This window comes from Bifidobacterium callimiconis, from assembly GCF_003952005.1.
Taxonomy (GTDB): Bacteria; Actinomycetota; Actinomycetes; order Actinomycetales; family Bifidobacteriaceae; genus Galliscardovia; species Galliscardovia callimiconis.
Genome location: NZ_QXGJ01000003.1, coordinates 172,699 through 230,369, shown reverse-complemented (window position 1 = coordinate 230,369; position 57,671 = coordinate 172,699). Strand labels below are relative to the sequence as shown.

At 61.2% G+C, this 57,671-nt stretch carries 34 protein-coding genes, 1 tRNA gene, 2 pseudogenes and 1 CRISPR repeat array (1 of these 38 running past the window's edge); of the genes and pseudogenes, 32 read left to right on the top strand and 5 right to left on the bottom strand.

Annotation, left to right across the window (positions count from 1 at the left end; genetic code table 11):
* A protein-coding gene (xseA, locus tag D2E23_RS04365; protein ID WP_126029764.1) for an exodeoxyribonuclease VII large subunit crosses the window boundary here: on the bottom strand, positions 1–124 show its 5' portion. The gene continues 1,142 nt to the left of window position 1, outside the view; only the first 124 of its 1,266 coding nucleotides appear in the window; its start codon is at positions 122–124; the stop codon falls past the left edge of the window.
* 332 nt (positions 125–456) lie between these two features.
* On the opposite strand from xseA, the gene nrdD reads away from it, so the two are divergent.
* The 26 genes and pseudogenes from nrdD (at position 457) to D2E23_RS04240 (ending at position 47,613) form a co-directional block, all read left to right on the top strand.
* Positions 457–2,856 carry an anaerobic ribonucleoside-triphosphate reductase gene (gene nrdD, locus D2E23_RS04360; protein WP_093960038.1) on the top strand — a complete coding sequence of 800 codons (2,400 nt, stop codon included), beginning with the start codon at positions 457–459 and terminating at the stop codon, positions 2,854–2,856.
* 239 nt (positions 2,857–3,095) lie between these two features.
* Positions 3,096–3,809, top strand: a complete 714-nt coding sequence (gene nrdG / locus D2E23_RS04355) for an anaerobic ribonucleoside-triphosphate reductase activating protein (RefSeq protein ID WP_126029763.1) — start codon at positions 3,096–3,098, stop codon at positions 3,807–3,809.
* Positions 3,810–4,216: 407 nt separating this feature from the next.
* Positions 4,217–7,421 (top strand): annotated as a pseudogene (locus D2E23_RS12020) (acyl-CoA dehydratase activase-related protein); the annotation flags it as partial.
* Positions 7,422–7,660: 239 nt separating this feature from the next.
* Positions 7,661–9,271: pseudogene (locus D2E23_RS12015) on the top strand (hypothetical protein); the annotation flags it as partial.
* A 512-nt stretch (positions 9,272–9,783) separates the two neighbouring features.
* A complete protein-coding gene (locus tag D2E23_RS04345; RefSeq protein WP_164520666.1) occupies positions 9,784–10,314 on the top strand; it encodes a MarR family winged helix-turn-helix transcriptional regulator in 531 nt (176 codons plus the stop codon).
* On the top strand, positions 10,311–12,266 hold the full coding sequence (locus D2E23_RS04340) for an ABC transporter ATP-binding protein (RefSeq protein ID WP_126029762.1): 1,956 nt from the start codon (positions 10,311–10,313) through the stop codon (positions 12,264–12,266). Before D2E23_RS04345 ends, D2E23_RS04340 begins: the two co-directional genes overlap by 4 nt.
* Complete coding sequence (locus D2E23_RS04335) at positions 12,266–14,299, top strand: ABC transporter ATP-binding protein (RefSeq protein ID WP_126029761.1); 2,034 nt, start codon at positions 12,266–12,268, stop codon at positions 14,297–14,299. The genes D2E23_RS04340 and D2E23_RS04335 overlap by 1 nt, the downstream gene beginning before the upstream one ends.
* Positions 14,300–14,898: 599 nt before the next feature.
* On the top strand, positions 14,899–16,104 hold the full coding sequence (gene cas7g, locus D2E23_RS04330; RefSeq protein ID WP_126029760.1) for a type I-G CRISPR-associated RAMP protein Csb1/Cas7g: 1,206 nt from the start codon (positions 14,899–14,901) through the stop codon (positions 16,102–16,104).
* Positions 16,105–16,120: 16 nt separating this feature from the next.
* The gene (gene csb2, locus D2E23_RS04325) at positions 16,121–17,830 is read left to right on the top strand and encodes a type I-G CRISPR-associated protein Csb2 (RefSeq protein WP_126029759.1); all 1,710 of its coding nucleotides are present in this window, start codon (positions 16,121–16,123) and stop codon (positions 17,828–17,830) included.
* A complete protein-coding gene (gene cas3g, locus D2E23_RS04320; protein WP_241227215.1) occupies positions 17,827–20,922 on the top strand; it encodes a type I-G CRISPR-associated helicase/endonuclease Cas3g in 3,096 nt (1,031 codons plus the stop codon). The genes csb2 and cas3g overlap by 4 nt, the downstream gene beginning before the upstream one ends.
* Positions 20,923–20,925: 3 nt before the next feature.
* A complete protein-coding gene (locus tag D2E23_RS04315; protein ID WP_126029757.1) occupies positions 20,926–22,044 on the top strand; it encodes a hypothetical protein in 1,119 nt (372 codons plus the stop codon).
* Entirely contained in the window at positions 22,034–23,632 is a 1,599-nt protein-coding gene (gene cas1, locus D2E23_RS04310; protein WP_126029756.1) for a CRISPR-associated endonuclease Cas1, read from the top strand. Before D2E23_RS04315 ends, cas1 begins: the two co-directional genes overlap by 11 nt.
* Positions 23,633–23,635: 3 nt before the next feature.
* Positions 23,636–23,932 (top strand): CRISPR-associated endonuclease Cas2, encoded by a 297-nt coding sequence (gene cas2 / locus D2E23_RS04305; RefSeq protein ID WP_126029755.1) that lies wholly within the window; start codon positions 23,636–23,638, stop codon positions 23,930–23,932.
* A 244-nt stretch (positions 23,933–24,176) separates the two neighbouring features.
* Positions 24,177–28,261: a CRISPR direct-repeat array (repeat unit 36 nt; unit sequence ATCTCTAGAGCCTCAGCTCTAGAGCTTCATTGAGGG).
* A gap of 324 nt (positions 28,262–28,585) precedes the next feature.
* Positions 28,586–30,310 carry a type I-E CRISPR-associated protein Cse1/CasA gene (gene casA / locus D2E23_RS04300; RefSeq protein ID WP_241227208.1) on the top strand — a complete coding sequence of 575 codons (1,725 nt, stop codon included), beginning with the start codon at positions 28,586–28,588 and terminating at the stop codon, positions 30,308–30,310.
* 27 nt (positions 30,311–30,337) lie between these two features.
* The gene (casB, locus tag D2E23_RS04295; protein ID WP_126029754.1) at positions 30,338–31,036 is read left to right on the top strand and encodes a type I-E CRISPR-associated protein Cse2/CasB; all 699 of its coding nucleotides are present in this window, start codon (positions 30,338–30,340) and stop codon (positions 31,034–31,036) included.
* A 102-nt stretch (positions 31,037–31,138) separates the two neighbouring features.
* Positions 31,139–32,314 (top strand): type I-E CRISPR-associated protein Cas7/Cse4/CasC, encoded by a 1,176-nt coding sequence (gene cas7e / locus D2E23_RS04290; RefSeq protein WP_126029753.1) that lies wholly within the window; start codon positions 31,139–31,141, stop codon positions 32,312–32,314.
* A gap of 3 nt (positions 32,315–32,317) precedes the next feature.
* Positions 32,318–33,127: a type I-E CRISPR-associated protein Cas5/CasD gene (gene cas5e, locus D2E23_RS04285; RefSeq protein WP_126029752.1), complete on the top strand. Its 810-nt coding sequence runs from the start codon at positions 32,318–32,320 to the stop codon at positions 33,125–33,127.
* Positions 33,124–33,792, top strand: coding sequence for a type I-E CRISPR-associated protein Cas6/Cse3/CasE (gene cas6e, locus D2E23_RS04280; RefSeq protein WP_126029751.1), 669 nt, complete (start codon positions 33,124–33,126; stop codon positions 33,790–33,792). The genes cas5e and cas6e overlap by 4 nt, the downstream gene beginning before the upstream one ends.
* Positions 33,793–33,856: 64 nt before the next feature.
* Positions 33,857–34,984 carry a type I-E CRISPR-associated endonuclease Cas1e gene (cas1e, locus tag D2E23_RS04275; protein ID WP_126029750.1) on the top strand — a complete coding sequence of 376 codons (1,128 nt, stop codon included), beginning with the start codon at positions 33,857–33,859 and terminating at the stop codon, positions 34,982–34,984.
* Positions 34,981–35,340, top strand: a complete 360-nt coding sequence (cas2e, locus tag D2E23_RS04270) for a type I-E CRISPR-associated endoribonuclease Cas2e (RefSeq protein WP_126029749.1) — start codon at positions 34,981–34,983, stop codon at positions 35,338–35,340. The genes cas1e and cas2e overlap by 4 nt, the downstream gene beginning before the upstream one ends.
* 473 nt (positions 35,341–35,813) lie before the next feature.
* Complete coding sequence (locus tag D2E23_RS04265) at positions 35,814–36,278, top strand: hypothetical protein (RefSeq protein WP_126029748.1); 465 nt, start codon at positions 35,814–35,816, stop codon at positions 36,276–36,278.
* Between the two features lie 414 nt (positions 36,279–36,692).
* On the top strand, positions 36,693–39,710 hold the full coding sequence (locus D2E23_RS04260; protein ID WP_126029747.1) for an InlB B-repeat-containing protein: 3,018 nt from the start codon (positions 36,693–36,695) through the stop codon (positions 39,708–39,710).
* Between the two features lie 463 nt (positions 39,711–40,173).
* Positions 40,174–43,488 carry a mupirocin-resistant isoleucine--tRNA ligase gene (gene ileS, locus D2E23_RS04255; protein WP_420897290.1) on the top strand — a complete coding sequence of 1,105 codons (3,315 nt, stop codon included), beginning with the start codon at positions 40,174–40,176 and terminating at the stop codon, positions 43,486–43,488.
* Between the two features lie 548 nt (positions 43,489–44,036).
* Complete coding sequence (locus D2E23_RS04250; protein WP_164520665.1) at positions 44,037–44,897, top strand: amidohydrolase family protein; 861 nt, start codon at positions 44,037–44,039, stop codon at positions 44,895–44,897.
* Between the two features lie 157 nt (positions 44,898–45,054).
* Positions 45,055–47,127: a GTP-binding protein gene (locus D2E23_RS04245; protein WP_126029744.1), complete on the top strand. Its 2,073-nt coding sequence runs from the start codon at positions 45,055–45,057 to the stop codon at positions 47,125–47,127.
* 413 nt (positions 47,128–47,540) lie between these two features.
* Positions 47,541–47,613 (top strand) — tRNA-Ala (locus D2E23_RS04240).
* A 288-nt stretch (positions 47,614–47,901) separates the two neighbouring features.
* On the opposite strand, the gene D2E23_RS04235 is transcribed toward D2E23_RS04240, so the two are convergent.
* The 3 genes from D2E23_RS04235 to D2E23_RS04225 all read right to left on the bottom strand — a co-directional run bounded on the left by D2E23_RS04235 (position 47,902) and on the right by D2E23_RS04225 (position 50,675).
* Positions 47,902–49,161: a sensor histidine kinase gene (locus tag D2E23_RS04235; RefSeq protein ID WP_126029743.1), complete on the bottom strand. Its 1,260-nt coding sequence runs from the start codon at positions 49,159–49,161 to the stop codon at positions 47,902–47,904.
* A 40-nt stretch (positions 49,162–49,201) separates the two neighbouring features.
* Positions 49,202–49,915 (bottom strand): response regulator transcription factor, encoded by a 714-nt coding sequence (locus tag D2E23_RS04230; protein ID WP_126029742.1) that lies wholly within the window; start codon positions 49,913–49,915, stop codon positions 49,202–49,204.
* A gap of 112 nt (positions 49,916–50,027) precedes the next feature.
* On the bottom strand, positions 50,028–50,675 hold the full coding sequence (locus D2E23_RS04225; RefSeq protein ID WP_126029741.1) for a DedA family protein: 648 nt from the start codon (positions 50,673–50,675) through the stop codon (positions 50,028–50,030).
* A 230-nt stretch (positions 50,676–50,905) separates the two neighbouring features.
* Between D2E23_RS04225 and D2E23_RS04220 the strand changes: the two genes are divergently transcribed.
* The 4 genes from D2E23_RS04220 (at position 50,906) to proC (ending at position 54,076) form a co-directional block, all read left to right on the top strand.
* On the top strand, positions 50,906–51,631 hold the full coding sequence (locus D2E23_RS04220) for an ABC transporter ATP-binding protein (RefSeq protein WP_241227207.1): 726 nt from the start codon (positions 50,906–50,908) through the stop codon (positions 51,629–51,631).
* Positions 51,628–52,449 (top strand): ABC transporter permease, encoded by an 822-nt coding sequence (locus D2E23_RS04215; protein WP_126029739.1) that lies wholly within the window; start codon positions 51,628–51,630, stop codon positions 52,447–52,449. The genes D2E23_RS04220 and D2E23_RS04215 overlap by 4 nt, the downstream gene beginning before the upstream one ends.
* 92 nt (positions 52,450–52,541) lie before the next feature.
* Positions 52,542–53,141, top strand: a complete 600-nt coding sequence (locus tag D2E23_RS04210; protein WP_126029738.1) for a TetR/AcrR family transcriptional regulator — start codon at positions 52,542–52,544, stop codon at positions 53,139–53,141.
* A gap of 125 nt (positions 53,142–53,266) precedes the next feature.
* Positions 53,267–54,076, top strand: a complete 810-nt coding sequence (gene proC, locus D2E23_RS04205) for a pyrroline-5-carboxylate reductase (protein ID WP_126029737.1) — start codon at positions 53,267–53,269, stop codon at positions 54,074–54,076.
* Between the two features lie 53 nt (positions 54,077–54,129).
* Here proC and D2E23_RS04200 read toward each other — a convergent pair whose 3' ends face one another.
* Positions 54,130–54,774, bottom strand: a complete 645-nt coding sequence (locus D2E23_RS04200; protein ID WP_126029736.1) for an alpha/beta hydrolase — start codon at positions 54,772–54,774, stop codon at positions 54,130–54,132.
* Between the two features lie 310 nt (positions 54,775–55,084).
* On the opposite strand from D2E23_RS04200, the gene D2E23_RS04195 reads away from it, so the two are divergent.
* Together D2E23_RS04195 and D2E23_RS04190 are read left to right on the top strand one after the other, a co-directional pair.
* The gene (locus tag D2E23_RS04195) at positions 55,085–56,281 is read left to right on the top strand and encodes an amidohydrolase (RefSeq protein WP_126029735.1); all 1,197 of its coding nucleotides are present in this window, start codon (positions 55,085–55,087) and stop codon (positions 56,279–56,281) included.
* 23 nt (positions 56,282–56,304) lie between these two features.
* Complete coding sequence (locus D2E23_RS04190) at positions 56,305–57,606, top strand: O-acetylhomoserine aminocarboxypropyltransferase/cysteine synthase family protein (RefSeq protein WP_126029734.1); 1,302 nt, start codon at positions 56,305–56,307, stop codon at positions 57,604–57,606.
* The last annotated feature ends 65 nt before the right edge of the window (positions 57,607–57,671 follow it).

The following is a 57,671-nucleotide window of genomic DNA, read 5'->3' as shown; positions in this document are numbered from 1 at the left end:
ACTTGCGGCTGAGCAGACTGATCGGCCATGGATTGTCCGGAGTGGTGTCCCTCGCCAGACGTGCAAGCGGCTGCGGCTGCACGTTCTGGGCACCGGGGGAGTCCGGGAAAAGCGTATTGGTCATGACCACACTTTCCGCCGCGTGCGGGACATGTGACGATGGTCACACGCCCGGTGTGAGGTTGCTCACCGTATGGCGTGGCGGGTCGTGCGCTGTCCGGTGATACAGGCACAATCGATGGTCGGCCATGACACGCCGACGGTGATTTTCATCGTCGTTATTTTTCCGCGGCATGATGCCGAAAACACTAGATATGCGCTTGGCATGATAGATCCCAACTAGATATTGGGGTGGAAGTGCTGTAATGTGCAATAGGCCGGTTGGCGTGGTCCCGGCGATAACGACCACGGAATACGTTGCCCGACACACTAAAGAACCATGGCGGAAGGAGACTGATGAGCGCACAGGTGCTGGAACAGGAGACGACCGAGGTGATTCGTCCGCAGAAGGAGACCGTGCTCGTCGAAAAGCGTGACGGCAGGGTCGTCGACTTCGATCCGATCAACATCATCAATGCCGTGGCCGCCGCATTCGGCGACCTCGACAAGAAGGTGGGTCCCGAAGAGGAGCGCATCATCCGCGACATCGCGGATCGCGTCGAAGCTGAGGTGAAGACCCGCTACACCGGTCCCGCCAAGATCGAGGACATCCAGAACCTGGTCGAGCACGCCCTCATCGGCGAGCACCTGTACGAGGTGGCCCGCACCTACACCAACTACCGTCTGAACAAGGACATCGAGCGCGCCAAGGCCACCGACATCAACGAGGCCGTGAGCCGCCTGGTCAACAAGGACGAGGCCCTGGTGCGCGAGAACGCGAACAAGGACTCCAACGTCTACGCCACCCAGCGCGATCTGCTCGCCGGCGCCGTGAGCAAGGCCTCCGCCTTTTCCATGCTGCCGGAGCAGGTCTCCAACGCCCACATGAAGGGCGACATCCACTTCCACGACGCCGACTACTCGCCGTTCACCGCCATGAGCAACTGCTCCCTGCCGGACTTCGGCGACATGCTCGAGCACGGCTTCGCCCTGGGCAACGCCATGATGGACTCCCCGAAGTCCATCGGCACCGCCGCCACCCAGATCACCCAGATCATCAAGGACATCGCCGGCTGTCAGTACGGCGGCCAGACCGTCAACCGTTGCGACGAGATGCTCGAGCGCTACGCCAAGCGCGACTACGAGAAGAACCTCAAGATGGCCGAGGCCATCCTGCCCGACGAAATGCCGCTGAACGTGGCCGAGGACGTCGTCAAGGGCCTCAAGGCCCAGGAGCCCAAGTGGCTGCACTTCGAAAACCGCGAGCCGCTGGGCGAGGACACCCCGTTCGACGAGAACCTCTCCGAGATTGAGCAGCTGCGCGAGATCTACGCCAAGATCATGACCCGCAAGGCCATCTACGACGCCATGCAGACCATGGAATACCAGATCAACTCCAACCGCGTGTCCAACGGCCAGACCCCGTTCGTCACCGTCGGCTTCGGTCTGGGCACCTCCTGGTTCGCCCGTGAGATCCAGCGCGCCATCCTGCTCAACCGCATCCGCGGCCTCGGCAAGGACCGTCACACCGCCATCTTCCCCAAGCTCGTGTTCACCATCAAGCACGGCGTGAACGCCGACCCGGGCGACCCGAACTACGACCTCAAGCAGCTCGCGCTCGAATCCGCCACCAAGCGCATGTACCCGGACGTGGTGTTCTACGAGAACATCGTCAAGATCACCGGCTCCTTCAAGGCCCCGATGGGCTGCCGCTCCTTCCTGCAGGGCTGGAAGGACCCGAAGACCGGCAAGGACGTGACCGACGGCCGCATGAACCTCGGCGTGGTGTCCGTGAACGTGCCGCGCATCGCCCTCGAATCGCACGGCGACGTGGACCGCTTCTGGAAGCTGTTCAACCAGCGCATGGAGATCGCCCACGAGGCCCTGCAGTTCCGCATCATGCGCTGCAAGCAGGCCACCCCGGTCAACGCCCCCACCCTCTACCGCTACGGCGCCTTCGGTCGCCTGAACGCCAACGACAAGGTGGACCAGCTGTTCAAGGACGGCCGCGCCACCGTGTCCCTCGGCTACATCGGCCTGTACGAGACCACCGCCGTGTTCTTCGGCAAGGACTGGATGACCGACCACCACTGGGACGAGGACGGCAAGGAGTTCGCCCTGTCGATCGTGCGCCGCATGAACGAGCTGTGCAAGCAGTGGAGCGCCGCCGAGGGCTACCACTACTCCGTGTACTCCACCCCGGCCGAAAGCCTCACCGACCGCTTCAACCGCATGGACCGTGAGAAGTTCGGCGAAGTCGAGGGCGTGACCGACCACGACTTCTACACCAACAGCTTCCACTACCCCGTGTGGCTGCAGCCCACCCCGATGGAGAAGCTCGCCTACGAGAAGGACTTCCCGTACCTCGCCTCCGGCGGCTTCATCAACTACTGCGAGTTCCCCTGCCTGCAGCCGAACCCCAAGGCCCTCGAAGCCGTGTGGGACTACGCCTACAACATCGGCATCGGCTACCTCGGCACCAACACGCCCATCGACCACTGCTTCGTGTGCGGCTTCGAAGGCGACTTCGAGCCCACCGACGAAGGCTTCAAGTGCCCCGAGTGCGGCAACTCCGACCCCGACAAGTGCAACGTGACCAAGCGCACCTGCGGCTACCTGGGCAACCCCGTCCAGCGCCCCATGGTGCACGGCCGCCACGAGGAGATCGCCCACCGTGTCAAGCACATGGCCGGCGAAACCGGACACGTGACGCTCAAGGACGGCACCGAGCGCGAATGGTTCGAAGACACCAAGTGATCGCAGCCGTGCATGATCTCCCGCGCTGAACGGGAATCACGCACACCCCATCACTTTCGGCTCCCCTCGCCGAGGGAAGCCGTCGGCAACGTCGACCGAGGGGAGCCCACCGCACACATGACTTGTGCAATGGGCTCCCCTCAGTCATGCGCAGGCACGGCGGCTCCCCAGGCGCCAGGGGAGCCTTTGCCGTCATCGCGGCCGTCGACACGGCCCATTCGCAACCAAGGAGGAAACGCATGCCCGATACATGGAAACAGGTCAAGCATCATGACTTCGCCGCCGGCGAAACCGATCGCGGTCCCGGCGTCCCCAGCGAACTCACCAACAACCCCCGCGCCGGCCAATGGGACGGTCGCCGCATGGGACAGGGCATGGTCGCCGACTACAAGCGCTTCCTCATGACCGACGGTGAAGGCATCCGCTGCTCCATCTACGTCAGCGGCTGCCCCTTCCGCTGCGACGGCTGCTACAACTCCTCCATCTGGGACTTCCAGGCCGGCTACGAATACAACCAGAAGCTCGAGGACATGATCATGGACGACCTCTCCCAGTCGTTCGTCCAAGGCCTCACCCTCCTCGGCGGCGAGCCCCTCCTCAACACCACCATCCTCACCCCGCTGTGCCGCAAGATCCGAGAACGCTTCGGCCACACCAAGGACATCTGGTGCTGGACCGGCTACACCTGGGAAGAACTCATGCGCCCCGGCGAAACCCCCGACAAGCGCGAACTCCTCGAGCTCATCGACATCCTCGTCGACGGCCGCTACCTCAAGGACCAGCACGACTCTCTCCTCCAGTTCCGCGGCTCCAAAAACCAACGCATCCTTGACGTCCCCAAATCCCTCGAGGCCGGCAAGCCCGTCATCTGGGCCAAACTGCACGACCAGGAGCGGTTCATACCCGAGATTTACGGCAAAGACCGCGCCGCCGGCGAGGGCGACGCGTCATGACGGAGCGTCGCCGGCGTTGCTCCTCGGTCGACGTACCTTCGTACGCCTTCCCTCGGTGCGCCTTGGCGCCGCACGCGTCATGACGCGTCGCCGGTGGCGACATTGTCAGGTCAATGGCATTGGCGCTGGTTGGTGGGTCTTTGCGAATTTCGATGGAGACGGGTATCCGTTGCCAACGGGGACGTTGCGTGAGCGGACAACTTTGTGAGGTATGTCGAGAATCATTCGCTGTTGGCTCAAAATGCGGGCGTGTAGGGGTTTGACGATCGTCGGCGTTCCGTACTGGCGACTACGATACTGCAAGGAAATGTGCGAACGCATATGAGGGTTGCGGCAGAAGTATAGAGAAAGCGTGCGCGGCCAGTAGGCGTGGAAGGGCACACGGACGGATTGAAGGAATAAACAGTATGCCGGAGTTGAAGACGAACGACTGCATCAGGATCGGCCTGGATATCGGGTCGACGACGGTGAAGGCGGTGGTCCTGGATAGGGACGGCGTCAAGACGGAGAACAACGGGGGAGATGAGTCGCCGCTGGCCGCTCCGGGCCAGCATATCCTCTACGCCGACTATCGGCGTCATCACGCCAACGTGCGCGCCACGGTGGCCGAACTGCTCACCGACATCCACCATCATCTCGAGGACTTGCACCGCGGCGACGAGCCCGTGCGCCTGTCCATCACCGGTTCCGGCGGCCTCGGCCTCGCCGACAATCTGCACGTGCCGTTCGCCCAGGAGGTCATCGCCGAAACCGTGGCGATCGACGCCAAGTATCCGCAGGCCGACGTGATCATCGAACTCGGCGGTGAGGACGCCAAGGTCACCTACCTCAAGCCCACGCCCGAACAGCGCATGAACGGTTCGTGTGCCGGCGGCACCGGCGCGTTCATCGACCAGATGGCCACCCTGCTCGACACCGACGCCACCGGCCTCAACGAAATGGCCAAGAACTATCAGACGCTGTATCCGATCGCATCGCGTTGCGGCGTGTTCGCCAAGACCGATCTGCAGCCGCTGATCAACGACGGCGCAGCCAAACCCGACCTCGCCGCATCCATCTTCACCGCCGTGGCTACGCAGACCATCGCTGGCCTGTCGTCCGGACGCCCGATCCGCGGCACCGTGATCTTCCTCGGCGGCCCGCTGTTCTTCCTGTCCGAACTGCGCGAAGCATTCCGCCGCGCGCTCAAGGACCGCGTCAAGGAATTCATCACCCCCGAAGACGCGCACCTGTACGTCGCATACGGCGCCGCGCTGCTCGCCGGCCAGGAGGACTCCGAACAGACCGAGGACGGCACCGTCCACTACGAGGCACGCACGCTCGACGACATCCTCACCGCGCTCGAGAACCTGAAGAACCTGCCGAGCAACACGCCCACCATGCCGCCGCTGTTCGACACCGAAGAGGACCGCGAGCGTTTCAACGAGCGCCACCATCGCGAGCACATCCACATCGGCACGCTCGAAGGCGCGCACGGACCGCACTTCCTCGGCATCGACGCAGGATCCACCACCATCAAGGCCACGCTCGTCAACGACGATCGTGAGATCGTCTGGTCCAGCTACGCGAACAACGAAGGCAGCCCGCTGACCGCGGCAGTCAACATCGTCAAGAAAATCCAGAACGAACTGCCCGACGGCGCCTACATCGCCCGCAGCTGCGCCACCGGCTACGGCGAAGGACTCATCACCACCGGTCTGCACCTCGACGAAGGCGTGGTGGAGACCATGGCCCACTATCGCGGCGCGGAAATGGTCAGCCCCGGCGTCACTGCCGTCATCGACATCGGCGGCCAGGATATGAAGTATCTGGCCATCAACGACGGCGTGATCGACTCGATCGCCGTCAACGAGGCCTGCTCGTCCGGCTGCGGATCGTTCCTGCAGACGTTCGCCCAGTCCATGGGCCTGACCATCCAGGAATTCACGCAGAAGGCGCTGGCCTCCGACCATCCGGTCGACCTCGGCTCACGCTGCACCGTATTCATGAACTCATCCGTCAAGCAGGCGCAGAAGGAAGGCGCGTCGATCGAAAACATCGCCGCCGGCCTGTGCTACTCCGTCGTGCGTAACGCCCTGTACAAGGTGATCAAGCTGCGCGACGCCGGCGACCTCGGCGACACCGTGGTCGTGCAGGGCGGCACGTTCCTCAACGACGCCGTGCTGCGCGCCTTCGAACTGCTCACCGAACGCGAAGTCACCCGACCCAACATCGCCGGCCTCATGGGCGCGTTCGGCGCCGCCCTCACCGCGCGCATGCACTACAACGACGACGATGACCCGAACAAGCGCTCGTCGATCCTGTCCGGCAGCGAACTCGACAACCTGTCGATGACCTCCGAACGCGACGTATGCAAGCTGTGCCAGAACCACTGCAAGCTCACCATCACCACGTTCGCCGACGGCTCGCGCTACGTGACCGGCAACCGCTGCGAACGCGGCGGCGACAGTAAGCGCAAGCGCAGCGACCGGCCCAACCTGTACGAATACAAGTACAAGCGCTGCTTCGCCTACCGCAGGCTCACCGACAAGAAGGCCACCCGCGGCGAGATCGGCATCCCGCGCGTGCTCAACATGTACGAGAACTACCCGTTCTGGTTCACGCTGCTCACCAGCCTCGGCTTCAAGGTGATGATCTCCGGCCGGTCCAACCACGAACTGTTCGAGACCGGCATCGACTCCATCGCCTCCGAGAACATCTGCTACCCGGCCAAGCTCGTGCACGGCCACATCAAGTGGCTGCTGCACAAGGGCATCAAGACCATCTTCTACCCGTGCGTCAGCTACGAGGAGAACCTGGTCGAGAACACCGACAACCACTACAACTGCCCGGTCGTGGCCAACTACCCGGTCGTGATCGGCGCCAACATGCCCGAACTGCGCGACCCGTCCATTCGCTACATGCGCCCGTACTTCAACCTCGCCGACCATGACCTCATGGTCGACCGCATCGTCGAGGAATTCGCCTGGGCGAACGTGACGCGCGAAGAGGCCGAAGCCGCCGTCAAGGCCGCGTACGCCGAGGACAAGCTCTTCAAGCACGACGTGCAGCAGGAGGGCCTGCGCGCACTCGCCTACATGAAGGAACACAACTGCCGCGGCATCGTGCTCGCCGGCCGCCCCTACCATATCGACCCGGAGATCAACCACGGCATCCCCGAAACGATCTGCGCGCTCGGCATGGTCGTGCTCTCCGAGGACTCCATCTGCGAACTGCAGCCCGGCGAGGACCTCCACCTGAGCGACTACCTCGCCGAAGGGGAGAAGGACCCGCGCAAGAAGGACTCCGCAGGCTTCCGCCACGTGGGCGACCGCAAGGTCACCCGCATGCCGCTGCGCGTGACCAACCAGTGGGCCTACCACTCCCGCCTGTACGCGGCCGCCCACTTCGTCGCATCCTATCCGGGACTCGAACTCGTGCAGCTCAACTCCTTCGGCTGCGGCCTCGACGCCATCACCACCGACCAGGTCTCCGAGATCCTCGCCGACAAGGCCGACGTGTACACGCTGCTCAAGATCGACGAGGTGTCCAACCTGGGCGCCGCCAAGATCCGACTGCGCTCGCTCAAGGCCGCCGTCGAGGAACGCGAGGCCAACAAGAAGCGCGAGGAGCACGCCCTGCAGACCACCGCCGAACAGGTGCGCCGCGAAACCGAATCCGAGAACCGTCTCGCCGAGGCGCAGGCCAGGTTCGAGGAGGCCAAGAAGCAGCTCGAAGCCGCACAGGCCGAGGTGGAGGCCACCATGCCCGCCGCCAATCTGGACGCCGGATTCGTCAAGAAGCCGTATGCGATCACGCTGGACGGTGCCGGTGCCGCCGGAGCTGGCGCGGGCGCTTCCACCAAGCCGCAGCCGAAGCAGGGCGAATTCCGCCGCACCGGATCCAAGGCACCCACGCCCGGACGTCAGATCCTGCTCGACGCGGTCATGGACGGCAACCCCAAGGCCAGCGCGCAAACCAAGAAGAACGCGCACAACACCGCCACCATGTCGAAGTACGCCAACCGCATCCCCTTCGGCAAGTCCATGAAGAAGGACTACACCATCGTGGCGCCGCAGATGAGCCCCATGCACATGTCGCTCATCGAATCCGTGATCCGCTCCGGCGGCTACAAGTTCGACATCCTCGAACACGCCAGTCGTGACGACGTGGAACTCGGCCTCAAATACGTGAACAACGACGCCTGCTACCCGGCCATCATGGTCATCGGACAGCTCGTCAACGCCATCGTCGAAGGCAAGTACGATCCCGACAAGGTGGCGCTCGCTATCACGCAGACCGGCGGTATGTGCCGTGCGACCAACTACTTCGGCCTGATCCGCAAGGCGCTCGTCGACGCCGGCTACCCGCAGGTGCCGGTGATCGCGCTGAGCACGCAGGGACTGGAATCCAACCCCGGATTCACTCCCACGCCGGCGCTGCTGCACCGTGCGATCAAGGCGCTGATCGTGGGCGACCTGTTCCTCAAGTGCCTCTACCGCGTACGCCCGTACGAGCAGGTCAAGGGCAGTGCCGACGAACTGTACCGCATGTGGGACACGATCACCCGCGAGGCGATCGAGCACCATGGCTTCTCCAAGACCGCCAAGGCGAAGATCGGCAAGGGCTACCTGCCGTACCCGGTGCTGCTCAAGGAGATCGTCAAGTCGTTTGACGCGCTGCCGCTGCGCGACATCCCGCGCAAGCCGCGCGTGGGCGTGGTGGGCGAGATCCTCGTCAAGTACCATCCCGACGCGAACAACCATGTGGTCGACGTGATCGAATCCCAGGGCTGCGAGGCCGTGGTGCCCGGCATCATGGAGTTCATGACCACGCGTCCATACATCACCGACTGGAACGAGCACAACCTCGGCACGGGCGGCAACAAGAAGCTGTACGCCGTGATGCGCTGGGGTTTGGACCGCTATCTCAACCCGGTGCGTCGGGCGATCGATCTGGCCCACGGCAAGTTCCAGCAGGATCTGCCGATGAGCGAGCTGGTCAAGAAGGCCGGCGAGGTCACGTCGGTGGGCGTGCAGGCCGGCGAGGGCTGGCTGCTGACCGCCGAGATCCTCGAGCTCATCGAATCGGGCGCGCCGAACGTGGTGTGCGCGCAGCCGTTCGCCTGCCTGCCGAACCACGTGACCGGTCGCGGCATGTTCGGCGAGATTCGCCGCCAGCATCCCGAGGCGAACATCGTGTCGATCGACTACGATCCGGGCGCTTCGCAGGCGAACCAGCTCAACCGCATCAAGCTCATGATCTCCGCCGCCAAGCAGGCCGAGGAGCGTCGCCGGGCTCAGGCCGCCGGTGCCGCCAAAGCCACAGGGGAGCCGGGCGCGGATGGCGTAGGCGCCGGCGATGCCGCTGCCGGTGACGCGGACTCCGCCGACGCCGGCGCGTCGAATGACGAACAGCATCGCGCGCACGGCCAGGACGGCGGCGACGCCCAGGCCAAGCCGCATCTCTCCGAAGCGGCGTGATACGCGGCTTGCGATCCATCGGTCGTAAGCATTAAGCCCGTGGACATCGGTACCTCCGATCATGTTCACGGGCCCATTTGTCTCAAGGTGGCGATGGCAGGCGCGAACGCACTCGCCCCGATGCCTGCCGCCCGGTTCTGTCGGACGCTCTTCGACCTAACTCTGAGTTCTGTGCGGATTTCAGGGGAGCGCAGACACCAATCCTCGAGTTCTGTGCGTGAGATTCGGCATATGGGAAGTATGACCCTTGATATTTCAGGCCTCATACTTCGGATTTTGCTCTAATGGCGCACAGAACTCGAGGATTGATGTCCGCGGACCGAGAAAATCCGCACAGAACTCGGAGATTGCCCGTCTGCATGATGCCAGGAGCCGATATCGTTCCCGTTTTTCAGGGCTGCAACCCCGCCGACACGCCGAATTGTTGCATCTGCAACTGTTGTATATGATAACTTTCTGTCATAAAGGTTGCATATGCAACAGTTGCATGTGATGCAGATTTGAGGAGGACGATGGACAAGCGCATTCTCAGCTTGGAGATGCGTGCGCTCTGCAAGTCCGTCGACCGCTATCTCGGCGAAACCATGCCCGAGTCCGCGGCCAGCGCCACTGGAGGCAACGCGCACATCATCCTGTTCCTGGTGCGCAATCGGGACAGGGAGATCTACCAGCACACCATCGAGCAGCACTTCGGCGTCACCCGATCCACGGTGTCGCGCGTGCTCGCGCTCATGGAAAAGAAGGGGCTGATCACCCGCGAGCCGGTCGCACACGACGCCCGGCTGAAGAAGATCGTGCCCACGGCCAAGGCCGACGCCATCGTCGCCGACCTCAAGGCCAACGGCGAACGAACCGAACGACTGCTGCTCGGCGGCTTCTCCACGGAGGAGGAGGCCGCGCTCCGCGAGTACGTGCAGCGCATGCGCGACAACATCGCACGGGCGCAGCAGGAGTTCGAAAACAGTGACGTCACCGCGGAAACCGCCGCGAAGACCGACACAACAAGGAACGATACGACAATGGAGAAGGAGGAAGGCAAGTGACCGACACCACCGCCACCGAAGCGGCCATCGAAAAGTCACGCAAGGCCGTCGAACCGGATCGGCCCAAGCATGTGATCCGCACGCTCGGCAAGTCCCTACGCGAATACCGAAAGCACAGCCTGCTGGCACCGGCGTTCGTGATCATCGAAAGCGTGCTGGAAATCGTGATCCCCACGGTCATGGCATTGCTGATCGATCAGGGCATCACCGGCGGCAGCATGCCCGCCATCATCAAATTCGGCCTGATCCTGCTGGGATGCTCGCTGGTGTCGCTCGCCTGCGGCTTCCTCGCCGGAAAGTTCGCCGCCATCGCGGCCGCCGGCTTCGCGAAGAACCTGCGCCACGACCAGTTCGAGAAAGTACAGGGCTTCAGCTTCACCAACATCGACCGGTTCTCCACCGGCTCGATCATCACCCGACTGACCACCGACGTGACCAACCTGCAGAACGCGTACGCCATGATGATCCGCATGGGCGTGCGCGCGCCGATCATGGTCGTCGTCGCATGGATCTTCTCGTTCCGCATCAGCCCGAGCATCTCCATGGTGTTCCTCGCCTGCATCCCGATCCTCGGCCTTGGCCTGTGCGGTCTGGCCGTGCTCGTGCACCCCGTGTTCGAGCGCGTGTTCCACACGTACGACGCGCTGAACAACGTGGTCGATGAGAACCTGCAGGGCATTCGCGTGGTCAAGTCGTACAACCGCGAATCCTACGAGATCAACAAGTTCGACCGCATCTCCGAGCGCATCTTCAAGGACTTCATCAAGGCCGAACGCATCATGAGCTTCAACATGCCGCTCATGATGTTCTGCATCTACGGATCCATGATCCTCATCTCGTGGATGGGTGCCAACCAGATCGTCGCATCCGGCAACAACGCTGCGCTGGGCCTGACCACCGGCGACCTGACCGCGCTCGTCACCTACGCCATGCAGATCCTCATGGCCATGATGATGCTGTCCATGATCTTCGTCATGTTCATCATCTCCCAGGCATCCGCCGAACGCATCTGCCAGGTGCTGCAGGAGCAGAGCACTGTGACCGACCCCGACCAGCCCGTCATGGAAGTCGCCGACGGCTCCATCGACTTCGATCATGTGACCTTCCGCTACTCCGACAGCTCCGAAAAGCCCGTGCTCGACGACATCGACCTGAACATCCCGTCCGGTTCGACCATCGGTATCGTCGGTGGCACCGGCTCCGCCAAGTCGTCGCTCGTCCAGCTGATCCCGCGCCTGTACGACGTGTCATCCGGCTCGCTTCGGGTCGGCGGGCGTGACGTACGCAGCTACGATCTCGAAGTACTGCGCGACCAGGTCGCCATGGTGCTGCAGAAGAACGTGCTGTTCAGCGGCACCATCGCCGAAAACCTGCGCTGGGGCAACCCGAACGCCACCGACGAGGAACTGCGCCACGCCTGCCAGCTCGCCCAGGCCGACGGATTCATCCAGGAATTCCCCGACAAGTACGACACGTACATCGAACAGGGCGGCACCAACGTGTCCGGCGGCCAGCGCCAGCGCCTGTGCATCGCACGCGCACTTCTGAAGAAACCGAAGATCCTCATCCTCGACGACTCCACCAGCGCCGTCGACACCAAGACCGACAAGCTGATCCGCGAAGCATTCCACAACGAGATCCCCGACACCACCAAGATCATCATCGCCCAGCGCGTCTCCTCCGTGCAGGAATCCGACATGATCCTCGTCATGGACAGCGGCCGTATCATGGCCCGCGGCACGCACGACGAACTGCTCCTCACCTGCGAGGAATACCGGTCCATCTACGAATCACAGACCAAGAACCAGGCCAACCCGAGCGAAATCGCGGACACGGACGCCACGACAGTGAGCACGACGCCCGCCGAACTGCCCGAGGACGAGCTGACCCTGGCCCACGAGGTCCAGAACGCCCCCACCGCCGATCACACCGCCGAAGGAGGTGCCCGATAATGGCCGAACAAACCAAACAGAACAACACGAACACCATCACCAACCGCAGGCCGGGCATGGCCAAACCCGCACCCGGCACCACCAAGCGCATCTTCGGCTACATCATGCAGTACAAAGTACGCGTGGTGGCCATCGTCGCCTGCATCCTCGTCGGCGCCGCCGCACAGGCCGGATCCGCACTCTTCCTGCAGACCCTGATCGACAAGTACATCCTGCCGATGGTGGGGGAGACCAACCCCGACTGGGGACCGCTCCTGCGCGCCATCACCCTCATCGGCTGCCTGTACCTCGCCGGCATTCTCACCGGATGGCTCTGGCAGTGGCTCATCGTCACCGTCGAACAAGGCGTGCTCAAGAAGATCCGCGACGACATGTTCGCCCACCAGCAGCGACTGCCCATCCGCTACTTCGACACCAACGAGCACGGCGACATCATGAGCCGCTACACGAACGACACCGACACCCTACGCCAGGCCATCAGCCAGTCGTTCCCGCAGATGTTCTCCGCGATCATTTCCGCGCTCGCCGCCATCATCTCCATGCTCTGGCTGAGCGTGCCGATCACCGTGTTCGTGCTGCTGTTCACCGTGCTGCTGTTCGTCATCGTCCGCAAGATCGTCGGACGCGCGGGACGCTACTTCGTCAAGCAGCAGCAGTGGCTCGGCGACGTCAACGCCTTCGTCGAGGAATCCGTCAACGGCCAGAAGGTCATCAAGGTCTTCAACCACGAAGACACCACCCAGAAGACCTTCGACGAAAAGAACCAGGAACTCTTCGAAGCCTCCGCCGAAGCCAACACCTGGGGCAACGTCACCATGCCGGTCGTGGGCAACATGGGCTACATGCTCTACATCCTGCTCGCCATCGTCGGCGGCGCCATGGCGCTCTCCGGCGTCGGCAACTTCGGACTGGCCGGAGCCGGCACCCTCACCCTCGGCACACTCATCTCACTGCTCACCCTCTCCCGATCGTTCATCAACCCGCTCGGACAGGTCTCCATGCAGCTCAACATGGTGATGATGGCGCTCGCCGGCGCATCGCGCATCTTCCAGCTGATGGACGAGCCGGTGGAGGCCGACGGCGGCACCGTCACCCTGGTGAACGTGGAGCTCGGCGAGGATGGTCGCACCATGACCGAGGTGGACCACGAGACCGGCCACTGGGCATGGAAGCGCGAGGAGGGCGACGACGGCACGCGATCCATGGCCGCCGCCCACGCGCTGAGCCCCCGCGCCGCGGAAGTGGCGACCAAGGCCCGCGAGTCGGCCATCACCTCGCCCGACGGGCGACTCACGCTGCTGCGTGGCGACGTGCGTTTCACCGACGTGACGTTCGGCTACAACCCCGACAAGCCCGTGCTGCACGACATCACCTGGTTCGCCAAGCCCGGCCAGAAGATCGCGCTCGTCGGCGCCACCGGTGCCGGCAAGACCACCGTGACCAACCTGATCAACCGGTTCTACGACATCCAGGAAGGCCAGATCCTCTACGACGGCATCTCCATCAAGGGCATCTGCAAGCCGGACCTGCGCCGCTCGCTCGGCGTGGTGCTGCAGGACGTGAACCTGTTCACCGGCACCGTGATGGACAACATCCGCTACGGACGCCTGAACGCCACCGACGAGGAGTGCATCGAGGCGGCACGGCTCGTGAACGCGGACAGCTTCATCCGCATGCTGCCGCAGGGCTACCAGACGGTGCTCGAGGGCGACGGCTCCGGCCTGTCGCAGGGCCAGCGCCAGCTGATCTCCATTGCGCGCGCCGCGGTGGCCGATCCGCCCGCGCTGATCCTCGACGAGGCCACGTCATCGATCGACACGCGTACCGAGGAAGTGGTGCAGGCCGGCATGGACAACCTGATGAAGGGCCGTACCGTGTTCGTGATCGCGCATCGCCTGTCCACCGTGCGCAACTCCGACGTGATCATGGTGCTCGATCATGGTAACATCATCGAACGCGGTTCGCATGACGAGCTCATCGCCCAGAAGGGCGAGTACTACCAGCTGTACACGGGCGCTGTAGAGCTGGAGTAGCGGTTCGGATTGGGCTGGTTAGCATGGTATGGCTCCCCTCGTTGAGGGGAGCTGTCGGCACCGCCGACTGAGGGGAGCCATGCGCTCCTATGACTAGATAAGGCTCGCATTCCCCTGGTTGGAGGGGAATGCGAGCCCCTTGTTGCTCGGCGTCATTGCTATCTCCAAGTTCTGACGTGGTTGAGGAGTCTCGCAGACATCAATCTCCAAGTTCTGAAGTTTCCGTTCCTGAAATCCGGAGTATGAGCGTTGCAATTGCAACGCTCATACTGCTGATTCGCGTTCCACGTACTTCAGAACTTGGAGATTGGTGTCTGCAAAGGACGTAAATCACTTCAGAACTCGAAGATTGCTGACTCGCTGTAGAATAAAAGCGTCTGCAATGGCGGACGTGTTCCGGTTGAAAGGGTTGCCTGACCTTTTCCTCTTGAAAATTCCCTGCAAAGAGCGGGGTTTCTTCTCTTTGATTGTGTTAGAATCATTTTAAGTAAGGTTGAAAGGGTACATTAATGAGGTCGGATTCATTGTCACTAATGTGCTTCTGACTCTACTTGGAAACTACGGAGTTTCCTTACCCCCTAACCGGAAAGGGACAAATAATGATACGTAAGTTGACTTTTGAGGATCTGAATGAGGCCTCTCGTCTTGGTGGGTCGAGCACGTTGTCTGAGAAGACGGTTCTTGAACCGGCCGCTGGTCAGGAAGGGATCATTGCTCCGGCCAAATATACGGCAGGAAGTGCTCCGACCTATATTTTCGAGGACCGTTTCATCAACGGCGAGGTAGTTCGCACGGTTTTGGTGGATTCCCGTACGTCCCAGAGCAACCGACTCGAGGCGTATATCACGCAAGCCATTAAGGACGGGCATCCGGTTTTCTCCCGGATGCCGCGTATCAAGGTGACGTATCGTTTTGTTGATGAGGCCGGGGACGAGGTCGAGAAATCCTACCTTGAGGTTCAGCTTCCTCATCGGGCGTTTGATGCGCATATCCGAGTCGGAGACGTGGATGGCAAGCCGGCGTCTGAGTTCCCGGAGTACGTCCGGGCGCGTAATTCGACGGCTGATGACATGATGCCGCTGTTCGAGCTTTCCCCAATTACCGTGGCGTTCGGCGCGTGGGATTCCACTCGTAACAAGAATCAGTTGCGTATCGCTTCGCCGTTCAACGGGGAGATCATCGGCGTGCTTGCCAATCAGAATGAGGACCGGCCCGTGTTCCGTGCCGGCGCGCGTGTAGACCCCGTTGCCGCGAGTATCAGTTTTAACTCGTCCGACGCCAAGACGATCGCCAAGATCATCGAGCCGGAGGTCAGCGGTAAGCTGAAGACAAAGTTCGAAAAGGAAAAGAAGGGCTCCGCGATCGGGCTTGGTGCCATTCCCCCGTCCAGCGACAAGACCAATTTCGACGGCATCGCCGTCAGCAGCATCATCCGCACGCATGTGTTGAGCTTCTCTACGTTGCGTGCATTGCGGTTCGGCAAAGGTAAGGAAGGCGATGAGGCCGTTCGCGCTCTGATCGCCGCGATGATCATCGATGCCATGGCCGGTAGCAATACCGAGCTCAATCTTCGCGCGAACTGCTTCCTACGCGAGTCCGGCGAACCGACGACCATCCTCGACAAGCGGTTCGGTGACCAAGAGGAGCTGGCGATGATCGGGCTTGAAGATGCCGATGCTCTTCTTGAACAGGCTTATGAGCAGGCTCGCGTTAAGGCAGGAATCGACTGGCATGGTCAGGTTCTGGAGGTCACCGGCAATCCGTTGGTGGTGAAGTCCGGCAGCGATGACGAGTCCGACGAGTAGGAAAGGCTGATAGCCCATGCCTTTCGTTATTTCCGCGGAATTCCTGATGCATACCTATCAGGGGGCGGGTGATACCGGCAATCCCGAATGCTATCCGTCGCCAGAACGTCTGTATAGGTCGCTGGTTTCCGTGGCCTATGGGGCGTTTGGTTTTCATTCCGACTATGTGCAGCAGGAGAGTCGTGTACCGGATTCTCAATTGGAGGCGGTTTTTCAGTGGCTGGAGGCCAATCCTCCAGACTGGATTCGTCTGCCGCTGCATATGCGGGACAACCGGCGGCAGTCGATGATCGTCTACCGTAACAGAGGTTCCTATGACAGGAAGAAGACCAAAAGCGTGAGCGCCATGTCTTCGGTCGCATATGGGGACACCCAGGACGATCTGTTGATCTGGCAATGGAAACGGGAGCCGGTTCCCGAGATCGCCGATCTGATCTCCCGTCTGTGCTGGGAGATCCCGTATCTGGGCGAGGCCTGTACCCCGGTCAGGATCACGGCGACGGTGGTCAACGAGGATGCGTTTCCGATTGACCCGAAGCACTCGCTAGGGATCGGGGATGAGGATCTGTCGGCCGGCATGATGTCCTCCACGTTGGAGTTTTCCATGCCGTGGGAGGGGCATCTCCGTGAGCTGCAGAAGGGCTATGCCTCGGTGTATCCGAAGAAGCCGTCTGCGATACGAGGAGATGGCGGCGAGGAGGAGAAGAAGGTACTGCCTAATACGCTGATCTCCTGTGTACGCCAAATCGGATACATACGGCCCGGAATGAGTCCGGAACAGGAAGCGCTGCATCCGTGGACGCTGGGGTTGTTCATCCCGGCACGGGTCATCGTCCCTCAGAAGAATTCTGACGCTCCTCGCCAATATGAGGAATGGAAACCGGATGAATCCACATTGGTCGCATGGTCCGTCGCGATGCACCGAATGCTGATCCGTCAGTGGGGGTATGGAGCGTCTCCCATGCTCACCGGCAAATATCAGAACATCGACGAATCGGAACGGCCAGCGAACAATGTGGCCATACAGGTGCTGGCCGCCGATATGCCGGTCAATCCGGATCTGAATCTCGAGCTTCCGGGATTCCTGCTGATGCTGCCTCAGGATATGCCGGCAGAGGATGTTGGGATGTTGTCGGATGTGTGCGAACGGCTGCGGGGAAAGAGACTGTTTTATTCCAGACGATCCCAGACGTTGGAATTAGGGGTTGCGGACACGACGATCGATTTAGAGTCGCTGTGGCAGCCGGTCGGGAAAGGTTATACAAGATTGTGGTCGCCCTATCCGCTTTGCATGCGGGAGACGCGACGCATTCCAGACCCTTCAGGATCTCGCAAATGGGGTGCAAGAGAGAGCATCGCCTTGGCGATCGCCCATACCTGGCGAGATTATTTTACGTACTTGGATGTTGACGGAGATAAACGGTCTGATAAGGAATCACGGTATTGGCAGCAGGCCGACCGGGTCCTTGACGGAGACGGCTTCGCCCGGATCTACGGCGCCGATATAGTAACCCGTGCCCACATGGGCGATTACGTACACAAGACACAGCCCGGAAACCTTCTGGTCGGATTGACCGCCATGCTGTCGTTCGACGTGCATTCTGGCTTGGATCGGAGCGCGATGGCGGTCGGACAGAGCCGGCATCTGGGAGGCGGCTTGCTCGTTCCCGTGGACGTCTCCACGCAGTTACTCGATGAAACAGGAAAGCCGAAGTGGATACGATGAACAATAATGCCATTGCCGTCATTATCGAGAACCGGTTCGAACGTTTTGTTGCGGCCGTGCATGACGGTCGCCGTCCGTATCAGTGGCAGAGGCGGTTGGTCCGCACGATCATTGATGCCGGTCGCTGGCCGGATCGTCTGTCGGCTCCTACCGGGGCGGGCAAGACCATGGTCATCGACGTGCATGTGTTTCTCAACGCCCTTGCCGGGTTGGCCTCGATCAGTGAGGGAACCGACGATCCGGAGCTCGTCGACGCAATACGTGGACTGGAATTGGAACGTCTTCCCCGACGGTTGGCCATGACCGTGAATCGACGTTCGTTGGTGGACGACCAGTACGATGAGGCACTAGAACTGAAACGCATCATTCGAGAGGGAAAGGACGAATCAAACGAACATGACCGTCGTATCCTTGCGTTGATTCGTCAGGGATTGGATGCGCGCGAAGGCGGCATTATCCGCGTGGTCGATGAACCGGACTCATATGATTCCCTTCGGGTGATCAGGCTTCGTGGCGGCGAGCCGGTGAGCGGCGCTGTGAGGGAATGGCGGTATCGTCCCACCGCATGTCAGGTGATCTGTGCGACTCCGGATATGTTCGGCAGCCGTCTGCTGTTCAGCGGGTACGGAACGACGCCGCAGGCCCGTCCGATCGAGGCCGGTCTGCTCGCCTATGATACGGTACTGGTCGCCGATGAGGCGCATTTGAGCCGGCAGCTGGTCGAGACCGCGAGGTCGGTGAGACGGTTAGAACGATCGGGGAACGACGCCATGATGCGGTTTTCCCCGTTGCAAGTGATGTCCACCACGGCAACACAGACATCCATTGGTGACGAGTCGAATGTGGGCGTTGAGGAGTCTGATTTCGATGTGGATGTGGATCTGCGCGAACGTCTGACCCGTCCCAAGCCGGTGGAGGTCGTCGCTGGGGAGCGGAAGGATCTTGCCCGGGCGATGGCCGAGCGATGCGTGGCCGAATATGACGAGAACGCTGTCGTGGGTTGCATCGTCAATTCCGTGAAAATGGCCGAGGACGTGATGAAGGCCCTGAATACCATACGGAAGGAGCGGAAAAAGGCCGGGGAAGAACTCAAAGGCGAAGCCCGCGCTTTCGTCGGTCCGATGCGTCAATACGACAAGAAACGACTGGTGAACAGCGATCTATTTCAGGCCATGAAAGGCGATGAACAAGCTGTTGAAGTCACAAATCTGCATTATGTCATCGCCACGCAGACGCTGGAGGTCGGCATTGACGCCGACTTCTGCACGCTGATCACCGAACTACCTGCCGCCAGCGCGCTGGTACAACGTGTCGGACGTGTGAATCGTCGAGGAAAGCGGGACTTCGGACGCGTCATTGTGTTCCGGGAGCTGGATCCGTCCAAAACCAAGAAGGGCGTGTATTCGGCTGAGGAATTGGAATACGCGTCGCATTGGCTAGAGACCTTCGAGGGAGCTGATTCCGGTCTTTCCGCATGGGCATGCACGAAGAATCCTCCACGGTCCGCCGAACTGTCCCGTGTCGCTTTGCAGCGTCTGGAACTCTGGGATGTGGAGAACCTGTCCCATACGGATGAAGAACTGGCCGCTGATATGACGCTGCCGTCCCAGAATCCTTTCGATATCAATCTGTGGCTGCGAGACGACCTGCTGTCCCAGGACGATCCCAACATCGGCGTGGTTGTTCGATCGTTGCCGGAGAACGATGCCGACGCATTGGGGCTTCTTGATGTGGTGAGACCGGTGGCCGACGAAGCGTTTCCTATTCGGGACCGAGGTCAGATCGCGGAGATCGAAAAACGTTCCCATGGTGGCACCGCGTTCCGCATTTTCATCGTACGAGCCAGAGAAACCGGTGATAACGCGGTGATTCCGTGGAACGAATCCATCGGCTCCCTAGTCGAGTGCCTGCAATCCGGCGACATGCTGGTTGTGGACTCGTCGGCCCCGTTGTTCGATCGGAATCTCCATACTCTCAAACCGACGGGAGGAGAATGCGAGACTGACGTGTACAACCTATGTCAGGACTCCGGTGTCATACTTTCGACGGCGGACGACGGCGACGGCACCCTTGAACGGATACTTGCCGCGATCCGGTCGAACGATGTTCCCGATACCTCTGATACTCCGGATGAGGATTCCTCGGACTTGTCCGTGTCTGATAGGGATCCGTGTCTATTGAGGAATGTGCTCGTCGATGAAATCGATCGAGAATGCCTACGTAGGATGATTCAATCGCGCATGATCGGAAATGCCGGTGACGGACATGATCCCGCTGGACAAAAATCCGTGCAGGAGTTCGTTGAGAACTACGAGAACATGCCGACGGAACGGTTTGTGTTCCCCTCGCTCCCCATCGAAGAAGAGCAGCCTTCATGGCTGGTCCTCCAACGTTCCGAAAATTCGCTGGATGATGTTTCCCAGCAGGAGATGCGGAAGACCATCTCCGGCCGCAGCAATGATCCTGTGTATTTGAACACGGATAACGGACACCAATGCTCCGTGGAGCGCAGGGCCGAACGCTTTCTTCGGATTCTTGGCCTGCCCGCCGAGATCCGTCGGGATGTGATGGTGGCAGCGCGTCATCATGACGATGGTAAAAAGGATCCGCGGTTCCAAAGGTTACTGCATTTCAGGCTCCGGGAGCCGCAGTCTTACGATGACGGGACCTATCTTGCCAAAAGCCGGTATTACTCGCCCGTGTACGAGGCTCGCGTCCGTCGCGAGATGAACCTGCGTGGCTGGCGGCATGAGCAGCGTTCCGCCGCCGAATGCTGGGCGGACAGTGATGTTATCGGCGCGAATGACATTGAGCTGGTAACCCGTCTGGCTGGTACCTCGCACGGTCACGGGCGCTCATGCTTCCGAGACAATGCCGAGACATTGATTCCCCGATACGTGATGGAGCATGCTGATGCCGGCCCGGCGCCGAACATCAACGACATCCGTCGCGCGGCCGGGGAACTGTTCGACGACGGTGTGTGGGAGCGGATTATCTCCCACACGAACGAACGATACGGATACTGGGGCGTGGCCTATCTCGAGGCGATTCTACGGGCCGCCGATGTCACGATCTCCTCGGAAGGACGGTGAACAATGGATCTGGAAATCAACGGACGATACGATGACGCATTCTCGCATCTGCTTCTGATCGGTCTCGCGTCAATCCTTGAGGATGCGGATGGGCAACGTACCTGCATGATCTGGTGGAAGGAACGCGGGAAGGCCGTTATCCGGCCCAGCGACGACCTGTCCTGGGAGGATTGCGCCGGGATCGTACAGGCTCATGCCCGACGCTGGCGGGACTCGCCGTGGCTGAACGCCAGCGACGTGTATTCGGAAGCGAAGAAAACGACGAAGCAGGCGAAGAACGCCGTCACAGCGGAACGTGCGACGCTGAGCCCCCGGCTCGGTACTCCAAGCTCGCCGGATAAGTGGCAGCTGTTGGAACGGAATCGCGTGCAGGCCATCGACGGGTTGCAGACGGTTCTGGACCGCCGGTACATCGGCGCGTTGGGCGAGCCGTCGTACTGGTCCGGGGACATGGCCGCGAACGGATACACTCCCGATCGTGGTGCCACTCGTTGGGAGATGGTCGCTCGAAACCGTGGACAGGAGTTCATCACCGGGCGCCTGCGTCCGTTGGCCGAGGCGGTATCCGCACGTGATGTCCCGCAAATCGAAGACGGACTACGAGGACAGAAGACCGTTGATGAAACCGGCAAGAACAAAAGCGACAGTCGTACTCCCACCGGTCTGAGAAACCCCTCGGTCACGGACAACGCGCAGGCATGGTGCGCCCTGTTCGGCGTCTCCGCATTCCCCGTGATGAAGTCGACGACGAACAAAAGAGGTAACACGGCGGCATTTTCCCAGATCACAGGACAGAACCCGTTCGCGATACTGCCCATATGGCTGGCCCCGTGGACGTTGGACAGATACCGCACGGTCGCGCGCAGCCGCGCATTGCTGACGATCGGACTGGACGATGCCTTCAGCAATTTCATGCTGGACGATGCAGGGGAGTCCCGTACCCGTTCGGACATCACCACGGTAACGGTGAGACAGGGACGGCAGTGGCTGAAGGACAAAGGTGTGGAATACTGCATGGTGTTTCCGCAATACGTGTCGGACAACAAGTCCGCTCCGGAACGCTGGCTGATGAAGGGGCATCCCGTCTTCCTGAAGGAAACGGGGGCGCATCGTGAACGATGATCCCATTCCCATCAGCCTCGTCGCCAACTACATGTTCTGCCCCAGACGCGCGTGGCTGGAGTCCGTGGGAGAACGAGTGGATTCCTCCCAGATGTCGCAGGGAGCCTATGATCATCGAAAGGTGGATCGCGGACGAAGTCCTTCCAAAACTGACAACGATGGAGACTATCAGTCCATCAGCATCCGTCATGAGGAATGGGGCGTCTCCGGTAGACTCGACGCAGCGAGATTGACGGATGATGGAGTAATCGTCCGCGAATACAAGGCCACGCCGGTCAAGCGCGAGATGATCGTCACGGACGCGATGCGCATACAGCTTGCTCTGCAGGCGGCCTGTCTGGAGAACATGGGATATCATGTCGCACGCACCGAGATCTTCTTCACCACCCATCATCGCAACGTGGAGGTGCCCCTAACGCCCGAGGACTATTCCAAAGCGCACACGGCAGTGGAAGAGACACGATCGCTGATCAACTCCGAAACCGCTCCTGAACCGCTGGAGGACAGTCCCCAATGCATGAGGTGCTCCCATGCGGGAATCTGTCTTCCCGAAGAACGACGGTTGAAGCCCGTCAGTCGACGCGTCATGGTTTCGTCCCCGGACAATCAGGTGACCCATCTGGCCACGCCCGGGGCCAAGGCCTTCTGCCGAGCCGGGCGAATGATCGTGTTCAAGGACGGTCAGGAACTGGCCTCCATACCGCTTGACACCATCCAAGGACTGCAGGTGCATGGGAACACGGATCTCTCCAGCGGGCTGATCCGCGAACTGATGTGGCGGGATATCCCGATTCTCTGGTGCAGCGGCACCGGCCGCTTATACGGCTGGGCCATGTCAACATATGGCCCCAATGGGTTGCAGCGTGCAGAGCAACACGTGGCTTCGCAGGAGGGACGACTGGGACTGGCCAGGGAATTCATCATCGCGAAGGTGCATAACCAGTCGGTCCTGCTACGCCGATCCGACAAGGGCAATCCCATCGTGGAGCGACTGCGTAACGTCGAGAAGACCGTTGCCAACACGAATCGGTGGCAGGATGTTCTGGGCTTGGAAGGAGAAGCCGCATCCCTGTACTTTTCGCAATTTCCCTGTCTGATCAAACCGAGCCGTCGTGATGACTGGCGTTGGAACGGACGCACTCGCAGGCCGGCGCTTGACGAGCTGAATTCCCTGCTGGACTACACATATGCGCTCCTTCTTGCGGATTGCATACGCGCTTTGATCTCCTGCGGGCTGGACCCTCATGCCGGCTTCCTGCATAGCAGCAACCGGAACAAGCCCGCTCTGGCATTGGACCTCATGGAGGAATTTCGTGCTCCCGTCGCGGACTCCGTTGTGCAGACGGTGGTAAACAATGGGGAAGTACGACCGGACGGGTTCGTCCAGGCCCTTGGATCGGTTCGGATGAAGGATGGGACCAGAAAGTCGTTGATCGGCGCCTACGAACGACGGATGAACACCGAACTGATCCATCCGATCTTCGGATACAAGGCCTCATGGAGACGCATCATTGAGATACAGGCAAGGATGATCCTCGGCTATCTTGATGGAACACAGTCCTCATATCGGGGAATCCGGGTGCGATGAGCCATGGCCGATGAACAGCGAAGCTACCTGATGGCATACGACATCAACGACGACGTAAGGAGATCCCACGTCGCCAAGATCCTGCAAAGCCACGGCGAACGACTGCAATACAGCGTGTTCCTTCTACGCATACGCCCCTCGAAACTGCTGAAGATCAAAGCCTCCGTGGAGGACGAAATCGACTCCGATACGGACTCGATCCTGATCTGCGACCTCGGAATCAACGACCATGCCGAACGATCCATGTTGTTCCTCGGTAAGCGCAGCTACCGGGATACCATGATCCCTACAATTATTTAGAACCGTGAATTGACTTCTCATCTCGTATGAAGGAAGCTTGACAATTTCAAAGGGATTATCTTGGTTGCGAAATATGCCGCGAGCGCTGAATCATAACGGGAACTATGCCAGACCTCTCGCATGCGACATTGCAGATATCGGCATGTCGCTTTCTCCCGGATTGTTCCTTCAGTTCTTATGCCATTCGAGGGCTCTCGCAATCCTCCCGATAACGCCAAGTGTGCTAGCATACTTTATGCCCACCATCTCTAGAGCCTCAGCTCTAGAGCTTCATTGAGGGATCGCGTACATGCTGCGGCGGATGGACTGGAGACTGATCTCTAGAGCCTCAGCTCTAGAGCTTCATTGAGGGGGGGATGATCACGTTATCCTTGAGCGCGGTGAACCCGATCTCTAGAGCCTCAGCTCTAGAGCTTCATTGAGGGAAGTTGGCCGATGAGTCGGCCGACGATGATCGGGCACGAATCTCTAGAGCCTCAGCTCTAGAGCTTCATTGAGGGTGAATCAGCGACTTCGCGGCTCCGGCACGTCTTCCAGATCTCTAGAGCCTCAGCTCTAGAGCTTCATTGAGGGCCGGATACGCCGTTTGCCGCGAGCTGAGCTGTAAATCTCTAGAGCCTCAGCTCTAGAGCTTCATTGAGGGGTGCACGTCTATGCGATCAATCTTCGCAACTGGGGTCATCTCTAGAGCCTCAGCTCTAGAGCTTCATTGAGGGGATCATCACCCGAGATAGTGGCGGGGGCACGATCAACATCTCTAGAGCCTCAGCTCTAGAGCTTCATTGAGGGAAATATTTGAACCTCGCCACCATTCTCAAGACCATCAAATCTCTAGAGCCTCAGCTCTAGAGCTTCATTGAGGGGCAAAAAACGTTGATGACCTTGGAAACGAAAGATATCTCTAGAGCCTCAGCTCTAGAGCTTCATTGAGGGGAATTCGCCAGGGCATCACGCCCATGGGCTACCTCGGCATCTCTAGAGCCTCAGCTCTAGAGCTTCATTGAGGGCAGGCTGACCTAATCGATGCGGAACATGGTGACGTATCTCTAGAGCCTCAGCTCTAGAGCTTCATTGAGGGGAGCAGGGTGCCGCCAAGATCAAGGCCGCGAACAATATCTCTAGAGCCTCAGCTCTAGAGCTTCATTGAGGGGTGTATTCGGCTTCCGCAATGCGCTTGACGAGGCATCTCTAGAGCCTCAGCTCTAGAGCTTCATTGAGGGTACTACTACTACGTTCCGAGGTTCCAAGACGATGCCTATCTCTAGAGCCTCAGCTCTAGAGCTTCATTGAGGGAACATCCTAGAGTATGGGCCGGGTAAGATCGGCGGATCTCTAGAGCCTCAGCTCTAGAGCTTCATTGAGGGGGTCCAGATGGCGCCGAGGTAGACGGTTTCATCGGTATCTCTAGAGCCTCAGCTCTAGAGCTTCATTGAGGGGCTTCAGGAATGTTGATGTCAGTCATACCGTCGAATCTCTAGAGCCTCAGCTCTAGAGCTTCATTGAGGGTGCAACACCTGACCCTGATACTGGGGGGCACATAGATCTCTAGAGCCTCAGCTCTAGAGCTTCATTGAGGGGCGCAGAAGGACGTAGCCAAGATCGAAGCCATGCGATCTCTAGAGCCTCAGCTCTAGAGCTTCATTGAGGGGTCTAAACTGAGGTTATGGCGGTTTTCACGGATTACATCTCTAGAGCCTCAGCTCTAGAGCTTCATTGAGGGGTGGCCGGCGACGGCATCAGGATCAGCAGTGATCGTATCTCTAGAGCCTCAGCTCTAGAGCTTCATTGAGGGATCAGCTCGATCAACCGTGAACCCGCATTGCGGAACTGATCTCTAGAGCCTCAGCTCTAGAGCTTCATTGAGGGTCGCACTCCAGCAGCAGCGCGACGAGAAGGAATCGGAAATCTCTAGAGCCTCAGCTCTAGAGCTTCATTGAGGGGTCAACCGCAATGGTGAGGCAGTCCCAGACATCACCGATCTCTAGAGCCTCAGCTCTAGAGCTTCATTGAGGGATCACAGATATTAGAGTTATGGGGCCAATTTCTGGAAAATCTCTAGAGCCTCAGCTCTAGAGCTTCATTGAGGGATGTCGAAGAAGGATCTCGAAGCCTACCGAGACAGGTAATCTCTAGAGCCTCAGCTCTAGAGCTTCATTGAGGGGTGGATCGGCGCGGTCCCGTTGAGGGTGCGCACCGACATCTCTAGAGCCTCAGCTCTAGAGCTTCATTGAGGGAATCCATTAGGATTCACCACCTTGTCTGATATCAAATCTCTAGAGCCTCAGCTCTAGAGCTTCATTGAGGGCCCATGGCCGCGCTGCCTAGCCTATAGGCCGCATTGGCATCTCTAGAGCCTCAGCTCTAGAGCTTCATTGAGGGGTCGAAGGTCACCGTCATTCGCACGCTGAAGCAACTATCTCTAGAGCCTCAGCTCTAGAGCTTCATTGAGGGGTTTAACGTGGTGTGCATGGTGCGGCGAATGAGGCATCTCTAGAGCCTCAGCTCTAGAGCTTCATTGAGGGGACCTTGCGTATGGCGTCCTGTGCGGGGCCGGGCAATCTCTAGAGCCTCAGCTCTAGAGCTTCATTGAGGGTCCAGAGCTGCGGTTGCACGCCGGTGGCCTTCAGATCTCTAGAGCCTCAGCTCTAGAGCTTCATTGAGGGTCGCCTTCCTCGCCGTCGATGGCCATGGTCACCCTGATCTCTAGAGCCTCAGCTCTAGAGCTTCATTGAGGGAACGTGCTGGAAGATCAACGTGAGTTCCCCGACTATCATCTCTAGAGCCTCAGCTCTAGAGCTTCATTGAGGGGCTCAACTCTCACGCCAGATCACAATTATTGGCAATGCAGATCTCTAGAGCCTCAGCTCTAGAGCTTCATTGAGGAGACGGATGAACGGTTGGATGATCTGCGAGACACCATTATCTCTAGAGCCTCAGCTCTAGAGCTTCATTGAGGGGTGGCGCAGACTAGGCGGCGTGGCCATGGGCTAGGATCTCTAGAGCCTCAGCTCTAGAGCTTCATTGAGGGCGAACAATCCTCCGACTAGATCACCGAGAGACCCAAATCTCTAGAGCCTCAGCTCTAGAGCTTCATTGAGGGGGCGGTATGAAATTCCCCTACGATTTCGGCGCCATGCAATCTCTAGAGCCTCAGCTCTAGAGCTTCATTGAGGGGGCACGATGTGGTCGTCTTCCTCGCCCACGCGCGTATCTCTAGAGCCTCAGCTCTAGAGCTTCATTGAGGGTACCCAAACAACACTGGTGGGGGAGACAACCGCCTATCTCTAGAGCCTCAGCTCTAGAGCTTCATTGAGGGGTGCTGCAGGTGTGGAACCAGTTCAACGCGAACCTGATCTCTAGAGCCTCAGCTCTAGAGCTTCATTGAGGGCTGATCGCCCTGTGGGTTACGAACGGGCTTGCATAAGATCTCTAGAGCCTCAGCTCTAGAGCTTCATTGAGGGGAATGCCACAAACGCTCGCGGCGCAAAGGCCAGCCATCTCTAGAGCCTCAGCTCTAGAGCTTCATTGAGGGATGAGACTCTCCAATAGAGACCATTGTTTGTTTTGGTGGTATCTCTAGAGCCTCAGCTCTAGAGCTTCATTGAGGGTTCTGCTACGAGGGTGGGCGAGGCTCGGGCAAATCATCTCTAGAGCCTCAGCTCTAGAGCTTCATTGAGGGGCCTCAGCCTAAGCCGGTTGTGCAGCAGCAGCGCGTGATCTCTAGAGCCTCAGCTCTAGAGCTTCATTGAGGGGCGACGTCCGACATGGTTGACCAACCAACCGTGTGATCTCTAGAGCCTCAGCTCTAGAGCTTCATTGAGGGCGGAATCTCGTTCACCGACGCCGGTGATGGTTCCGTATCTCTAGAGCCTCAGCTCTAGAGCTTCATTGAGGGATATATAAGGATCACGTGGCCTAGGCTAGGCGGCGTAATCTCTAGAGCCTCAGCTCTAGAGCTTCATTGAGGGCCGGAGGGATTCGAACAGGTCGAGGACTCGGATTTCGATCTCTAGAGCCTCAGCTCTAGAGCTTCATTGAGGGGGGTCCAGTCTGACGGCGTCTTCGATGCTGAACGCCGATCTCTAGAGCCTCAGCTCTAGAGCTTCATTGAGGGATCCATTGGATGCAACGCACTCAAGATCAAATCTCACATCTCTAGAGCCTCAGCTCTAGAGATTCATTGAGGGACGAGACGGTTGCCCACCCTGCGGGGGATGGGAGGATCTCTAGAGCCTCAGCTCTAGAGCTTCATTGAGGGAACATCTACGGTGTGGACGCCGACGACGTGATCGCATCTCTAGAGTCTTGGCTCTAGAGCTTCATTGAGGGAATCTCCAGCTGCTCGAGGAGACCCAGCTGCTGTCCGATCTCTAGAGCCTTACTCTAGAGCTTCATTGAGGGAAGCTCCCTGATCCTGATGCGCTTATCGGTCGTACTATCTCCGGGGTCCGCTCCGGAGCTTCATTGAGTAACGTTTATGTATGCTGTATTCGAATGGATTTCGGCATATCTCTGGGGGTTTCGCTCCAGAGCTTCATTGAGTAACGAGTGCTATGCGTATTGAATTGTTTGGCTGTCATGCACAGCACATACTTGTATTGCGCATGACAGCCATTGTTGCTCGCTATTCAAAGACGAAAGGGTGGGTGACGAGTGTCCGATAGCATACAGGATCCGGACGCCATGGCGTCGTTCAATCTGGTGGATCGTGCGTGGATCCCCGTCACGATGTTGGATGGTTCGTATGCCGAACTGTCCATCACCGATACATTTGCCAAGGCTGACGAAATTCGCAGCATAGACGGTGATATCCCTCTGCAACGATTCGCATTATCCCGAATGCTGATCGCCATACTGTACGGGGTCTACGGCAATGATTTCCCGATCGAGATATGGCAGGCACTTTTCGACCGCGGTCCTAAGGATCCCAAAGTCTCGCGGATGATACGCGAATATTGCGAGGACTACCACGACCGGTTCGATCTGTTCGATCCTGTAGCGCCGTTCTATCAGGTCGCTGGACTGCATACCGCCAAGCATGAGATGTCCGGACTGGAACGACTTGTATTGGATGTGCCTGGCGGGGAGCCGTTCTTCACCACCAGAATGGGGGAGGGGCTGAAGGTCATGAGCGCTGCCGAGGCGGCACGCTGGCTGGTGACCATGCAGGCGTACGATGCGTCCGGTATCAAGTCGGGTGCGGTGGGCGATCCTCGTGTCAAAGGCGGCAAGGGGTACCCCATCGGCGTGGCATGGGCCGGCCATCTTGGCGGCTATCTGATCGAGGGACAGAACCTATGGCAGACGTTGATGCTGAATCTTGTCAGCTGGCAGGTATTCGGTCTGGGCGATTCCACCGTGGAATGGCATGATGATGCGCCGGTCTGGGAGCGCGAGCCGCTTACGGAGAAGCCTGCGGAAGGATTCGACCAGCCTGCCGAGGAGACGGGGAACGTGGGGTGCTTCCATGGGCCGGCCACGCTGCTGACATGGCAGTCTCGTCGCATGCTGCTGGAACATCAGGGGCAGAAGGTCACCGGCGTGCTGATGTGCAATGGGGATCGTCTCAAGCCGCAGAACGCTCAGCATTACGAGATGATGAGCGGTTGGCGCCGTAGCGAAACCCAGGAGAAGTCCCTGAAAAAGCCGCTGGTGTATATGCCGAGAAAGCATGATCCATCCCGAGCGTTGTGGCGAGGATTGCCACTGCTCACCGTTGGGGAATCCCAGGATCCGAACGATCGCCCATCGTACATCCGTCCGTATTCATTGAATTGGCTGACACGAGTGACCAAAGATCGTCTTGGACATCTTCCAATTCGTCTTCACGCGTTCGGCGTCGAATACGGTAATCAGGAGGCCGTGGTTGATTCCGCAATCGATGATTTCCTCGATCTGAATCTGACGGTGCTGACCACCGAAAATCCGAAGATGGGACAGATGCTGCGCGATGCGGTGGACATCACCGATCAGGGGATCGGCGCCTTGCGCAATCTTGCAGTCAACATCGCTCGGTCCGAAGGCATGTCGGTCGAAGCGCCACGGCAGAAGGCCGCCGAGTTGGGATACTCTACTTTTGATACCGCGTTCCGCCAATGGGTGAGCGTTCTTGATGGCGATGACGATTTGGACGCGCGATACCGGGAATGGTGCGATCTTGCCAGACGTATCCTGATCCGATTGGGAAACCGGCTTGCCGGACAGGCATCTCCTCGGGCGATCGTCGGTCGTAACGTCACCATGAAGACCGGGGCCGGAGATTTCAAAACGATGCATTATTCCGTTGCGCTCGCCGAGGTCTGGTATCGGGGCAAGCTAAACGGACTGTTCTCGAATGCGGAGGATCCGACAGCCGGGCCGGTATCAACCACGGAATAGGTCGGAATCAGGAAGGAAAGGTGATTCATGGAACAGCGGCACAACGAATCCCATGATGACGGGGATTTCCAGTATCCCCGACGGCTGAACGCGTTCGGCAAATGGGTCAGCCGACAGGTCCGTACCTTGGTGGAAGGCGGATACGACGCGACTGGAGTACGACATGACGGATATTTGCAAAACGGATCGTATGCGGTGTCGGCTGTGGCCAGACTTCGTCGATCCGTCGGACACGAGGTCGGCGCCGATCCGGATATCTTCGCATGGACCATGCCTCCCTCGGAACATCCTGAAATAGCCGGTGACATTTCTCGATACCCGCAGGGGCCTTCTCCTGAGGAACGTGCGGCGCACGCGGCCATCACGCTGTTTGCCGTGCACCAACAGTCGAACCGTGCGATATCGATGCATACGGACTCGAACGTATCATTCGGTCGGGCCATAGGGAGCATGGCCTGTGGCAACTTCAACGAAGACGGAATCCGCGGCATGTTCGACCGGTTGCAGACCGCCAACAGCTGGAAGGAACTCGTCCGCCATGCGAGGAGTCTGATCAGTCTGCTCAAGCGGGAGCGCATCGCAATCAACTACGGACTGTTCGCCCAGGATCTGCTCAGTCTACGAGGCACCAGAAATCAGGCGAATGCCGTTCGAACCTTGTGGGGACGCGACTTCCAGAGCGCATACCGTCATGAGCAAATGGAACGGGACGGCCAAGAAGAATAGGCCGAATAGCCCCGGTTTTCGATGAGTCTTCACATCGGTGCCAAGAGGCGACCGATCTCCAACAAACGAACAACATGAAAACATTCTCGGAAAGGACCGAACATGTCGAACAATCGCACCATCGTTGAGATCCACGCGTTGGAAACCGCCGCGGGCAATTTGAATCGAGATGACACCGGCAGTCCCAAGACCATGGAGTATGGCGGCTATACGCGTGCTCGCGTTTCCAGTCAGGCGTGGAAGAGGCCGACTCGAGAACTGTTCAAGGACCTGCTCGGTCCAAAAGATCTGGGCATTCGCACCAAGCGTGTCGTGGAGGTGCTGCGCGACGCGGTAATCGAGCGCAGACCGGATCTTGATGCGGAGCTCGCCGTCAAGCTCGCCGAAACCGCGTTGAAGGATGGCGCCGGCATCAAACTCGACAAGCCTCGTGCCAAGAAGAATGCGGAGACGAACAAAGACGATGCCCTCCAGCAGTCCAAGTATTTGCTGTTCATGGGGCGCCGGCAGTATGATCGTCTGGCCAATCTCATCGTGGGGACGCTGGATCAGGATGATCCGGTCAAGGCCATCAAATCGATGAAAAAGGCTGTCAAGCAGATCGTCGCCGACGATCACGCCGTTGACGTGGCACTGTTCGGACGTATGGTAGCCGACGACACCGATCTCAACGTGGACGCCGCCGCGCAGGTGGCACATGCCATCAGTGTGCAGGCGGTCGATTCGGAATCCGACTTCTTCACCGCCGTGGACGACATCAAGCAGGAAAGCGACGAGGAAGGCGACGCCGGTGTCGCCATGATCGGACAAGTCGAATTCAACGCGGCGACCTACTATCGTTACGCGAACGTGGACGCCAACCGGCTGAACGATTCACTCGGCGACGCCAATGCGACGGCCAAGGCCGTTGCCGCCTTCGTGCAGGCATTCCTGACCAGCATGCCGCAGGGTAAGATCAACACCTTCGCACAGGGCACGTTGCCGGAACTGGTGGTGGTGAACGTGCGTGACACCCAGGCGGTGAACCTCGTCGGAGCCTTCGAGCGGCCAGTGGAACCGGACTACGTGCAGCATGCCACGGAGGCGTTGGTGCGCCGCGAACAGGAATTCGACGACGTGTACGGCATCACGCCGGTCAACACCTGGGTGGTACGCATCGGCGACGACACCGCTGCCGCGGATGAGCTGTCCGAACGCGTTTCCATGCGCGAGATGCTGTCCGGCGTGGAAGCGGCCGTGGCCGAGCGTCTGGGCGGTCAGACCTCGGATCAGGAGTAGTCGATGACGGTATTGTTGATGCGGCTGGCCGGCCCATTGCAGTCATGGGGAGCCAGCAGCCGTTTTACACGGCGTGAAACCGAAAGCATGCCGACCAAAAGCGGCGTCATCGGCATGATCGCGGCCGCGCTGGGCATTGGGCGCGGTGAATCTCTCGACCGATTCAAGGGATTGCGATTCGGAGCGCGTGCCGATCAGCCGGGAACGTTGCTGCGCTATTACCAGACCGCCCGTAACGAGCGTGGCGTGATGATGCCGCTGTCCAACCGCTACTATCTGCAGGATGCCGTGTTCCTCGTCGGACTGGAAGGCGATGACGCAGGGCAGCTCGAGGACTATCGGCAGGCACTCCGTTCGCCGTACTATCCGATATTTCTTGGCCGCCGCTCCTGCCCGCCCGACGGTCCCATTCAGACATGGATATCCGAGGAATCATTGGAGGACGCCCTGCGGCATGCACCATGGCGGGCCTCCGAATGGTATCAGCACAAGGCGTTGCGCAACGAGGCAATGTTTCCGGAACGGTGCTTCGCACGAATCGTGGTGGAACCGCGAGCCGGTGAGCAGGTGGAGGACGGTTTCGTTGACGCGCTCGCCGATGAACCGGTGAGTTTCGATCCTAGGCGTCGTGAGTGGCGTCCGAGACGCATCGTCAGGTTGTCGGGGGATACGAAGCCGGAACCAACGGTGGGCGAGCCTTCTGCAGCACCGGTTTCGCCGACCGCCGTAGATGCCACTGAAACCGGAGGTTCGGTGTTCGACGACGATGCGATCTTCAACGCGGTCGCCGATGCGGAGGGAGCGGAATCATGACGCAATTCACTCGAATCATGATCGATCCGAATCATCGGCATACGCGGTGGGCCATGCAGTCATTGGAACGACTGCATGCGATCGTCGCCCGATCCGTGGAATCACAAGGCATGGTCGATTCCCGTGCGATATGGCGGTTGGATGCTGGACGTACGGGAAAGCCGTGCCGTCTCTACATCGTGTCCGACGGGGTTCCCGACGCCACGGTGCTACACGAGGAATTCGGCGTAGGGCCGGCGGAGATCGCCACCTGTGCATATGAACCGTTCCTCGACGGTCTGAGCATCGGCCAGGAGTGGGGCTTCCGACTGAAGGCCAATCCGACGAAGTCCATCGCATCCGGGGACCTTTCCAAACGCGGCCGACGCGTCGGACTGGTCAGGGTGGAGGATCAGCTGAACTGGCTGTACCGCAAGGCCCGCGAATCAGGATTCCACATGCCCATCAACCGACTGGAGATGCCCGAGGTCATGGTCCGGGATTCCGGGCTGGTCGACTTCGCCCGCAAGGGAGGCACGGTCACGCTCGCATCCGCCACGTATGACGGGGTGCTGGCCGTCGACGATCCCGAACTGCTGCGCAAGGCGCTGACCAGTGGTATCGGACGGGCCAAGGGATACGGTTTCGGATTGCTGACATTGGTGCCGTTGCCGAAGAGACGGTAACACGGCGATGAATGTCGCCACAGTGCACGGTACGCAATGACATCGCGAAAGGAGACGTCGCACGATGACAAAGATCCCGGGAGTCAAGCCGCCGCCGCTGACCTCGTTGGTCCGAGTACAGGATCGACTGACGTTCCTGTACACGGAGCATTGCGTGGTCAATCGCGCGGACAACGCCGTGACGATCACCGATTCGCGTGGCACCGTCCATGTACCGGCGGCCGCGCTCAGCGTGTTGATGCTTGGACCAGGCAGCAACATCACGTATGCGGCGATCTGCCTGTTGGCTGAGTCAAGATCGACATGCATCTGGGTGGGGGAGCGCGGCGTGCGTTACTACTGTCACGGTGCGTCCCTCGCCCAATCCACTCATCTGCTGGAAGCACAGGCAAAACTGGTCTCCTCCGAACGCACCCGGGTGAAGATCGCCCGGCGAATGTACGCCATGCGTTTCCCGAACGAGAAAACCGACGGATTGACCATGCAGCAGCTGCTCGGCAAGGAGGGCACGCGCGTTCGCCGGGCGTATGAACGCGAGTCGAAACGTACCGGAGTGCCATGGGCAGGTCGGTCCTACAAGACCACGGATTTCGATAACGCCGATGAGGTGAACCGCGCATTATCCGCGGCGAACACGGCATTGTACGGTGTGGTGCATGCGGTCATCGTCGCGTTGGGGTGCTCGCCCGGACTGGGATTCATTCATGCGCGCAACGAGCGGAGTTTCGTATACGACATCGCGGATCTGTACAAGGTGGACATCACTGTTCCCCTAGCCTTCGATCTGGTCGCCGAGCAGGTACCCGACGTGACTGTGGCAGCTCGCCGTGGCATCCGTGACAGGATGAAGGATGGTCGTTTCCTCCAGCGATGCGTTCGGGATGTGCGGTCGTTGCTGCTGACATCCGAGGAATTGGAGGAGGTTCCGTTGGCGGTGAAGGATATCACGACGCAGTTGTGGTCAGGTGCCTCAGGGTACAAGGCCGGCGGGCGAAACTACTCGACGGAACCGGATGCGGATGACTCCAATGTCGTGGATATCCCGATCGTGTCCAGTGGTGCTTCCGATGGAGCAGAGATCGCTGTCAGCGTCGACGACGGCGAATTCGACTCGTTCGAGGATTTCGGCGATGCGACGCTACGCGAGGAATATAACGGGCAGAGCGAGACGGATTCGGGAGGATCGGAATGATCGTCATCGTGCTGACCGTCTCCCCGCCAAGACTGCGCGGCCATTTGACTCGTTGGCTGTTCGAAATCTCACCTGGCGTATACGTGGGCAAGGTCTCCACACGTGTGAGGGAACTGTTGTGGGAGCAGATCCTGGAAAATCTCGGCAAAGGGCGTGCCGTCATGGTCTATCCCTCTGATAACGAGCAGGGCATGGAATTTCGCACGCACGGTCAGGAATGGGAGCCGGTCGACTATGACGGGCTGAAACTCATCATGCGTCCCAACTCTAATCAGAAACAGCGAAGCAACGGCGCTCGCAAAACGCCGAAAACCGGTTGGAGCAACGCTTCCCGCCGCCGACGGTTTGGACGGTAGATGTGTAAGCGAATCTTGATTGTCAGCTATCTCCAAGTTCTGACGTGGTTGAGGAGTCTTGCAGACATCAATCTCCAAGTTCTGAAGTCTCTAGTCATGGAATCCGGAGTATAAGTGTTGCAATTGCAGCGCTGCTACTTCGGTTTTATGCTCTGCGTACTTCAGAACTTGGAGATAGGTGTCTGCAAAGGGAGCAAATCACTTCAGAACTCGAAGATTGCCCGAACATGTCCGTGCCGATCATGTCATTTGGAATATCGTCATTCGTTGCGCTGTCTTCGCCACATTGCCGTGCTCCGTACTGTTAATCAGCCCACATACCGTACCTTGGCCTGACCTCCCGCGTTCCGCGGACTAGGCTGGTGCCTATGGCAAGTGAACAGCAAACTCCGCGTGATACACAGTCATTTCAGTCGGCCCAGGTCGGTCATTCCCAGCATGCTCACCTTGAACCAGGCAAGAAGAAGGCCACGATGTTGGGCCTTGTCATGGTGTTTGCGATCCGCAAGCATATCCGGCAGCAGTGCCATGCCGATCTGCGTGTGACGGATGTGGAGCGCCTCATCGAGGCCGTTGAGGAGGGCGAGCTCAACCAGAGCATCATCCGCGTACTGCGCAATGTGGCTCAGGAGATTGAGACGGTGCCCGCCGCGCTGGCCACGCTGCTGACGCACGAGGATCCGACGGACAAGACCTTTGAGCTGCATGATGAACTGGCGTCGGAGGATGAGAAGTCCCTCGCCGTCGGATTCTGCGTCCGACTGGATGTGGCACTGCACGGCACTGAGCCTGCCGACGAGCGCGAGATCGTCCACACGCATCTGACCGGCGAACGCGCGGCCTCCCATCGTTGCGAGATCATCTTCCGCGTGCTTTCCACCATCCGCGACCTGCTCAAGCTGCAGGACGAGATCGATCGCAAGCATCACGCGGCGTAGGCACCGCGACGGCCAGTTCACGCTTTATCGGGGGTTTCGTGGCGTGAACTGGCTGAAGTCTTCAAAACGTTGAGATTCGGTTGTTGCCGTTTCACGATCCAGTTCACGATTCGTATGCGCTTTCATCGCGTGAACCGGAATCCGTAGGAAGAGTGCGGACGGCGTGGTCCGCATGCGTTATTTTTTGACATTGTTGAATATCCTTGGCCGGTTCCCGTCATGCCCTCCAATATTTGTCATGTAACCCCGTAGGGGTACGCTGTTGCTTGGTCATCCCGAGGAAGAGGACCACGATAATTCAATAATCGCAATACGATGCTGACGAAGTCTGTCAGTGCGGCCCGGTGACGAATCCATAACAAGCAGTACCCCCGTCATTCGAGTCGGCCACGCAACATTGAAGAAGGAAGATCCATGGTCAGAAACAGCCATGTCGAAGATTCATCCGCTCCCGTCAAGAGACGGGATGATCACGCCATCCGCTCGGAGAAGGGCCGCGCGGATCGAGGGACGTCTGGGGCACGTGCTCACGCCATCCGTCGTGTGGCGGGAACGTTCGCCGCGATCACGGCTGCGCTCGCCATGATGATCGCCCCTGCCGCGTCCGCTGCCCCCGCCGCCACCAAGACCGGTGCATCCGCGCTCAGCCCCGTCGCCACCTACACCGGCGACGGCATGACGTTCAGCAAGATCTCCCACGCCGGCTCTGGCGTGGAGACCAACGACGGCATCGTCGACTACGCCGGCAAGGGACTGGTCAGACCGTACGAGCAGGGCGTGAGCCAGGAGGGCAACGGCTCCCGCGGCCAATCGTACAGCTATGCGTCTGCCGTCTACGGCGACTGGGTGTACATCAACACCATGTACGGCGGTCTTGGCATCGCCAATATTCTCAACTACAGCGTTCCCGGCATGTCGGCCGAGGCCATGAAGGCCGCCATGGACACCATGTACAACGGCAACCTGTACATGGGCGAGCCTGACGGCATGCAGGCTGGCGGCATCCTGGTCAAGGTGAACGTGAAGACCGGCGAGATGAAGATCCTCATGTCTCGCGAAACAGGCGTCATGCCCACGTTCCGTGATGCGCTTGTGCTGAACGGCAAGATCTATTTTGTGGGCATGATCGTCGACACCACGCATCTGAACCAGAAGGAGCTCGCCACCGCACTGGCCAGACAGAACGGCTTCCCCGTGATCTACCAGATCGATCCGGAGGACAACGACCGGATCACCTGCGTGTACGACGCGCTCGGCATCCTTTCCGACGACAAGGCGACGAGCGAGGCCGGCAAGACCCGCTATGACAAGCTCATCGCCGACAACGTGTTCACGTCCACCCGTGCGATCGCCGACTTCAACGGCACGCTCATCGCAGGCGCGCTTGACAACGACGGTGTCTTCCTGACCGCATCCAAGGATCCGTCTGCGGGCAAGGACTCGTTCAAGACCATCGCCACGATGGAGGACTTCGGCGGGGAACCGGCATGGCATCGTACCGACGTCAACGGTGGCGGCGGCATCTACCAGGCGATCGAATACAACGGGCAGCTGTATGTGGTGGTCTGCACGGGCACGCCCGCCAACCAGAACGCGCAGGGCACCAAGCGGGCGTTCTCCATCTGGCGTGGCACCGTCAACGGCGACCCGACTGAACGCTCCAGCTGGACATGGAGCCGCGTGGTGGGCGACACCGCCAAGGGCGCCAGGTACACGTACGGCATCGACCCGTCGCGCATCAGTGCCGGCGCGGCCACGCTCGTCAAATACAACGGCCACCTCTACATCGGCGACTACAACGACGTCTCCAGTGCGCTGCAGGGCTTCGTGCTGCAGAAGAACTTCACCACCCAGGCCACCAATCTCGAGCAGTCGATCAACCTGTACCGCATGGACGCTGATGAGAACATCGAACTCGTGGTGGGCGATCCCACGGACATGTTCCCCAAGGGCGGCATCTCCGGCACCGGCACCGGATACGGTTCGCACATGAACCAGTACACGTGGCAGGCCACCGTCTACGAAGGCAAGCTGTACATCGGCACGATGGACACGACCACCCTGCTCGAGCCGATCGCGCAGTTCACCAACGGCGATCTGATCCACATGACTCCGGACGAATGGAAGAAGCAGATCAACTATCTGCGCGTGTTCCTTGAACTGCTGATCAAGGATGCTGCGAACTCCGGCAAGGATGCCGCGAACGGAGGCGACGCGTCGGGAGCCGCCATGTTCTCTGCCCGCAGTGCCGATTCCGCCAATACGGACTCCGGCGCCGCCGCTGATCTTGTCGCCAGCGCCGTGACCCAGGCATCCGACCGCAAGAAGCAGACCATGCCGCAGACGCTGTCGCTCGACTCCAAGTCCGGAAAGGACTCTGCGACCAAGGTCAGTCTAACTGACGATCAAACTACCGAACTTGTCAAAGGCATCACGGACGGCGACATCGTCCCCGGTTCCCTCGACGACACTGCACTCACCGACCAGATCAACGATCTCAACAACCAACTCAACGCACTTGACTCCCTGATCGGCGCCAAGGCCTCCGACGGTGCACAGTTCCGTGACGCCTACGCGCAGCTGCTCGACGAATACGCCAAGATCACGGTGCCCGACAATCTGAAGCCGCTGTACGACATGCTGCTCAAGCTCACCACCAAGGAGAACCTGCAGGCATACGCGAAGTCGGTCAAGTATCTCAAGACGTCCAAGCGAGGATTCGACCTGTATGCGGTCAGCGACAAGGACGGCAAGGTGAACGTTGAGACCGTGACCAACAACGGCTTCGGAGACCGGTACAACCACGGTCTGCGTATCTTCGCCAAGACCAGCGACTATCTGCTGATCGGCACGGCCAACCCGTTCTACGGCACGCAGCTGTGGCGAACCCCCAATACCCAGAAGGTAAAGTACGCGATCACGGTGAACGACGACGGCAACGGCACCGCATCGGCTGACGTGACGACCGCCGCGCAGGGGGAGCGGGTGACCCTCGCCGCCAAGCCCAACGACGGCTATCGTCTCAAGGAGTGGAAGGTGCTGTACGGCGGCGTCGACGTGAAGGACAACGCCTTTGCCATGACCAACAAGGATGTGGCGATCCAGGCCGTGTTCGAGAAGACGGACGCCTCCGATGGCGGTTCCGGTGAGCCGAACCAGCCTGGTGACGGCACGGATCAGCCGGGCGGAGAGACCACCGATGGTGGCAACGGCGGCAAGACCGACGGCAACGGTGGCAACGCCACAGCCGCCACGCAGAACGCCCAGCCCAACGCGAATAAGACGATCAAGAACCCGCAGACGACGTCTGCGAAGAAGACGAACAGACTCTCCGCCACCGGCACCGCAGTCGCCGGCGTGGGCGTGTTCGCCGCGTTTGCGCTGATTGTCGGAAGCGCTTTCGTGATCAACTGTCGCAGGGCTCGTCGCTGATACCGATCCCGAACGGTTCACTGAACCACGGACGTGACGGAATGGCCTTTGTCCGCGCCGTCACGTCCGCTGATTCGCCACGCAGGCTCTTGCCTTCCGCAACCGGTGTTATCATGTGACGTGGTAAGCATCGATCCGTTATCAGCGGGGAGCTTCCGGAAGAACGGTCGCGCGTTCGCCATCGCCAGTGTCTGGTTCACATCCTCGGCATGGCGGGCGGGATACGCGGCTTATTAGACCCGGCGGGTGGGCCCGACACAGCCCTAGACAAGCGGTCGCATCACCGTTCCACGAGGTTTCGGGACATCGGTGCGGCAAGCGAGGTGGTACCGCGGTCGGTGCCCGGCGGCGAGCGCGTTCGCATGCACAAACGTTGCGTGCGGTCAGCATGTTTCACACGTCGTAGCATCCGGTCGTCCTCGTAGCAGTAGTAATGGTGACACTGTGAATGAGGAGACCAGCGGTGAGCAATAAGTTCCCGAAGGCTGCGGCCGACTCCAGCCTGGAGCACGTGGCCCCGAATCCCAGCTTCCCCGATCTCGAGGTGAAGACCCTCGACTATTGGGACAAGGACGATACCTTCCAGAAGTCCGTTGAGCGCAACCCCTCCGGCGACCACAGCCAGAACGAGTTCGTGTTCTTCGACGGCCCGCCGTTCGCCAACGGCCTGCCGCACTACGGCCATCTGCTGACCGGCTATGCCAAGGACGTGATCCCGCGCTACCAGACCATGAAGGGCCGCAAGGTCAATCGTGTGTTCGGCTGGGACACCCACGGCCTGCCCGCCGAGCTCGAGGCGCAGAAGGAGCTTGGCATCGACTCGGTCGAGCAGATCGAGGAGATGGGCATCGACAAGTTCAACGACGCCTGCCGTGCCTCCGTGCTCAAGTACACGAACGAATGGCAGGACTACGTGCACCGTCAGGCCCGCTGGGTGGACTTCGAGCACGGCTACAAGACCCTGAACATCCCGTACATGGAGTCGGTGATGTGGGCGTTCAAGCAGCTGTACGAGAAGGGCCTGGCCTACCAGGGCTACCGCGTGCTGCCGTACTGCCCGAAGGACCGCACCCCGCTGTCCGCGCACGAGCTGCGCATGGACGCCGACGTGTACCAGGACCGTCAGGACACCACCGTCTCCGTAGCCGTCAAGCTGCGCGACGAGGACGCCTACGCCGTGTTCTGGACCACCACCCCGTGGACCGTGCCCACCAACTTCGCGATCGTGGTCGGCGCCGACATCGACTACGTTGAGGTGAAGCCGACCGAAGGCAAGTTCGCCGGCAAGAAGTTCTACTTCGGCAAGGCCCTGCTGCCGCATTACGAGAAGGAACTCGGCGAGAACTACGAGATCGTGCGCGAGCTCAAGGGCTCCGAGATGGAGGGCTGGCGTTACTGGCCGGTGTTCCCGTACTTCTCGGGCGAGACCGCCGAATCCGAGGGCAACGTCCCCGGCCCGAACGGCTACACGATCTTCACCGCTGACTACGTCGACACCGTCGAAGGTACCGGTCTGGTCCACCAGGCCCCCTACGGCGAGGACGATATGAACACGCTCAACGCCAAGGGTATCAAGAGCACCGACGTGCTCGACGCCGGCTGCAAGTTCACCTCGCAGTGCCCCGAGTACGAGGGCATGTTCGTGTTCGATGCCAACCTGCCGATTCTGCGCAACCTGCGTGCCGGTGACGGCCCGCTCGCCGAGATCCCGGAGGAGAAGCGCGCCATCCTCTTCCAGGAGAAGAGCTACGTGCACTCCTACCCGCACTGCTGGCGCTGCGCCACCCCGCTGATCTACAAGCCGGTGAGCTCCTGGTTCGTGTCCGTGACCAAGATCAAGCCGCGCCTGCTCGAGCTCAACCAGGAGATCAACTGGATCCCGGAGAACGTGAAGGACGGCCAGTTCGGCAAGTGGCTCGCCAACGCCCGCGACTGGTCCATCTCCCGCAACCGCTTCTGGGGCTCCCCGATCCCGGTGTGGGTGTCCGACGATCCGAAGTACCCGCGCGTGGACGTGTACGGCTCCCTCGAGGAGCTCAAGGCCGACTTCGGCGACTACCCGCGCGACAAGGACGGCAACATCAACATGCACCGTCCGTGGATCGACAACCTGACCCGCCCCAACCCGGACGACCCGACCGGCAAGAGCCACATGCACCGCATCTCTGACGTGCTCGACTGCTGGTTCGAGTCCGGCTCCATGTCGTTCGCGCAGTTCCACTACCCGTTCGAGAACAAGGAGAAGTTCGAGCAGCACTTCCCGGCCGACTACATCGTCGAGTACATCGGCCAGACCCGCGGCTGGTTCTACCTGCTGCACGTGATGGCCACCGCCCTGTTCGACCGCCCGGCGTTCAAGAACGTGATCTGCCACGGCATCGTGCTCGGCTCCGACGGCCAGAAGATGTCGAAGCACCTGCGCAACTACCCGGACGTCAACGGCGTGTTCGACAAGTACGGTTCCGACGCCATGCGCTGGTTCCTCATGTCGTCCCCGATCCTGCGCGGCGGCAACCTGATCGTCACCGCCGAGGGCATCCGCGACACCGTGCGTCAGGTCATGCTGCCGCTGTGGAGCTCCTACTACTTCTTCACCCTGTACGCGAACGCCGCGAACAAGGGCGAGGGCTTCGACGCCCGCACGCTCACCGCCGACGAGGTGGCCGGACTGCCGGAGATGGACCGCTACCTGCTGGCCCGTCTGCGCAAGCTGGTCGCCGGCGTGCAGCATTCGCTCGACACGTTCGCCATCTCCGACGCGTGCGACGAGGTGGGCGACTTCATCGACGTGCTCACCAACTGGTACATCCGCAACACCCGTGATCGCTTCTGGCAGGAGGACGTCAACGCGTTCAACACCCTGTACACCGTGCTCGAGGTGCTGTGCCGCGTGATGGCCCCGCTCGCCCCGATGGAGACCGAGACGATCTGGCGCGGCCTGACCGGCGGCGAGTCCGTCCATCTGGCCGACTGGCCGTTCCTCGCCGATGAGAAGACCGGCGAGCCGACCGAGCTGGGCAAGGTCCTCGTGGCCGACGACAAGCTCGTCGCCGCCATGGAGAAGGTGCGCGAAGTCGTGTCCGGCACGCTGTCGCTGCGCAAGGCGCAGAAGATCCGCGTGCGCCAGCCGCTCGCCAAGCTCACCGTCGTGGTAGAGGATGCCGAGGCCGTCAAGGCATACGCCGAGATCCTCAAGTCCGAGCTCAACGTGAAGGACATCGAGTTCTGCACCATGGAGGACGCCGGCTCCCAGGGTCTCAAGATCGTCCACGAGCTCAAGGTGAACGCCCGCGTGGCCGGTAAGCGCCTGCGCAAGGACGTCCAGTTTGCCATCAAGGCGTCCAAGACCGGTGCCTGGCACGTGGGTGCCGACGGCGCTCCCGTGGCGGAGACCCCGAACGGCGAGATCGCGCTCGTCGAAGGCGAGTACGAGCTGATCAACCGCGTGGAGGAGGAGAACGCGCATGAGGCCGCCAACTCCGTGTCCTCCGCGCTGCCGACCGGCGGCTTCGTGATCCTCGACACCGAGCTGAACGACGACCTGATCGCCGAGGGCTACGCCCGCGACGTGATCCGCGCCGTGCAGGACGCCCGTAAGGACGCCGGTCTCGACATCGCCGATCGCATCTCGCTGAAGCTGACGCTGCCCGCCGCCGACGCCCCCAAGGCCGAGCAGTTCCGCGACCTGATCGCCGCGGAGACTCTGGCCGAGGCCGGCGTGGAGATCACCGCCGACGCCGATGCCAAGGAGATCGGCGTGACCGTCGCCAAGGCGTGAGTGATCTGACGCTCTGACAGTGGCCCCGAACGGTTCCGTGACGCATCGTCACTGAGCTGTTCGGGGCCACTGTTCGTTTTCTGATCGATTTTTGAGCGATTGCGTCAGGCAATGTTCGATCGGAATGCCGGTCTCCAAACCGGATATTGCACAAAACGCAGATACCGAAAATCGAGCGTTGAAAAATCAACGTTGTATTTTCGGTATCTGCGTTTTGTGTACCGGCGTTCGATGAACCGGACCTCCGGACGATAGCGCATACGAGGAAAAACGAACATTCCGGTCTCCTTCCGGCACCGGAATCGAGGCCGCTGACTCCAATTTGACCCGCATCCGTGCCCGGAATCCACACCCAAGCCCATGAGGCCGCTGTTCTTGAACCGGGCATCACTATTGCGTATGACCCACATGGCCCGGAATATGGATTCCCCGTTCAACCGGCCCGACCCCTCGTCTAGCGTTGACCCCAACGCCGCGGATTCGCACCGTAAAAACACTGCAAATCCGGCGCAATGAAAACACAATGGCACCGCGAGATTGGGGGAATCTTGGCCATCGCAACCACCGCATCATCGAACACTACGGACTTTGGTCCCGTCATCGACTTTCGTCTGCGACCGTTCTCCGAACACTACGACAAGGGCTTTTCGGAGACGATGGTCCGCAGGTTCTTCTCCGGCTTCGGCTATGACGTCACCGACGCCGCCATCGACCGCAGCTACGATTCGCTGAGCCGCGAGCTCGACGAGGCGCATGTCGTCAAGGCCGTGCTGCCCGGACGCAAGGTATACGACACCACGAACGACGAACTGTTCGCCTACGCCGCCCGCGACCCGCAGCGGTTCCTCGTGTTCCCCTTCCTCGACGTGGCCAGACCGGAGGAGGCGCTGGACGTGATCGAACGGGACGTCGTGGCTCGCGGGGCCAAGGGCGTGTCCATCGAACCGCTTGGCGGCAACGACGTACGCTTCGACGACGAGCGCATCTTCCCGATCTACGCACGACTGCAGGAACTCGGCCTGCCGGTGCTGGCGACGGTCAGCGCGTTCGCCAGCGACCTCATTGATCCCACGATTCCTCGGCAGATCCACCGCGTGGTCACCGCCTTCCCGAACCTCATCTTCGTCGCCGCGCACGCCGGATGGCCATGGGTCGCCGAAATGGTGCCGATCGCATTCATGAACACGAACCTGTACCTGCTGGCCGACTTCGAGGGCACGCGCGGCAACGCGTCGCCGGAACTGCGCCAGGCCGCGGAACGCATGATCCCCGACCAGGTGCTGTTCGGCTCGTCGTTCCCGCTCGGACCGATCGCCCAGGGCGTGCAAAACATCCGCGACTGGCATCTCGACCCGGCGTCCGAACGCAAGGTGCTGCACGACACCGCGGCGAAGATCCTCGGCCTCTGACCTGCAACATCCCCTGCGTCCGTCGGCCGTCGGACGTGCGGTCCGCCTGGCACGGTGCACAGGTGACGGTACTGTATTCGTGATGATTCGCGACGGCACGCCGATTCCAGGCACGCCCGCCGCATGATCGATGGGTCCGAAGTACGCCGAGGTGACGATGAAACAGGTTGTGGTGGGCATCCTCGCCCACGTGGATGCAGGCAAGACCACGCTGTCCGAAGGACTGCTGTACCGGTCCGGGCAGATCCGCTCGTTCGGCCGCGTGGACCATGGCGACGCGTTCCTCGACACCGATGCCATGGAGAAGCAGCGCGGCATCACCATCTTCTCCAAGCAGGCGGTGATCGACCTCGACGATCTGCGCATCACCCTGCTCGACACCCCCGGCCACGTGGACTTCTCCGCCGAAATGGAACGCACCCTGCGCGTGCTCGACTATGCGATTCTCGTCGTCAGCGCGTCCGATGGCGTGCGCGGCTACACGGAGACGCTGTGGCGACTGCTGGCCCGATACCATGTGCCCACGTTCGTGTTCGTCAACAAGATGGATGCCGTGGGCGCGGACGGCGCCGGCATCCTCGCGCAGATGCGCGCACGGTTCTCCGACGCGTGTGTGCCGTTCGCCGGGCTCGACGGTGGCTCCGGTGATGACGGCAACGGTGGCGGTGGCGATATGCCCGGCGATGGATTCCCGCAGCTGCCCGACGACGTTCAGGAGACCATGGCCATGCAGGACGAATCCGCCATGGACGAATTCCTTGAGCAGGGCGCGCTGTCCGGAGACACCGTTCGTCGTCTGATCGCCGAGCGCAGGATCTTTCCCTGTTATTTCGGATCCGCATTGAAACTGCAGGGCGTCGACGATTTTCTGCACGGTCTGCGCGCACTCGTCCGTCAGCCCGATCATGGCGACGCGTTCGGTGCGCACGTGTTCAAGATCTCGCACGACAAGCAGGGCGGACGGCTGACATGGCTGAAGGTGACCGGGGGAGTGCTGCCGGTCAAAAGCGTACTGACGAACGAACGACCCGATGCCGCAGACGGGAACGGTGACGGGGCCGTCGGCGAGGCGGTCGGAAACGGCGGCGCCGAAATCTGGCATGAGAAGGCCGATCAGGTGCGCGTATACTCCGGCGCGAAGTTCACGCTCGTCGACGAGGCTCCCGCCGGTTCTGTGGTCGCGGTGACAGGGCCGACGCACACGTTCCCCGGCGAGGGATTGGGCATGGAATCCGATGCTGGCGAGCCCGCGCTCGAACCAGTGCTCACCTACACCGTGCTGCCCGGCGACAACGACGTGCACAAGGTGCTCGCCGCATTGCGCGAACTCGACGACGAGGATCCGCTGCTGCACGTCGCATGGCAGGAACGATTGCAGGAGATCCACGTGCAGCTCATGGGCGCTGTGCAGCTGGAAATCATCCGGCAGATCATGTACGACCGCTTCTCGCTCGACATCGATTTCGGCCCTGGCGGCATCCTGTACAAGGAGACGATCACCGCACCCGTCGAAGGCGTGGGACACTTCGAACCGCTGCGGCACTATGCCGAGGTGCATCTGCTGCTCGAACCTGCGGACGAGGGGAGTGGGGTGAGCTTCGGCTCGGATCTGAGTCTCGACGTGCTCGACCGCAACTGGCAGCGGCTCGTGCTCACCCATCTGGCGGAGAAGGAGCATCTCGGCGTGCTCGCGGGATTCCCGATCACCGACATGCGCATCACGCTGATCAACGGCCGTGCCCACGAGAAGCACACCGAGGGCGGCGACTTCCGTCAGGCCACGTATCGTGCGATCCGTCAGGGCCTGATGAAGGCGAAGCGCGACGGGAATTGCCGACTGCTCGAACCGTGGTACGAATTCCGTCTCGAAGTGCCGCAGGACATGCTCGGACGGGCCATGGCCGACGTGCAGCGCATGAGCGGCGAGTTCGATCCGCCAACGAACGACGGGGAGTACGCGGTGCTGTCCGGCACGGCGCCGGTCTCCGAGATGCGCGATTATGCGATGGACGTCAACGCGTACACGCATGGGCAGGGGCAGATCAGCTGCACGTTCGGCGGGTATCGCCTCTGCCACGATGCCGAAGCGGTGATCGAACGCGTGAACTACGATCCCGAATCCGATCTGGAGAACACGCCCGATTCGGTGTTCTGCGCGCATGGTGCCGGATATCCGGTCAAGTGGAGCGACGTCGACGCGCACGCTCATCTCGAACTGCGTGCGCTGTGATCGCGGTACGCTACGGCGCGAGCTGAAGGGGGCCGGACGTTGCTGCCGTGTCGTGACGTCGGGAATGCTGGTGGTCCAGCCTGATGGTCTAGGCGCGACGGGTGCGGCGACTCGTAGGGAATGCTGGCGGCTGGAAACTTGGGAGTCGAAACGTGACGGATGAGATGCTGTGTGAAGGTTCACGGTGTCGTATTCCGACTCCCAGGTTTGGTAGTCGAAAGTTTGGTGGTCGAAACACGACGTATTTGGTGGCTTGTGAGGACTCGCGGTGTCGTGTTTCGGCTCCCAGGTTTGGTTTCTGGATCGGGGAGCCCGGTCGAGACACGCCGAAGGTTGCGTGGATTCGGGTGGTTGCGTAATATGTCTCAAGTCGAAACGACCGGTTGGTTGTGGCCGATGGCCATCTGACTGACGGGGCTATGGCGCAGCTGGTAGCGCATCTCCATGGCATGGAGGGGGTCGGGGGTTCGAATCCCCCTAGCTCCACGGACGAGGTCCGGGATCCGAATGGGTCCCGGACCTTTTTCAATTTCTCCGTACGATCCGGGCCGTCCCCGCAGTCCGTGTCTTGGTCTCCGCGTCGGTCTCACGGGGGCCTTCGGGCGTATTCCATCCGCATCGTGGAACCGAAGCTCGGTTTTGTCCCATCATGCGGGAGCATCCGCTCTTTGGGGCGTCAATATCCCGTTTTCGGGTCGATTTTCGGGAATTCGACGCCCCAAATCGTGCACCTCAACAGCCCCGCGCCCGCAGCAGCGAACGCGCGCCTCGCGCCTACTCCGCCAGCGGCATGGTGATGCGCATGGTGGTGCCGGACGGCGACGAGGACTCCACGTCGATCCACCCGTGGTAGCGGGACACCACGTCGCGCGCCAGCGCAAGCCCCAGACCATACCCCTGATGCGCGGTGCCGTCGTCGGACCGCGCGAACCGCTGGAACAGGCGCTCCGGATCCCCGCCGATGCCGGTGCCATGATCGCTCACCAGAATCACCGCCTCGCGCCCGCTGCCACGCAGCGACGCACCGGTCGTGTATGCGGTCACGCGAATGTGCGAATCGTCGGGGGAGTGAGCGATCGCATTGTCGAGCACGGCCACGATGCAGCGCATCAGACCGAACCGCCCGCCAAGCACCGTGATCGGCTTCCCCGACGCGCTGACATTGCTCGCATCGGTCTTGGAACCTGGCCCCGTTACGGTGCCGCCCGTCTTCGCCTCGACTCCGGCAGCATCCGAACCATCAGCGCCCGAACCGGCAGCGCCCGCACCGTCGGCACCGGTCTCAGCACGGACACCGCCCGCAACATCATCCCAGTCGATCGTCACATGCCGGCTGTCGGCCAGCAGCCGCACGGTTTCCACGGCCTCGGCGATCACACTGGGCAATTCCACCGGCTCGGGCTTCTGTGCTCCCTGCGCGGCCAGCAGCAGATCGTTGATGATGTCGTTCATACGATCCACATCGCCGCGCAACTGCTTCACGGCGTCGTCGATCGGCATGCCGCGCGACTGCCGGTATTCGATGAGATCGGTCTGCAAGCTGATCACCGTCAACGGCGTCTTCAGCTCATGACTGGCGTCGGCCACAAAGTTCTTCTGCAATCGCAGCGCCTCGTGCAGCGGTGCGAGCTCACGCTGCGAAAAATACCAGCCCACCAACGCCGTGGCCACGATGATGCCCACCGCGAACAGCACGATGAACGCCAGCGCCTTCTTCTGGTCGATCACCCACGTGCCCACGGCCGACGCCGCCGCGTTCACATCGTTCGGATCGATGCCGCGCTCGCTGAACTCATGCCTGGAGCCGAGCAGCACGCCGGCGATCATGCAGCCGGCGCCGATCAACGTGATGACGGTCATGGCCAGCGTCATGCGCAGACTGATGCTGGTGGCGGCCCGATCGCCAAGCACGCGCGTGACCAGACGTTTGATCCGCGGTTTCAGACCGTGACGATCATCGCTGCGGCGGCCACCGTTCGTCGATGCAGAGGATTCGGCGGAGACCGATGAGGAGACGCCTGTGAGAGTGTTCATATGATCCTGTTTCACTGGATGGAACGAATAACGCTGGCCGCTAGTCACGCGGCTCGCCGATGATGTACCCGTGGCCGCGCACGGTGTCGATGATGTGCCGGGTGGTCTTCTGCCGAATGTACGAGACGTATGTGTCGATCGTGCCTTCGGTGTCGCTTTCGCTGAACACGAGTCGTAGCAGTTCGGCGCGGGAGAACACGTGCTGCGGCGACGAGCAGAGCGTGGTCAGCAGCGTGCATTCCGCGCGGGTGAGCGTCACCCGCTGCAGGTCGGGGCTTTCGATCATGCCCGACTGCGGCAGCAGACGCCAGTCGCCGATGTCGTAGGACTTCTGTTCGGCGCGATAGCCTCGCAGCAGCGCGCGAAGACGGGCCTCCAGCTCCTCGAAGTGGAACGGCTTGGTCAGGTAGTCGTTGGCGCCGTAGTCCAGTCCCTCCACGATGTTGTCCACGCTGCCCAGCGCGGTGAGCATGAGCACGGGCGTGGTGATGCCGCTGCCGCGCGCCTCTCGCACCAGTTCGAGCCCGTCGGCGTCGGGCAGTCGACGATCCACGATCGCCACGTCATACGTCATGCCGAACAGTCGGCTGCGCCCCTCCGCGCCGGTCGTCACCCAGTCCACGCGATAGTGTTCGCCGAGGATCTCCGACGTGATCGCGCCGATGCGTGGATCGTCCTCGATGAACAGCACGGACGGCTGCAGCAGCTTCTCCGGATCGGCGAGCGCGTACGGTGTCGATGCGTCGTCGGCCATGATCGTCTCCCCTCGATTTTTCCGTTGTTCCCGGATACGCCGAACGCCGCACGGTGCGGACTGCCCGTGCGGCGTTCGTCATCCGGAAGTCGGCGTATTCACTGATATTGTTTCACGCCTGCGTAGCGCCACGCGAGGCGATCGCGGAGCGAATGCCCTTGACCACGAGCGGCATCACGGAGATCAGCACGATGATGATGCACACCGCGTCGATGTTGTTGGCGATCAGGCTGACGCGGCCGAGCTGGTGGCCGAGCGTGGGCAGGGCGAGTCCCCAGATGAGCGTGCCGATCAGGTTCGCGGAGATGAACTTTTTGTGGTCGTAGTGGGTCAGGCCCACGGCGAACGGGGTGAAGGTGCGCAGGATCGGCACGAAGCGGGCGAGGATGATGGCCTTGTAGCCGTACTTGACGAAGAACGAATGCGCGCGTTCGAGTCGTTCCGCGTTCTTGCCTTGCGTCCACGATTGCAGGAGACGACTGTCGCGGCCCTTGCGGCCGAGCTCGTAGCCGGTCTGGTCTCCCACGAATGCGGCGATGCCGATGACCACGCAGATGAGCGCGAGCGGCGTGTGGGCGAGCGGCGAGTCGGGCAGTGCGGTGGCGGCGGAGACCATGCCGAGCAGGAATACGAGCGAGTCGCCGGGCAGGAAGAAGCCGACGAGCAGGCCGGTTTCGGCGAACACGATGAGCGCGGAGATGATCAGCGCCCACGGGCCGGCCGCGGAGATGATGAATTCCGGACTGAGAAAACTGGGCATGTCGAAATCCTTACGATGAGTTGTTGATGTTGCCGTGATGATTGATGATTCAAGACTGCGGCACGCGTTCTCAGAAAGCGCTGAGAATCGCCGGAACGTATATGGGGGAACGGTTCTAAGCTGAAGACATGACTGAAATAGAGAGGAATGATCGACCGGTGGGACAGGTTGGCGAGCCCCGGCCGGTGCTTGAGGTGACCGATGCCCGATGCCATGTGCGGCATGGGGATGTGCAAAAGGATATTTTCGCCGGACTGTCGCTGACGCTGTACGCAGGGCAGATCGTCGACCTGGTCGGCCCGTCGGGCTCCGGCAAGTCCACGCTGATGGAATGCATGGCGCAGCTCAACGCCGACGCCGATGCCACGATGACGCTCGACGGCCGGTCCGCCGACGGGTTCACGCCCGAACAGTGGCGCACGCAGGTGGCGTACGTGCCGCAGCGTCCGGTGCTGATGGGCGGGACCGTGGCCGAGGCGATCCGCTACCCGTTCACGCTGCGGGTCCGTCGTGATTCGTCGGTCCGCGTGCCCGACGACGATACGTTGCGCCGCGCGCTGGATGACATTGGCCTCGATGACGTAGAGCTTGACCGTTCGCCGCAGGACCTGTCCGTGGGCCAGCAGGCGCGCGTCTGTCTGCTGCGTACGCTGCTAACCGGGCCGAAGGTGCTGCTCGCCGACGAGGTGGACGCCGGACTGGATCCGGACAACGCCATGCGTGCCGCACATCTGCTCAAACGTGCGGCGGACGAGGGCATGGCGGTCTGCCGTGTGCGGCATCGCGAGCCGGACGGCATGGCCATGCGCACGCTGGAGCTCGCCGATGGCGTGCTGACAGACGTTACAGGCAGAGCCGCGGTCGGCGTCGCGAAGACCACCGCGGCGTCGAACGACACCGATACGACCGATACGACCGATACGACCGATACGACCGATACGGAGGCGCAGGCATGAACATTAACGACGTACTCGTCACCGGCACGGAAGGCGCCGCATCCGACTATCCGATCGACAACTGGGGCCTGCTGGTGGCCCTGCTGCTGGTCGCCCTGGCCGCCGTGATCTCCGCGGTGCTCAAGCTCGGCGTGGAACGCCGCCTGCTGTGGGCCACCGTGCGCTCGCTCGTGCAGCTGCTGGCCATGGGCCTGATCATCAGCTACGTGATCCAGGTAAACCAGTGGTGGCTTGTGTTCGCCCTGCTCGGCGTGATGATCATCGCCGCCGTGCAGATCACCCTCACCCGCGGCAGCGGCCTGCCCAAGGGGCTCGTGCCGCCCGTGTTCCTCACCCTGCTGGCCAGCGCCGTGCTCATGTTCTCCGTGGTCGTGGAGCTCATTATCCGGCCTCAGCCGTGGTACGCGCCGCAGGTGGTGGTCACCATGGTCGGCATGCTGCTCGGCAACGTGGTGTCCGCCATCGCCGTGGCCATCACCCGACTGTTCGACGACATGCGCACCCGCCGCTACGAGATCGAAACTATGCTCGCCTGGGGCGCCACGCCGCTGGAAGCGGCCATGCCGTCCATCACCTCGGCCGTGCGCCTGGGACTGATCCCCACCATCGCCCAACTGGCGTCCAGCGGCATCGTGCTCATCCCGGGCATGATGGCCGGCCAGATCATCGCCGGCGGTGACCCGGTGCAGGCCGCGCGATACCAGTTCGTCGTGCTCGCCGTCATCTCGTCGCTCACCGCGCTCGCCGACACCCTGATCGTGATGCTCGTCTACCGCGTGGCGTTCACCGAGAACCATCGTCTGCGTACCGACCTGTAGAATTCGTTCGGCGACCGTCCGTTATCCGCCTTGTCGTGTACACATGTACAGGGAGACGACGACCATACGGCGTGGGGAATGGACGGGACGACATGACGGAATCTGAACACGGCAATCATGCGCGACGCGGGGAACTACGCGGCGACCCCGAACGCAGGAACCGGATCATCGAGGCGTGCCTCGACGTGATCGCGGACAGGGGCGTGGCCGACACCTCGCATCGCGTGGTCGCCGCCGCGGCCGGCGTGCCGCTCGGATCCATGACCTACTACTTCGACGGCATGGACGATCTGCTGCACCAGACGTTCGAACGCTTCGCCGACGACAGCGTATGCCGCATGCGTGAGCGTTTCGCCGGGATCTCCAGTCGGGAGGAGGCCTGCGAGGCCGTGGTGCGGACGATCGTCGACGACGTGTTCCGCAACCAGCACGATCTCAGCCTCAACCTCGAGTTCTACACGCTGGCCGCGCGTGACCCCGCCTACCGCGACATCACCACCCGGTGGATGGGCCGCAGTCGCGAACAGCTGCGACGGTTCTTCGACCCGCGTACGGCGCAGATGCTCGACGCGATGATCGAGGGCTTCTCCATCCACTGCGCACTGTCGACCGCGCCGCTCAGCGAGGACGACATCCGCGAGGGCGTATGCCGCATCGCATCCGTATCCCAGCCGTTCACAAACGAAAACTAGACTACGTTCCAGTCGCGGAGCTTGGGATGACTGCCGCGGCACAACGTTCCGATAGGGGAGGAACCGTCCGGTAACGCCCCGGCGTCGAGAGAATCGGCCGGAACATTTCAACGAAAGGACCTGACATGGCAGACAACACGGCAGCAGCCCCGCGCCTCGGCGTGATCGGCTTCGGCAACATGGGTGGCGCGATCATCGGCGGCGCGGTGGCGCACCACGTGGTCGAACCCGCATCCGTGACCATCTACGACCCGAATGCGAGCGCCATCGCCCGCGCGAAGGACCTCGGCCTGACCGCGGCGTCCAGCGAACGCGAGGTCGTCGAATCGTCCGACATGATCCTGCTGGCCGTCAAGCCGCAGTCGTTCGTCGACACCGCCGCGAACTGCGGCTCGTTCGACGGCAAGGCCGTGCTCTCGATCATGGCCGGCGTGACCGCCGAACGCATCCGCACCACCGTGGACGGCACTCCGCGCGTGCTGCGCCTGATGCCGAACACGCCCGCACTGGTGGGCGCCGGTGCCTTCGCCCTGAGCTCCGACAGCGACTTCACGGACGCCGAGAAGACGTTCGCCAAGGAACTGTTCGAATCCATCGGCATCGTGGAATTCGTGCCCGAGCATCTCATCGACGCGGTGACCGGCCTGTCCGGCAGTGCGCCCGCGTTCGTGGCCATGTTCATCGAGGCGCTCGCCGACGGTGGCCTCAAGGAGGGCCTGACCCGCGAAACCGCATACCGTCTGGCCGCACAGACCTGCCTGGGCGAGGCCAAGCTGATTCTGGACAAGAACATGACGCCGGCGCAGGCGAAGGACATGGTCACCTCGCCCGCCGGCACCACCATCGCCGGCTACGCGGTGCTCGAGGAGGCCGGATTCCGCGGCACGGTGATGAAGGCCGTGTCCGCCGCCGCCCAGCGTTCCCGCGAACTGTAGTCGACAACTACAGCCGAATCGCGCGGCAACCGTTACCGTCGCCGCGCGATTCGCTAGAACGTCGGCCGTGCCGCGCCGATAGACTGCAGGAACATCGACACGTCGCGCATCTCCGGCATGTTAATGCTGTGCTCCATGCCGGGGTAGATCTTCTCGGTGAGCGTGCCGTGGGTCTTCCAGAACCCGCTCATGGCTGCTAGTTCGTCGGGCGTGAAGATCGTGTCGGCTCCGCCGTGACCGTAGAACACCGGGGGAGTGAGCGCCTTCAGGCGTTCGTCTCCCGGCACGGCGCCAGGCGCCAGCCATCCGGAGAAACAGACGGCGGCCATGTATCGTTCGGGGTTCACGCGCAGCATGTGGCCGGCCAGCAGGCCGCCCTGCGAGAAGCCCATCACCACCACGCGGCGGGATTCATCGACGTTGGCGGCCACCCAACGGTCCACCGCCTCGGCCGCGGCCAGCGCCTGCTCGTCCAACGATGCGCCCGACGGCACGCCCTCATGATCCCACGTGCCGAACCACGTGTAGCCCATACCGTATTCGATGGGCGCGCGCAGCGACGCGTAGTCGGCGTCCGGCGCGCAGAAGCGCAGCAGATCCGGCAGATCATATTCATTTGAACCCCATCCGTGCAGCAGTACGAACACCGGGGTGTTGACGTTGCCGCGAATGCGGGTCAGAGCCTTGGGGATATCCATCAGTATCGTCCTTCGTTGGTTGTGATCGTCGTGGGCATTCCATACGGGCGTATCCGGTCGCGGACCGACGGATATCGGAATGCCGACCGGCCGTCCCGGTATGTGATATGCCCACGGCCTGACTTCAGGGTATGGCCGCGAGCAGACGAACGGTTTCGAACCGTCCATAAGTTCTACGTATAGCCGTTGCGTTGTCAAGCGTTACGAAACGGTATTACATGGATATATTGCATGATTCGCGGGGCGTGCCACGAACGGTCCGGCCCGCGTCGACCGACCAGAAACCCGACCAGAAAAAAGGAACGATCCCATGAGCGCAACGGCTTTGGAACAGAGCCTGCTGGACCACTACCGGTGGTTCCACCGGCATCCGGAACCGTCATACGAGGAGCACGCCACTACCGAACACATTCGGCGGATACTGGAGGAGCATGGCATCGAAATCCTCAACACCGGATTGAAGACCGGACTGATCGCCATCATCCGCGGCGGGCGGCCCGGCCCGGTGATCGCCCTGCGCGGCGACATCGACGGACTGCCGATCACCGAAAACACCGGCCTGCCGTACGCGTCCGAACACACGGGATACATGCACGGCTGCGGACACGACTTCAACCTCACCGTCGCGCTCGGCGCCGCCATCGAACTGCACGCCGTGCGCGACGATCTCGCCGGCACCATCAAGGTGATCTTCCAGCCGGCCGAGGAGGGACGCGCCACCAAGGAACGCCCCACCGGCGCCGTGCAGGTGCTCAACACCGGCGCACTGGACGACGTGCAGGCGTTCTTCGGCACGCACGACGCCCCCGGCGAGGTAGGCGCCATCTACATCAAGGAGGGCGGCACGTCCGGCGCCGTCGACAAGTTCGCCGTCACCGTGCGCGGACACGGCACGCACGCCGCCGAACCCACCAAGGGCGACGACGTGATCGTCGCCGCGGCGGCCATCGTGCAGTCGCTGCAAACCGTCGTCAGCCGCAACATCGACCCCGTGCACCCCGCTGTGCTGTCCATCACCCACCTCGAAGCGGGCAACACATGGAACGTGCTGCCGTCCGAAGCGTTCCTCGAAGGCACCGTACGCACCACCGAACGCGCCGACCGGCAGATCGCCAAGGACCGCGCCGTACGCATCATCGAAAACACGGCCGCCGCCTACGGGGTAACCGCAAGCGTACAGTGGTTCTTCGGCTCGCCATCCGTCGACAACAACGCGCACTGGGCGGCGGTCGGCCGCGAAATCGCAGCCGAGGAAGGACTCGAGACCCGTCCCGGCTGGGCGGACCTCGGAGGAGAGGACTTCTCGTACTACCTCGACCACGCCCCCGGACTGTTCGTCCGCATCGGCGCCGGCGACACGAACGCGCCGCACGGCCCCACCTTCGCGCCCGACCCGCACGGCATCATCGCCGGTGTGCACTTCCTGACGGCCATCGCCAAACGCGCGCTCGTGGAACTGGCCGAACCGACGGACGGCCATGCGGACTGTACGAACGAGAACGACTGAGGACAAGAAAGAGACCCATACCCATGACCAACGGATTCCACACCATCGCCATCCACGGCGGCTACGATTATCTCGACAACCACGATGCCGCCACCCCGCCGATCTACCAGAGCGCCGCATTCGACATGGAATCGGCCGCCCGCGGCGACAGGCTCGCCGCCGGCGAGGAACAGGGCTTCTCCTACTCGCGTGTGGCCAATCCCACCGTCGATGTGCTGGAAAAGCGTCTCGCCCAGCTCGAAGGCGGTGACGACGCGGTGGCCGTGGCCAGCGGCATGGCGGCCGTCTCGTTCGCTCTGCTGTGTGCGGCCGAGGGCGGTGGACGCATCATCTCTCCCACCAACCTGTACGGTGCATCCGTGGACGCCATGGAAACGTTCTTCCCCCAGTTCGGCGTGCACACCGACTTCGTCAAGGACATCAACAACCTGGACGAAGTCGAATCGAAGATCGGTCCCGACACGCGAGCCATCTTCGCCGAATCCGTGGCCAACCCGTCCACCGAGATCACCGACGTGGAGGCGCTCGCCGACCTGGCCCACCGCCACGGCATCCCGCTGATCATCGACAACACCGTACCCACCCCGTACCTGTTCCGTCCGATCGAATTCGGTGCCGACGTGGTGGTGCACTCCACCACCAAGGGCATCACCGGACACGGCAACGCGCTCGGCGGCGTGATCGTGGATGCCGGTCACTTCGACTGGGCCGCCGGCCGCCACCCGCAGTTCACCCGCAAGGAGCTCGTCGTCAGCGACGAACGCAACGGCGTGTGGCGCAGCTTCGCCGACACGTTCGGCCCCAAGGCGTACATCCGCCGCGTGCGCATCAAGTACGTGCGCACCTTCGGCGCGGTGCAGGCCCCGTTCAACGCCTACCTGCAGCTCGTGGGCCTCGAGACCCTGTCCGAGCGCGAAAAGCGCGAAGTGGCCACCGCCACCGCCATCGCCGAACACCTGAAGACCCAGCCGCACGTGCTCAAAGTCAACTACTCCGGCCTCGGCGACACCGAGCAGCGCGACCTTGTGGCCAAGTACTATCCGAACGGCGTGGGTACGATCCTCTCGTTCCTCATCGACGGCAACGAGGAACACGTGCGCCGCCTGCTCGACTCTACGCGCGTGTTCTCCTACATCCCCAACATCGGCGACTCGCGCTCGCTGATCGTGGACCCGGCCCGCATCACGCACCGCGAGGTGCCCGAGGAGTACCGTCTGCGTGCCGGCGTGACCGACAACCTGATCCGCCTGTCCATCGGCCTCGAGGACCCCGAGGATCTCATCGCCGACCTCGACCAGGCCCTCGCCACCGCCTTCGCGGAGTAGCGGTCTTTGGTCTTTTCGGAGCAATAAAAAAACTCCCCTCATCCGAGGGGAGTTTTTCGTATATG

Coding starts and splice junctions, on each gene's coding strand:
- D2E23_RS04230 (WP_126029742.1), bottom strand. CDS start 49,915: ATGGCCGACGACGCATCGACACCGTACGCGCTCGCCGATCCGGAGAAG.
- D2E23_RS04195 (WP_126029735.1), top strand. CDS start 55,085: ATGAGCGCAACGGCTTTGGAACAGAGCCTGCTGGACCACTACCGGTGG.
- cas1e (WP_126029750.1), top strand. CDS start 33,857: ATGACAAAGATCCCGGGAGTCAAGCCGCCGCCGCTGACCTCGTTGGTC.
- D2E23_RS04225 (WP_126029741.1), bottom strand. CDS start 50,675: ATGCCCAGTTTTCTCAGTCCGGAATTCATCATCTCCGCGGCCGGCCCG.
- D2E23_RS04215 (WP_126029739.1), top strand. CDS start 51,628: ATGAACATTAACGACGTACTCGTCACCGGCACGGAAGGCGCCGCATCC.
- D2E23_RS04335 (WP_126029761.1), top strand. CDS start 12,266: ATGGCCGAACAAACCAAACAGAACAACACGAACACCATCACCAACCGC.
- D2E23_RS04265 (WP_126029748.1), top strand. CDS start 35,814: ATGTTGGGCCTTGTCATGGTGTTTGCGATCCGCAAGCATATCCGGCAG.
- D2E23_RS04260 (WP_126029747.1), top strand. CDS start 36,693: ATGGTCAGAAACAGCCATGTCGAAGATTCATCCGCTCCCGTCAAGAGA.
- D2E23_RS04235 (WP_126029743.1), bottom strand. CDS start 49,161: ATGAACACTCTCACAGGCGTCTCCTCATCGGTCTCCGCCGAATCCTCT.
- cas7g (WP_126029760.1), top strand. CDS start 14,899: ATGATACGTAAGTTGACTTTTGAGGATCTGAATGAGGCCTCTCGTCTT.
- D2E23_RS04315 (WP_126029757.1), top strand. CDS start 20,926: ATGGATCTGGAAATCAACGGACGATACGATGACGCATTCTCGCATCTG.
- D2E23_RS04210 (WP_126029738.1), top strand. CDS start 52,542: ATGACGGAATCTGAACACGGCAATCATGCGCGACGCGGGGAACTACGC.
- nrdD (WP_093960038.1), top strand. CDS start 457: ATGAGCGCACAGGTGCTGGAACAGGAGACGACCGAGGTGATTCGTCCG.
- proC (WP_126029737.1), top strand. CDS start 53,267: ATGGCAGACAACACGGCAGCAGCCCCGCGCCTCGGCGTGATCGGCTTC.
- D2E23_RS04200 (WP_126029736.1), bottom strand. CDS start 54,774: ATGGATATCCCCAAGGCTCTGACCCGCATTCGCGGCAACGTCAACACC.
- D2E23_RS04245 (WP_126029744.1), top strand. CDS start 45,055: ATGAAACAGGTTGTGGTGGGCATCCTCGCCCACGTGGATGCAGGCAAG.
- D2E23_RS04190 (WP_126029734.1), top strand. CDS start 56,305: ATGACCAACGGATTCCACACCATCGCCATCCACGGCGGCTACGATTAT.
- cas7e (WP_126029753.1), top strand. CDS start 31,139: ATGTCGAACAATCGCACCATCGTTGAGATCCACGCGTTGGAAACCGCC.
- cas2 (WP_126029755.1), top strand. CDS start 23,636: ATGGCCGATGAACAGCGAAGCTACCTGATGGCATACGACATCAACGAC.
- casB (WP_126029754.1), top strand. CDS start 30,338: ATGGAACAGCGGCACAACGAATCCCATGATGACGGGGATTTCCAGTAT.
- cas6e (WP_126029751.1), top strand. CDS start 33,124: ATGACGCAATTCACTCGAATCATGATCGATCCGAATCATCGGCATACG.
- cas3g (WP_241227215.1), top strand. CDS start 17,827: ATGAACAATAATGCCATTGCCGTCATTATCGAGAACCGGTTCGAACGT.
- cas2e (WP_126029749.1), top strand. CDS start 34,981: ATGATCGTCATCGTGCTGACCGTCTCCCCGCCAAGACTGCGCGGCCAT.
- nrdG (WP_126029763.1), top strand. CDS start 3,096: ATGCCCGATACATGGAAACAGGTCAAGCATCATGACTTCGCCGCCGGC.
- cas5e (WP_126029752.1), top strand. CDS start 32,318: ATGACGGTATTGTTGATGCGGCTGGCCGGCCCATTGCAGTCATGGGGA.
- csb2 (WP_126029759.1), top strand. CDS start 16,121: ATGCCTTTCGTTATTTCCGCGGAATTCCTGATGCATACCTATCAGGGG.
- D2E23_RS04345 (WP_164520666.1), top strand. CDS start 9,784: ATGGACAAGCGCATTCTCAGCTTGGAGATGCGTGCGCTCTGCAAGTCC.